Origin of the sequence: Mesorhizobium sp. LNHC252B00 (assembly GCF_000502955.1) — a bacterium.
In the GTDB taxonomy this organism is placed as follows: domain Bacteria; phylum Pseudomonadota; class Alphaproteobacteria; order Rhizobiales; family Rhizobiaceae; genus Mesorhizobium.
This window is the reverse complement of record NZ_AYWO01000023.1, coordinates 114781-158375: the sequence shown is the minus strand read 5'-3', so window position 1 is coordinate 158375 and position 43595 is coordinate 114781. Positions and strand designations below refer to the sequence as shown.

Genomic DNA, 43595 nt, shown 5'->3' with positions numbered 1-43595 from the left:
TGGCTGGGGACGATGAGGATCCGCAGCAGAGCTTGGCAGCTTTTCTCAGCAAGATCGCCGAAGCAAGTTGACGGGAGGTCTGGTGTATGCCGCGCACGCATGCATGGGCGTTCCGGTCAAAGCGCCTCTCCGCGACATCTGCCAAGCTGCTTCGCGATCGGCAACCCCTTTTCGTCACCACTTATTTGCGGTCACCGCCCTCGGGCAGGCCGAAGCAGACGACGTTCACGATGGCGAGCCGAAGCTAACGGAGATCGGGCGCAATCCTCGATGGGCTGTCGCCGCGATCTTGGATCCCGGCTCGGTCAAGCGGGAAAACTCTGATTTGCTCGCTTCCCGCAACAGCCGCAAGATTACAGCCGGCGCGGGCGGATCCCGCGACCGTCTTGGTTTTCCATCGCAGCAGCAGAACCGGCAGCCACCTTCAGCTTCGGACTGCACGCTTCTTGCCCGAACCTGTTTTCAAGCGAGCATCTAAGCCGGGGGACCGTGGGATGGCCGGGCTACGGAGGCCAAGTGGCAAGCAAGCGTCGACGATGGTCAGCGCTTAGCGCTCTCGCTTTCCGTATCGGCTCGCGCAAGGAACCGCTCGGCCGTAGACGGGAGATGGTCTTTCAACCAGTCGGCCATGGCGATTTCTTCTCGCAGGTTCTGCTCGCATACGCGCGCGACCTCTGTCTCACCCAGGGATCGAGCAGCGGCGACGAGAATTGTGTAGGAGGCGATCTCCATGTGCTCGAACGTGTAGCTCGCAAGCGATCCTTTCATGACCTCGTCGCCAGCGAAGATGCCGCTCATTGATTGCGCCATCGCTGTCAGCTTTCCACCGGCATCCTTCAGCCGGGAGGGCCCTTGCCCGATGCGGTCGAGGCAGGTCTTGAGCCGGGCGGCCTGCTGCACCGTCTCCTCGAGATGTTGCCGAATTCGGCTGCTGAGCTCAGAATAATTTTCTATACGGCTCAATTGCCCATTGAGCATGGTCTCAGCCTGCTCCTCCATGGCATGAGCATCCCTGAGCCACTGGACAAACCATTCGCGCGATTCTGACATTTCGTTACTCCTTCATGAGCCGTCCAAACTTGCAAAAGGACATATTGTTCCAGAACGGCCGGAGCGTAGAAAGGCATCTGAGCAGCCCGCCATGATCGGCAAATAGTGGTGGATCCCAGCCCTCGTCAGGCCGTTTCCCCTCGGCTCGCAGGCGACACGCCTTGCGACCGTCGTAACCCTGCGCTTCTCCTTTCGCGAACTTCGGCCATCCAGTCTTTCGAAGGCTGTGGCGGAACTCGCCCGACGCCGATTAGCGCCGACCTATCGCCGCCCGTCGCGAGGCCTTCCGGCCGGTTCACAGTGAGTATGTTGCGGAGTGGCTGGCCATCGCAAGCGAGTCATGCGCCTGCAACAAGAGGCTGCATTGGCAAGCAGAATTTGGGGCCGGCAATAAATTTCGGCTGGAACAATCATCGTTCATTCGCCGCCCGGACGTACTCGTCGCTCACCCGTCCGGTCGTGTCGTCCGCTGCTCGAACTTTGGCGCAGGCGGACTGCTGTTGAAAGACGAAAAATGGAGGAAGCTATGAAACGAACCCTTGTAATCGCCGCCGCACTGATGGGCTTNGTGCTCCCGCAATTGCTGCGACTCACTATTGGGTCGCCAAGGACACGAGCACGAAGACATGCACGGTGGTCTCTTCGAAGCCCGACGGAGTAAAGATGACGGCCATCGGCAAGAAAATGTACTCGAGCTATTCGAGTGCAGACAAGGCTCTGAGGGTTTTGGCCGCCTGCAAGAGCTGACAAGCATGCTGTTAGCCCGCCCGGAGCATGCCCGGGCGGGCTTTCTAAAGTTGCCAGCCGACTGCCGTCTCGAGCAGCAGTCGAGCCCGTCATGAAATCGCGCCAGCTCGGAGCTTTCGGAGGACATCGATCTCACCATGAAATCCGGACGATCGCGCCCGAGCTGGTGGGCGACGCCGCGGCTGCCCGCGGCAAGGCGTCGTTCCCGACTGCCAGGCCACCAGTTCGGGGTCAGAACGGTTCAGAACGCACGCTAAGGCCGAATGAATTAGAAACATCACGCCGCCCGTGGATTGCTGCTGGCAAGCGAAGCGTCCCGAAGCCTTCGCGCATTGTTCAGTATCCCAGCTGTGGATGTCTGTGAGGCTGATGTGCCCCCACCTGAGCGGCGAGGCGCGTTTGAGCAGGTCACCCGAGATCGTCCTGCGCGCCATACCCAGGTGTGTGGCTGCGCGGTCAAGACAATTAGACAGCGTTCTAGTGAACGATGGCGTCGACGACGGGGTTGTGACGGGGTTGAGACCGAAGCGCGGAACGCCTGCTTCTCGAATGAGCGTCGCGGATTTCGCCGCGCTCATGGAAGAAGACCGCGCTTGTGGTGTGGTCGCCTTCCCGAGAGCGGAAAGCAGAACCCTTTCCTCCCCGGTTCGCCCTGTCGCGGTCGCAGCTCTTGCCGCATTTCGTGCGTCGCTTTGCTGAACGCCGTAGAAATTTCGGTTCTGAGACAGGCTACGTCAGGATGCGGCCACGGCAACGAAGAGCGATTGTCCCTGCCTATTTATGCGCAACAGAATGGGCCTGTTCTGCCGCCGGGATTTTGCCCACTCCTCCTGGATGTCCGACGGCTGTGCCACATCCCGGTTGTTGGCCGAGACGATCACGTCTCCGGGCCGAAGGCCATTCTCGGCTGCGAGGCTGTTCGGTGCCACGTCCTGGATAAATACGCCGGTGGTTCCCGGCTGGAGGCCGAGTTGCGGGCGCACTTCGTCCGGAATGGGGCTAAGTGACAGGCCAAGACGTTGGTCAGCCGCATCCGGAGCAGGAACAGCGCCAGTCTGTCCCTCCTCGTCCTTGCGTTGACCGACTGTCAGTGTCAACTCCTGCTGGCTGCCATCTCGATTCCTGGTCACAGTCGCTTTCGACCCCGGCTTTTGGCTCGCCGCCGCCAGCGTGAGGTCACGGACGCCTTGGATGTCCTTGCCGTTAAAACGGGTGATGACGTCACCTGCCTGTATACCTGCCTTCTCTGCCGGGCTGCCGGGCTCGACCGAGGCCACCAGCGCTCCCTTGCTCCCCGGTATCCCGAGCGCCGCGGCAATCGACGGCGTGACCTCCTGGAGACGAACGCCGATGAACCCGCGCTCGATGTGGCCCGTGCGGATCAACTGATCGGCGACGCTCTGGGCAGTTCGGGACGGCACCGCGAAGCCAATACCAATGCTGCCACCCGATGGCGAGACAATCGCCGTGTTGACCCCGATCACTTCACCGCGCGCGTTAAACAGGGGGCCGCCTGAATTGCCACGGTTGATTGAGGCATCAGTCTGCAGGAAATCGTCGTAGGGACCGGCCTGGATATCGCGCGAACGGGCAGAAAGCACGCCAACGGTAACTGTCCCGCCGAGCCCAAACGGACTGCCGATCGCGATCGTCCAGGCGCCGGGCTGAACTGCGTCCGAGTCGCCCCAGGCGGTTGTGGCCATGTTGGGCCGCGGATCGACCTTCAGCACCGCAATGTCGGTTCCCGGATCCCGGCCAACCAGTCGCGCGGGTGCAGTCTCCTTATCCGAGAATACCACATGGATCTCGGTAGCATCGGCGACGACATGGTTGTTGGTGACGATGTAGCCCTCAGGATTGATGACGAAGCCGGAGCCAAGAGCTTCTCGGACCTGCGGCTGGGCGGGCCCCGGGCGACCATTGAAAGGGTCGAGAAAATCGTTGAGCGTCGTTTGATCCTGGATGATCTGCCTTGTCGTGATCGCGACAACCGCCGCTAACTTCTGGCGCACAATCGCGGTGAAGTCGTTCGGGATCTCCTGTGCTGTGAGCGGAGCAATGCCCCCGGGACAGAACAGCAGAACTCCCGCCACCACACCGGCGCATAGTCCCTTCCTCGAATTCACGAACATGATCAGTTCTCCTGCCCAGCCGGCCGGCCGTCGCCGTCGGCTCAGGAGACAGAAACTGAGATTCATGCAGATGGTTTCACCGATCTCAAAATATAGGGGCGAACGGATGAAAATCGTGAACGTGTGACCTCGGTGCCCCATTGAAATTTGATCGGCAACGTCCGAGATTTTGCTGGTGGAACTGGCAAGAGCCACCAACGACGTCAACAGAGGAGATTATCCGAAGGAGGACCATCGATGGAAGGAGCCATTTCGACGAGTTTTCCGATCGGGCCCGAGGCCCCTGATCTTTTCCTTGACGACCGGTTACTCCATCCGGCACGGCATTTCGGGCACCCGCAGGAGGTGTTGGCCGACACGACGCTGGACGTCCACGAAAAGCGCGCCGTTCTTTCGTCATGGGCGTCGGATGCCTGGGCGGTGGAATCCGTGCCGGCACTGCGCATGCCTCCGGGAGCTACCGAACCGGTCAGCTTCGACGCCATAATGGACGCGTTGCGCCAATTGGATCGATCGGAGTAGCTTCCCAGCAATGTCGGACGCGGTCGCGTGCAGCACCGTGGTGGCCGGTCTCACAGCATCCGTCGATGGACTTTGAGCGAAGACGCCGCCTCCCTCCCGCATCCGAGGCACCTGACTCGCTGGTGAGCTCGCCAGCGCAAGGGTGCCAGCGCATTCTCTCCGCTTCCACTCGTCCTGGCGCGTTCCATACGTCCAGCGGCAAGTGGGCGTATGTGATCGTGGGTGCCGTCGTGGCGGCCCTGGCTGCCGGAAGCCTCTGGTTCTTCGGCAACCGTCCGTTCTCAAGGGCCTGACGAAGATTTTTGCGGGCCTGGAATCGGGCCCGCTTTTCTCCAACTCATCGTGGCTGCCGTTTGGCGGCCCCCATTCGGCGGCTATTCATCCATACGCTTGCGCCGGATCTTGCCCGACGATCGCGGTTCGTCGTTCGTTGCTCGCGGCGGGCGCGGAAGAAACAGATGTACGCTCGTTCCCGCCCCTACAACGCTCTCGATCCGTATATGCCCGCCGGACTGCTTGATGAAGCCGTAGACCTGGCTGAGGCCAAGCCCGGTTCCCCGCCCGTCGCCCTTTGTCGTGAAGAACGGCTCGAACACCTGGGAAAGGACCTCCTTGCTCATCCCGCAACCCGTATCGCTTACGGTGACACGAACAAAACGGGCAGCCGCAGCCGGCACGTCTTCGATGTCGGCGGGAGAATTGCTGGTCTCGATCGACAGCGTTCCCTTGCCATCCATTGCGTCCTTGGCATTGACAGCCAGGTTGAGAATGGCGACGTCGAGTTGATTGGCGTCGACGAGGACAGCATCAAGTGCCGGATCGAGGTCACATCTGACCTGCGTGCCGCTCCCCAGAGTCCGCTCCAGCAGCATGCTAAGCGCCTCGATTCGAGCATTCAGATCGATGGTCTCGGGATAAAGCGATTGTCCGCGGGAGAAGGCGAGCAATTGCTGCGTAAGCGCACCGCCATTTCGTGTCCGGCTGATCAGCTCTTCTATCAGCATGGCTGAATTCGGGTTGGGCGCTTCCCCTCCCAACTGCTTCTGGAGGAGCCGCAGCCCCGACTCGAACACAGCCAGCAGATTATTAATGTCGTGAACGATTCCAGCGGCGAGGCGGCCGATCGCTTCGAGCTTTTGCGACTGGCGTCGACGCTCCTCCTGAGCTCGCTGCGCCGAGACGTCGCGCAAGCTGGCAAGCAGCGCCGGCTTTCCGTCCCAGCTGACCTCGACGGTCCTGATTTCCACGTCGGCTGGTGACCGACGGCGGCGGTGGACAGTGATTTCGGTGGTTTCACCGGATATGACCGGTCGGCCGAGTGGAATGTGAACGAGATCGGCAGCCGGATAGCCGAAGATCATGGCCGCCGCCGGATTGGCATAGAGCACGGTTCCCGACAGATCGACGACGAGAATCCCATCGGCCAATGTCTCGATCAGGCGTCGAAAGTTGAGTTGGCTGATGCCCGTCAAGAATGCGTTGGCAGACGGGTCCAGAATTTCGGCTGCGCTGCGCGTCACTGCCTACTCCTCACGCCGAGACGCCGCGGATTCTCCGAATATGTCGGGCGCGCCATTGAAGGGCTGACCGAGATGCATGCCGGCGCCGTCGACCGTGAAGCGCCTGATCTGCTTGTCGTGCTCACTGCCGCGCATTTTCAGCACCATGATCCCGCGGTGCATGAAATTGCCCTCCTGGATGTAACGCAACAGGATGATGGCGTCGGTAAACGTCGAGATATGCTGTTCGCTGGCACTCTGGCCGCCGACGAGCGACTTGTCGGTCGCCGTACAAAGGCCAGCGATCTCATGTTCCTTGATAAAGGATGTGAGGCTGATCAGGAATTCCCGAAAGCCGGAGTCTGGCGCGATCCTTTCCAGGGCCGACAGGCTGTCGATCGCGATCCGGTCAGGTTTGAACTCCTGCACGAGCTCGCGGATCATCAAAAGGTGGTCTGGCAAGTTCTGCGCTTCCGGGTAGATGCAAATGACCTTGAGCCGGCCATCCGCCTCCATTGCCTCGAAGTCGACGCCCCAGCCACGAGCATTGCGGAACAATTGACCGCGGCTCTCTTCGTAGCCGACCAGCAAGGCACGTTCGCCAGACACTACGCCGCCGGCGAGAAAATTGGTGACCAGCAGCGTCTTTCCGGTACCCGTCGCACCACTGACAAGGGTGACGCTGTCGCGGAAAAATCCGCCGCTGCACATGCTGTCGAGTTCCGAAATGCCGCTGGTCACCCGTTTCGTGCTGGATTGCTGCTCCAGCCGTAGTGAGGACAATGGCACCGCCACTATGCCTTGCTTCTCAACAAGCGTGATCGGCACCTCGCCTTCGACATGGCGGCTGCCTCGCATCTTCAGGACTTCGATGGTGCGCCTGCGCCGCTCGCGATAGAGCGCGTTGCGCAGGATGACCACATTGTCGGCGACAAATTCCTCGATCCTGTGGCGGGATATCTCGCCATACTCGCTGTTGCGTTCGGCGGTCATCAGCACCGTCAAGCCTTGCTTCTTGAGGGCTGTCGCGATGCGCAGGAGCTCCCGACGCACCGACGTCTGCTCCGCCACGAAGCGGTCGAAGAGCTGGGTGACGGAATCCAGCACGATACGTTTTGCCGCGGAATTTCGCGCAGCGTGCAAGACACGCGTCAGCAAACCGGCTAGATCGAAATTGCCGATAATCATCTGGTCGTGGTCACGCGGACTGGCGTCGACGAAGACCAGCTTGTTCGCCTCCCGCCAACGGCGTATGGTCCAGCCAAAGCTGGCCATGTTGACCTCGATCTCGGCCGGCGATTCCTCGAAGGTGACGAAGACGCCGGGCTCGCCCAGAACGGTGATGCCGTGGGCCAGAAACTGCGTCGCAAACACAGTCTTGCCACTGCCGGGCGTGCCCCCGACGATGGTGGTGCGCCCGCGCGGCAGGCCGCCCATCACAAGATCGTCGAAAGCCTCGATACCGGTCCTGACGCGTTCGAGTACAGGGTCGATCAGGATCTCTTCAGCTGTGGTCATAGCCACTGTCCTTCCCGCGAAAACCGAAATAGTCGAGAACCTGAGCGGTGTTGCTGATGTCGCCGATCAGCCGCCGTGGAGGGGTGGCTCTCTCGTCCGAGAGCGTCGGCGTCGCTAGAATGCCGGCGCTTTCCGCCGCTTCGGGATGCGCGAGGATATCGACGATATGGATTTCGATTCCGCCGGCCCATTCCTTCATTATCCTCAGACGACTTTCCAGCGCCCGTCTGGCGCTCGGCGTGTCTCCTGCGATGTAGAGGCGGAGCAACGCGTTGGCCCCTGGATCGGACCGATGGCTAGAGCTCATGTTTCACGCCTTGCTGCACGAACATTGCAGTTTCGGCGTGCTTGAGGCGCCACGCCGCAGATCCAGTCGCCGGCATTTTTCTTCCCTTGGCAGCCCGAGGTCTGCCTAGGGAGCCGATGCACCACGGCTCGCGCTCGGTGAGGCCTGGATCAGCGCCCCTGTGACATTTTGTAAATGGCTGCGCACGCTCCGTCTGCGCACTAGTGAACATTTCTCCTCGCTAGCCGTTGTAGATGTCCCATTCTTTGGAAGAGAGGAGCGCGATGGCGAACGCCTATAAAAAATCGGAACCGATTGGAAACAACCTGCTTCGGGCGCTAAGAAGCGATGACTGGGAGATCCTGCAGCCGAGCCTCGAACAATGGTCAGCGCCTGCCGGTACATTGCTGCACGAACCAGGCGACGCTGTCCGCTACGCTTACTTTCCCCGCGGGTCTGCGATGATCTCCTACCTCGTCGCGCTGAGTGACGGACGAGCGATAGAGACTGCACTTATCGGACGTGAAGGAGCGGTCGGTGGGATCGTGAGCCAAGGTAGGCTCCCGGCCTATACACGTGCCGAGGTTCAAGTCGGGGGGTCCTTCTTCAGGATCGACCTGCACCATCTGGAAGAAGCAAAATCGCGTTCTTTGTCATTGCGTCACCTGTTCGCCCGCTACGCCGATTGTCTGATGGCGCAGCTGTTTCAGTCCGTTGCATGCAGCGCCGCGCATTCCATCGAACAGCGCACTGCGAGATGGCTGCTGGCCGCGACAGAGCGCACAGGGGCCGGAAATCTGACGCTGACCCAGGAACAGCTTGCTGCAATGCTCGGGGTCGGCCGCTCCTACATGAGCCGAGTCATCCGCGACCTGAGGCAGCGCGACTGCATTGAGACAGGGCGTGGCCGGCTGGCGGTGCGCAATCCGGCCGGGCTGCGCTCGCTTGCATGCGAGTGCAATGCGGCGGTTAGCCGCCATTTCAACGACGTGTTGGAGGGCGTTTACCCGGCTGAAAAGAGCGTCGCAGGTTCACGGGGCGTGCCGCTGGGGAAAGCGCAATGACTGCGTTGAGGACCGTCTTGCAGGGATCGCAATTTGCCTTGGGAAGCACCCAATCCTGTGACTTTGCTTATGCCACGCGTTGGTTGACGAGGATCCTGCCTTTAGTTTCGGTCCGATCAGCGTCTTCCAGCGTCTCATCTGCGCTTCGATCCGAGAGCGCTGATTGTAGCCGCTTGATTTCTGCCTGCCCGTCTGAGCCTTGGGTTGGGATCACGTCGATTTCACAGTTGACGCTCGTCTAAGCGCTCTTCGGTAGCGGGATCATAACCTCTGCCTGGCCGCCAAACCACATTTCGACAAGATCGCTGACGGACGCTCCGGTCATAGGCACATGTCGGCCTGGGCGACTGGCGCGTCGATCTGGGCCAGAAGGGTCCGCAAGCGCTGCGGATCGCCGATGCTTTCCAGCGCCAGATCGGCACAGAGACTCTCGCCCTGAGATCCCTGCGACAACGTCGATTGGCAAGGATCCTCCCTGTGCCGGCTGTGCCAAAAGTCTCGGACCATTCGGCTTGGCGACATTGAACCCGTCCCATGAATTCTGAACGCAGAACGCACGGCGAGTGGAACACTCCGCTTTCAAACCGGTTAGGAGAGATCATTGACGTGTGTGGGTCGCTGCGGTCGCCATGTGCGACTGCCGGAGGAAATCGGTCGATGGCCACGAAGAATGAGAACCCTGCAAGGCGCGGTTCGCCCGAGCACAAAGGCGGCGCTCAGGCCCTCTCACGGACTCCCAGCATTGAAACCCAAACTAGAGCCAAAGGAGCTGAGCATGCAGAATAATCCCCGGCAGAAACATCCTCAGCCACCCATGCCTGAACAGCAGCAGGACATGCCCGGCTACACCGACGAGATGAATCCCCGCCCAGACCATGGCGAGCAGAGCTATCGCGGCAGCGGCAAACTGACGGACCGCGTTGCGCTGGTCACTGGCGCGGACTCGGGCATCGGACGTGCAGTCTCAATCGCCTTCGCCCGCGAGGGCGCGGATGTGATCATCTCCTATCTTGAGGAGGACGAAGACGCGAAGGAAACGGCCCGATGGGTCGAGGATGCCGGCCGCAAGTCTGTGATCGCGCGCGGCGACATCAGCGACGAACGTTTTGCACGCTCGCTCGTCAAGCGTGCCATGGATGAATGCGGCCGGCTGGACATCCTGGTCAACAACGCCGCGCATCAGGCGACATTCGAAAGGCTGGAGGATATTACGGCCGAGGAGTGGGATCTCACCTTCAGGACGAACATCTATCCGATGTTCTACCTCTCACAGGAGGCCGTGAAGGTGATGAGACCCGGCTCCGCTATTATCAACACGTCATCCATCAACGCCACCAGCCCCTCACCTATGTTGCTCGCCTACGCCACCACCAAGGGGGCGATAGCGAATTTTACCGCCGGGCTGGCTGGACTGGTCGCGGAGCGCGGCATCCGGGTCAATGCCGTCGCGCCGGGGCCGATCTGGACGCCCTTGATCCCTTCGACGATGCCGGCCGAAAAGGTAAAGGAGTTCGGCAAGAATACACCGCTTAAGCGCCCTGGCCAGCCGGCCGAGCTCGCGGCCACCTATGTGCTTCTGGCCTCGGACGGTGCCAGCTATACGACCGGCGCCCTTTACGAGGTCACTGGCGGAAGGCCGATGCTTTAATGAATTGTCTTGGGGTGAGAAGGCAAGGTCGCGTGTCGGGCCAACGCTCTGGTCGGGCGCGCGCAGCGGTTGTGACGAATCTCGCTTACGTTGCTTTGCCGGCTTAAAGGTCATTCCGCCGCTCGGCCGATCAACGCGACAAGGAGCCCCAATGACGCTGCCAGCGATAAGATCGGTACGACCTCCTTGCTGCGCTCATGGACTACGGGTTTGTTCCGGCGTCGCCTCTGCGCGGGGCAGGGAGCTGGCGCTGCCGCTGCGATCGGTAGCCGAAAGACAATATTTCTGAAGCGGGCATCGATCTTGTGCTAGCCGAGGAGGATACGGCGCTCGAAGCGGTCATAGGAGCGCTCCGAAAATTGGAAACGAAGCCGAAAGTGTTTTCAACGAAGCCGAAAGTGTTTTCATTGGCATTTCCTGCATTGAGCAAGGAAGCGGCGCTCCTTAACCTTACCGGCTCCAAAATGGCTTCCGGCATTCTACGACGCCCGCTCATGACCGCCAGCAACCATGGCGGCGCATCAACGCGGGCGTTTTCGCACGGCGCAACTTTTTGGGCGGCGGCCCGATGGCCGCCGCCTCTGAAGTCACCCGGATCAAGCTTGCAGCAGCTGCTCGGTAGCAGTGACCGGCGTTATCATGCCGTCTTCGAGCAGGATGTCTTTCTTCCTGGCGAACTGCAGAACACTGCCACGCGCAGTCTCCGCGTCGATCTCGCCGGCCAATGCGGCCTTACAGGCGCGGATCGCCGCCCTTTGTTCAGGACTGTTCCCGCACCACTCTGTGACGAACTGGTAGGCATCCACGACCGAGTTCAGCTGCCTGGGCAAGCCAAGTCCGACCCAGACGCGAACGGGCTTTTCGAAGGGCTGAGAAAGCATGGTTTCCTCCCTCCGAGCAGTCAGGCGGCAACGCCGCCCGTCTCTCCCGACCGTCTTGCCGTAATCCAAGGCATCGTCGTTGCGACGTCCTCAAGGATCTTCACAGAGCGGGCAAAGCCGGCGAACGCATCGCGCGCGACTTTCAACGGTATGAGACCATCGAAGGCGCGGTGACAGGCGCGCTTTGCCGTCTCATAGACTATGCCGCGCTGATGCTTCGGCCATTCGTCGAGGAAGTCGAAAGCATCCTCAAGGCAAGCGATCTCTAGAATGAGATCTTCCGAAGCTCTCACGAACACGGGACTCTCAAATGTTCTCACGCTCATCGAAACCTCCAATTGTCTGAACGATTTCCGGTAGTTGAGGATGGTCACCCCAGCAACCGGCAGCGACCTGCGCAAAATATGTAAAGGCCGATTTTCGATGTCAAGGCCGCATGAAGCCAGTGGCGCATCCGACAAAGTCCTCGGTTCCTGCGTTTGCCGGCGGCACGCTGGTCTGCGCCTGCACCAGCAATCCGGTCAAGGTGAAGGTGAAGGGCCAGATCGCGCACGATCATGCCTGCGGCTGCACCAGATGCTGGAGCCGGAAGGCACGCTGTTCTCGGTCGTTGCCGTGGCAGGTACGGGCGACGTCACCGTCACCGAAAACGGCGACAAGCTCAAGGTGGTCGATCCCTCAGCGCTGATCCAGCGGCATGCCTGCACCGGCTGCGGTGTCCACATGCACGGACCGGTCGAGCGCGACCACGCGTTCAAGGGCCTGTCCTTCATCCACCCCGAGCGTTTCGTCGAGGATGGCTGGTCACCTCCGGGCTTCACCGCTTTCGTCTCGTCGATCATCGAATCGGGTGTCGATCCGAGCCGCATGGAGCGCATTCGTGCGCAGTTGAGGTCGATCGGGCTGGAACCCTATGACTGCCTCAATCCCGGCCTGATGGATTTCATCGCCACCTGGGCGGCCAAGAAGTCGGGCGCTCTGCCGGCATAATCCGCATTGCCGCGACCGGGCGGTTCTATCGGGACGGTCGCGCCTATTGCGACCACTGGCGAACGGTGCCGGAGATCGCGGCGACTAGCGCCGGAGACCTGCGCAATGTCATTGCGATCTTCGATTCCAGTTATCCGAACTCGATAAGGGTGCTCGCGCAGTTCGGAGTCCCAACCGCGCGCCCAACACGATGACTGCCGGCACGAGTGATCACGTCTTTGGGCTGTTCGCCATGTTCGGCAGCGGTTTGCACCGCAACTGGACAACCTCACATCTCGGAAGATGAGGACCGGCTCCTGTTGCCGTCTGCGTTTTCGACGCCGAAATTCTCCGCGCTGTATTTCCAGCTTTGGTCCTGTTTAGGGACGTACCGCAGGATCAGCGGCATGATCTGCGCATAACTCATTCACGACTTTAGCGGATGTGAGCAGATCGAAGCTGGCTTAGTGGATTGGATCATCCACAGGCAAGAGATGACCGGCGCGGCGAGGGACTGTTGAGGGGACACATGACAACCCGTCGCACCGGTCACGCGCTAGGATTTGAAAGTAGCGGGATATTGGTGATCACGCAATTAAGCCCGAAGGAGTAGGCCCAGCCGTAGGCTCGCCGGGGTTGGCGGTTGTTGGGGTGCTCGCGCGTCGGTTTGCGATCAACATGGCGATGCGCGCGCGGCTCAATTCGCTGCCTCGCGTGGACGGTGCGCAAGCCGCCGCGCCTTGTTTCCACATTTGCGGCGACGAGATCAGCCGTCTTCAGACAGATCGCCTGCGGATTTTGATCGTCTGCGACGTGTGATCTCCGCATTGGTTTGCCAATCAATTGCTGCACTTCGTGTGTCGGCTCGATCTAGGCCACTCTCCGGCGACACCCGATCCACTTACCAATGGGGCTACGACATCGATAAGTCCTCCTATTGGCATTTCCTTCAATCTCTCCCTGAGGTCATTCACGCTATAGTTAAAGGAGAGCTTATGGAACCATACCCTACCAGCGGCGTTCGGGGTCGCGGGACGCAAATATCCAAGATCACGGCGGCAGCATTCGGATTTCGAGCACTAACTATGGAATTGGAACCGGGAAGTCTGGCCTCAAAGGACGATAGCTGCCGGCCAGCTCTCGCAATCGGCGAGCTAGAACGGGCTCTGCTCCGCAAAGACAATCTGTTTCACCAAGTTCTCGAGGCGCTTCCCGTCGCCATCTACACAACGGATCGGTCTGGCAAGATCACCTTCTACAATCGCGCGGCGGCCGAACTTGCCGGGCGCGAGCCGCAGATTGGAGTAGACGAGTGGTGCGTGACGTTTCGCCTGTTCACTCCCGACGGCAATCCTCTACCGCATGAAGATTGTCCGATGGCCGTGGCGTTGAAGGAGAACCGCCCGATCCGCAATCAGGAGGCTATCGCACAGCGGCCCGACGGTACGCTGATTCCTTTCCTCCCCTTCCCGACACCCTTGCGGGACGAGACCGGTGAACTGATCGGGGCTGTCAATTTGCTCGTCGACCTCAGTGAGCGGCGGCAAGCGGAAGAAGTCCGCCAGCATCTATCGGCCATCGTCGAGTCCTCGTTCGATGCGATCGTAAGCAAGGACCTGAACGGGGTAATAAAAAGTTGGAATCACGGTGCTGAACGACTCTTTCGCTACCCAGCCTCCGAGGCGATAGGAAAGCCGATCACCATGCTTATTCCCGCCGACCGGCAAGACGAGGAGGTCTATCTCCTGGACCGTATTCGCAACGGCGAGCGGGTTGAGAGCTACGAGACGGTTCGTCGTCGCAAGGACGGAAGCCTCGTTCCCGTCTCCCTGACGATATCGCCGGTGCGCGATGGGGCAGGACGCATCGTCGGGGCGTCGAAGATCGCCCGCGATATTTCAGCTGCCAAAGAAAGCGAATACCGCATTCGCGCGTTGATGCGCGAAGTCAATCATCGAGTAAAAAACCAGTATGCTGTGATTCTGTCGATGATCCGGGAGACCAACAAGCGGTCCAGGAACCCGGACGCCTTCGAACGGGACGTTCGCGAGCGCATCATGGCACTTTCTGCCTCGCATGATCTCCTCGTCTCGGATGATTGGAGGGGCGCCAATGTCTTCGAATTGCTGCTGGCACAGTTAAAGCCCTTTGGCAGTGAAGAGCGCATCTCGATGTCCGGGCCATCCGTGGTTCTTGGTCCTAATGCGGTTCAGCATCTCGGCATTGCGTTCCACGAATTGGCAACGAACTCCGCAAAATATGGCGTGCTGGCAGGTGTGTCGGGACAAATAGTGGTGGCCTGGGGGATCGAAACGGCCGAAACAAAATTGTTCAGGCTGACCTGGAGCGAAACGGTCCACTCCAAAATTGAAAAGGTCGCGCACAGCGGCTTTGGAACAGTGGTGCTAACACGTGTGGCGCCGCAGGCAATGGGCGGGACTGGCTGGATTCAGCACCACCCCAACGGCCTGGTCTGGACGCTCGAGGCGCCAGCAGACCTTGTAGAAACCTTCCCTGCCAATAGCTCGGTCGCTTGACGGCCACGTGACGTGGCGGGCAGCCCAGCCCCGTTTACGCAGTTTCCGGACAAGCGGTCGGTGACCTATGTCTTGGAACCTATTCGCTTGCCGCACGCTTTTATTCGATGTCAGGAGCGTGCCGTGAGTTCCAAGGCCGGGGAGACTAGGCTCTCGTTCGTTGAGTTTCAGTCGCCGACGCTGGTCGCGAATGCACCCGAGGGCGGCGAATGGATCCATGAGATCAAGTACGACGGCTACCGCACCGAGCTGATCATTGAGAGCGGCAAAGCGCGAGCCTTCACGCGCCGGGGCTACGACTGGTCGCATCGATATCGACGAATTGTTCAAGCAGCTGCCGGCTTGCCGGTGAAGACCGCGATCATTGATGGGGAGGCTGTCGTTCTCGGTAACACTGGCCTGCCGGATTACCAAGCACTGGAAAGGGAGTTGGGCAATCCAGACTCGGCGAGGCTCGTCTTCTACGCATTCGACCTGCTGCACCTTAACGGGCGCGATCTTCGGCAACAGCCGCTAATGAGCCGCAAGGCAGCGCTGGAAAAGCTGCTGAAGGACACTGCCCCGACACTGACCTATGCCGAACATCTGGAGGTGAGTGGCAAAGAGGTGTTTCAACATGCCTGCCGGATGGGATTGGAGGGTATCGTATCCAAGCGCGTTGATGGCACCTACCGCTCGGGCGTCCAGACCAGTTGGCTCAAGGTCAAATGCGTCAAGAGCGATACCTTTCCCATCGTCGCTTTTGTCGAGAAACTCGGCGCTCGCCCGCGCCGCATTGCATCGCTCTACATCGGCCGCCGCGAGGGCGACCGACTGCTCTATGCGGGGAAAGCGAGAAGCGGGTACACCTTGAGCGCTGCGCAATCCGTTCGAGAGCGGCTTGACCCGCTGATCATCAGCAAGTCGCCTTTGTCAGAGCCCATTGTGAAACCCAAGGCGACCTGGGTGAGACCAGACATTCTGGCCGAGGTGCAATTCAGCGGCGTCACTGATCGCGGCGTGCTGCGCGAGGCCGTGTTCAAGGGTCTGCGCGAAGACCTCGTGCCGATCCCGGCCAAGCCTCCAGCCCGATCCAAGCGACGCGGGCCAATCCGGAAACATGGCGTTCCCAGCGAGAACATTCTGCAATTGCTGCCCGAAGCGGTCTCGCCTTCCAAGGAAGAGCTTGCGCGTTACTGGGAGAGGGTTGCGGATCAGGCACTCGCCCATCTCGGCCACAGACCGCTAAAGCTGGTCCGCCACGCACTCGGCGCAACCTTCTACCACAAGGGCGCGTTGCCAAAGATTCCGGCCGCCGTGCATCAGTTGCGGGTCCAGAAGCGTGAGGGTGGCGAAGGTGTGCGCGTGTGGGTGGACGACCTTGCCGGCTTACTGGGACTGGTCGAGATGGATGCTGTGGAACTGCATCCGTGGAACGCCACAGTTGATGACATTGAGCATGCTGACCGCATTGTTCTGGATCTCGACCCCGGTAAGGGGGTCGACTGGGATGAAGTCGTTGGGACCGCGCTGACGCTCCGCGACATCATGGAAGCGGAAGGTTTGGAGAGCTGGCCGAAGGTGACCGGTGGCAAGGGCATTCACCTGATGGCCCCGCTTGGGGCAAAGATCACGCACGACAAGGCCCGGCTCCTTGCCCGGTCTTTGGCCAATCGGCTCGCCGAAATGCATCCGGATCGTTACCTGCTTTCCGCCGCGCCGGCAGCCAGAAGGGGCCGCATCTTCATCGATTACCTTCGCAACGGGCGCGGCAACACTGCCGTTGGGGCCTTCTCGCCAAGAGCGCGGCCCGGCTTCCCGATCGCCCATCCGGCAACCTGGAGCCAGATTGAGCAACGGATCCGACCTGATGCCTTTACGATCGACCATCCGTTCAGGGCAGTTGCCAGAAAGGCGGCTTGACTCGCAGGGTTTGTGGAGACGCCGGACGGGAACTGGACAGCGGCCTTAGCGCCTTCGTCGGACGATTCTTCCTGTCCTTGATCAAGCAAAGCCAAGAGTGCCCCAAGGGCGCCAAGTAGTTCCGCCTCGATCTCCAATGACGGGTTTCTTAGGACGCGAACAGCGTTCGCAGCCGACATCTGCCCCGCTTTCCAACGCAGCACAGCGCAGCCCATCTGCCTGTTGTTCAGATCAGCCGGCCACAGATCGGGTCCGAAGTCCTTGCTCGCCATGTAGAACAAAATGGCGCTTCCCAAGGATGAAACGTAAACGCTGTCCGGCCGCTTCGACACCTTGCCTTCAAGGCCCAAACGATCAACCGCCGCGTAGAACTCGGCCCCGCCTCCCGAGATGTGTTGACTGTATTGAAGGACGCCATCACCCGGGCCGATCAATTCCAGCAAGCGCTCCCTCCTTTGCCACAGGGGTTCACGCCGCAAGTCCTTGCCGTTCAGATGCAGCAGGTCGAAGGCAACGAAGGTGATCTTGCCCGGCGACCACCGCCAGCCAGCGCCACGGGCCAACCTTCTCCCCGAGAACCGCCACGGAGAGAATGGTGACGCAGAGCGGCGCCAGGAAGATCAGCGCGTAGCACTCCGCCAGCGGAATGGTTGTGAAGGCATAGACGCTAAGCACGCCGGAAGCGATTCCCGCCCACGCACGCGCCTGCACCGCCCAGGGCCGCCTGGTGCGCCAGAAATCACCCCAGCGCTCGTCTGCTGGGCGCGTGAAAAAGAGGAAGAAACCGGCGAAGAGGGTTATGAAAAATCCGATCTCGAAGACCGTCAGCTGTCCGCCCAGGCTTTTGACAACGGCATCGCTGCCCGAATAGCTTGCATAGGCAATCAGGGCGAGCAGGATTCCGTTCGGCACGTTTTTCCATTTCCGGGGAGAGAGTGGTTTGAAAATACTGGCGCTCGGTGCGCATCCGGACGACATCGAGATCTTCATGTTCGGTACGATGGCCGCCTANCTGGTGGCCGATGCGGCGTTGATCGGTGCGCTGAAAATGCTGATCGGCGAGACCGGGCCGGATCTGGCGATCACGCATGCGCCCAACGACTATCACGCCGACCATCGCGCGCTTTCCGACGGCGTGCGCATCGCGGCGTCGTTCACGGTCCCGGTGCTGCATGCCGACACGATGGGCGGTACCGGTTTTTCGCCGACGCATTATGTCGACATTTCCGCGCATGCCGCTCTCAAGGTCAAGGCGATCCGGGCACATCGATCACAGGATCCGGAGCGCTTCGTCTATGCCACCCGAACGCAGAATCTCTTCCGTTCCGGTCAGTGCAACGGTGCGCAAGGTTCGTTGGCCGAGGCCTTCCGCTTCGAGCCGTTGTTCCCCTTCGCCGACATCCGCGAACTGCTGCCGCCGGCGCCACCGATCCGGTCGGTCATGGTGAGCACCAAGCGGGTCGACCGATAGGCGAGGCGCCGCTCCGTCCTGATCCGAATCGGCTGCAGGGCTTCGAACGCCCGACGAGCGAGCAGCACTTTTTCCAACGTTTTCAGACACCGCCCCCGGCATGTTGCGGCGCAGCAACGAATTCGCTTGCCTTGTTTAGTAAAAATTGCACCACTAAACAAATTACTAAACATCTGCCGCGCTGCCGCGCCGCCATGTTTGGGCCCCTGAGGAGAGGGGTTGAGGGCTTTTGAAACCGTCATCCGGACGCGTTTCGCAAATGGGAGGAAGGCATGAAATCGAGATTGAAACTGGCGTTGGGACTCACCTCGGCGATTACAGCGTCGACAGCCGTCTCGAACGTCGCGCACGCTGAAGACCTGACGCTGTGCTGGGCCGCCTGGGATCCGGCAAACGCGCTTGTCGAACTGTCCAAGGATTTTACCAAGGAAACCGGCATCGGCATGAAATTCGAATTCGTGCCGTGGACCAACTATGCCGACCGGTTCCTCAACGAGCTGAATTCGCATGGCAAGCTGTGCGACCTGATCATCGGCGACAGCCAGTGGATCGGCGGCGCCGCCGAGAACGGCCACTACGTCAAGCTGAACGACTTCTTCGACAAGGAGAAGATCAGCATGGACGACTTCGTGCCGGCAACCGTCGTCGGCTATTCGGAATGGCCCAAGAACACGCCGAACTACTGGGCGCTGCCGGCCATGGGCGACGTCGTCGGCTGGACCTATCGCAAGGACTGGTTCTCCAAGCCGGAACTGCAGAAGGAATTCAAGGAGAAGTATGGCTGGGATCTCGGCCCGCCGACCACCTTCGACCAGCTGAAGCAGGTCGCCGAATTCTTCCAGAAGCGTGAGATCGACGGCAAGACCGTCTACGGCGCCTCGATCTATACCGAGCGCGGCTCTGAAGGCATCACCATGGGCGCCATGGATGTACTCTACAGCCATGGCTTCCAATACGAGAACCCCAAGAAACCCTACGAGATGGAAGGCTTCGTCAACTCCGACAAGTCGGTGAAGGGGTTGGAGTTCTACAAGGCGCTCTATGATTGCTGCACGCCGCCAGGCGCCTCGAACAGCTACATGGGCGAAGGTGTCGATGCCTTCAAATCGGGCCAGGTGGCGATGCATATGAATTTCGCCTTCACATGGCCCGGCCTGCAGAAGGACGAGAATGTCGGCGGCGACAAGATCGGCTACTTCGTCAACCCGAAGGGTCCCGACGGCGAGCAGTTCGCCCAACTCGGTGGCCAGGGCATCTCGGTGGTGTCCTATTCCGACAAGCAGGAAGCGGCGCTGAAATACATCAAGTGGTTCGCCAACAAGGACGTGCAGGCCAAGTGGTGGTCGCTCGGCGGCTATTCCTGCCTCAACGCAGTGGTCAAGGATCCGGCCTTCCCGGCCAGCCAGCCCTACGCACAGACCTTCCTCGACTCGATGGCCATCGTGAAGGACTTCTGGGCGGAGCCCAGCTACGCACCGCTGCTGCAGGCCTCGCAAAAGCGCTTCCACGACTATGTCGTCGCCGGCCAGGGATCGGCCAAGGACGCACTCGACGGTCTCGTCAAAGACTGGACGCAGGTCTTCCAGGACGATGGCAAGATGTAATCGGCTCCTCCCGAGCTAGGCCCCTGGAGGCGGATGATTTTCAGGTCGAATCGACCAGAAATCATCCGCCTCCAGGGATAAAAAAAGAGAGACCATGATGTCGTCCGAAAACCGCTGCACACTTTTCAGCATCATGCTCTTGGTCCCGTGCCGCCCTTGGCACGGGACGCGGTTCAGATAAATTCCATGACAGAGACGACCAAGTGACCGAAGCAGGACTGACCATGCTCAATCGGACCGCGGAGAACGTTGCCCGGGCGACCCCGGAACCGTTGGCCCGCAAGGTCCGGGGCATCAGCGACAAGGGCCTCGCCTGGCTGTTCATCTCGCCGACGATCCTGTTGCTGCTCGCCATCAACATCTTCCCGCTGTTCTGGGCGATCTACCTGTCGTTTACCAACTACCGGGCCAACCGCCCGAACGAAGTGGTGAAGAACCTCGGCTTTGCCAACTACCAGCGCATCCTCGGCGACAAGGATATCTGGCTCGCCATGCAGACCACGGCGCATTTCGTGTTCTGGACAATCCTGTTGCAGACGCTGATCGGCTTCACGCTGGCCTGGCTGATCGACCGGAAATTCCGCGGCCATGCCTTCTGGACGACGCTGATCCTGGTGCCGATGATGCTGTCGCCGGCGGTGGTCGGCAATTTCTGGCGCTTCCTTTACGAGCCGCAGATCGGCTTGTTCGCCTATGCCATCTCGTTCGTCACGAGGATCCCGCCAACGGATATCCAGATGCTCTCCAACGTGTCGCTGGCGCCGTGGTCCATCATCATCGTCGACACCTGGATGTGGACGCCCTATGTGATGCTGATCTGCCTCGCGGGCTTACGCTCCATCCCCGAATACATCTATGAGGCGGCCGAGGTCGACCGCGCCTCAAACTGGCGGCAGTTCTGGTCGATCACGCTGCCGATGGCGCTGCCCTTCATCATGCTGGCGGTGCTGTTTCGCGGCATCGAGAACTTCAAGATGTTCGACATGGTCAACCTGTTGACCGGAGGCGGGCCGGGCTCAACCACCGAAGTCGCCTCGATCACTCTGAAGCGGCAGGCCTTCGAGAGCTGGCGTACGGGCTATTCCTCGGCTTTCGCCATCATCCTGTTCGTCGCGGTGTTCGGGCTGGCCAACATCTACGTCAAGGCGCTCAACAAGGTGAAGCAGAGATGAGCCTGACCACAGCCCACTCGGTCGTCGCACCCTCGGTCAACTCGAAGCGCATCGCCGGCGCGATCATCATTGCCTATGCTTTGATCTCAATCGTGCCGCTGCTGTGGATATTCGCCACCAGCTTCAAGACGCCGCCGGATTCGATCGCCTATCCGCCGAAGATCCTGTTCCAGCCTAGCCTAGAAGGCTACTGCAACCTGTTCACGACGCGGACCCGGCAGACGCCCGAATACATCAACTCGCTGGGTCCGGCGACCGGCTTCTGCGACGAGACCACGCGCAAGCGCAACATGGTCATCGCGGGCCCGTCCAACTTCCTGCCGCGCTTCGTCAATTCACTGATCATCGCCTTCGGCTCGACCTTCTGCGCCGTGTTCCTCGGCACGCTGTCGGCCTATGGCTTCTCGCGCTTCAAGGTGCCGCTCGCCGACGACCTTTTGTTCTTCATCCTGTCGACCCGCTTCATGCCACCGATCGCCGTCGCCATTCCGATCTACCTGATGTACCGCGAGCTTGGCCTGTCGGACACCGCTCTCGGCATGATCCTGCTCTACACGGCGGTCAACGTGTCGCTGGCTGTATGGCTGCTGAAAGGCTTCATCGACGAGATCCCGCGCGAATATGAGGAAGCGGCGATGATCGACGGCTATACGCGGCTGCAGGCGTTCTGGCGCACCGTGCTGCCGCAGGCGACGACCGGCATCGCCGCGACCGCCATCTTCTGCCTGATCTTCGCCTGGAACGAATATGCCTTCGCAGCGCTCCTGACCTCCGGCACGGCGCAGACCGCGCCGCCCTTCATCCCGACCATCATCGGCGAAGGCGGCCAGGACTGGCCTGCCGTGGCGGCCGGCACGACGATCTTCCTGGTGCCGATCCTGGTCTTCACAATCCTGCTTCGCAAACAATTGCTGCGCGGCATCACTTTCGGCGCGGTGCGCAAATGATTGATGTGGGAATAAGAGACCGCCGGTGTCACCGTTTCCCTTCTCCTCGTTTACGGCTACGGGATCGACACATTTGCGAACGCTTAGCATTTAGCGATAGCGCGCATGGCAAGCGGGCACATGTATCGTCTGGCGCCGCGCCAGGTCGACCCCCACTCCGTCGAGCTTCGCTCGACACCTCTCCCCCGATCGACGGGGTAGAGGAAGGGCGCGAACCTAATTCAGCCAGGCTCCCTTCCTCTCCCTCCGGAGGGGGGAGAGGTGGCGCTGCGAAGCAGCGACGGAGTGGGGGAACCACCTGGCANCCTTCCTCTCCCTCCGGAGGGGGGAGAGGTGGCGCTGCGAAGCAGCGACGGAGTGGGGGAACCACCTGGCAGCCATCTCTCCCTTTGGACGTGGAAAAGGAAGGCTACGTATGACGCGCGCCGCCAACTCCAGGAAATCATCATGGCCTCGCTGGGCCAGGCGCGGGCTGATGGAAAACATCGCCACGGCGCTGATCGCCATCGGCTTCCTGATGCTGTTCCAGCCCTTCGCGCTGTCGCTCTACACCTATTCCTTCATCACCATGCTCGCCGGCACCGTGATGTTCATCGTCGTCTCGAAATTCCCGGAATAATCATGGCCGAAATTCGCGTCCAGCACCTGAGAAAGGCCTTCGGCGATTTCGTCGCCGTGCAGGATTCCAACTTCGTCGTCGAGGATGGCGAATTCTTCGTCATGCTCGGGCCGTCGGGCTGCGGCAAGACGACGACATTGCGCATGATTGCCGGGCTCGAATTGCCGACCGGCGGCCAGATCCTGCTTGGCGGCGACGATGTCACCATGCTGCGGGCACGCGAGCGCGACATCGCCTTCGTCTTCCAGCTGTTCGCGCTCTATCCGCACATGAACGTGTGCAAGAACATCGGCTTTCCGCTCCTGGCGCAAGGCATGCCGTCGGCTGAGATCCGCACGCGGGTCGAGGAGACGGCGAAGCTGCTGCGCATCGACCACCTGCTCGACAAATCCGTCTCCGGCCTTGCCGGTGGCGACCGCCAGCGCGTGGCGCTCGGCCGCGCCATCGTGCGGCGGCCCAAATGCTTCCTGATGGACGAGCCGCTTGGTACGCTCGACACCGAATTCCGTGATCTGATGGTGCATGAACTGCGCGAGTTGCACAACCGCATCCACGCCACGACCGTCTATGTTACGCACGACCAGATGGAAGCGATGTCGATGGCCGACAAGATCGCGGTGATGAACCATGGCGTCATCGAACAGTTCGGCACACCTCGCGAAATCTACGACCGCCCGGCGACCATGTTCGTCGCCGACTTCATCGGCTCGCCGCCGATGAATTTTCTGGGCTTCGGCGGCGGACTTGCCAAGGGTGCCAGGGAGATTGTCGTGCAAGGTGCGAAAGTGGCGGTGCCGGAGGTCCGCGAGGACATCGTACCCAGCGATATGGCGCTCGGCATCCGCCCGGAACACATCCGCTTCGACGATAGCTCGAAGCTGCGCGGCGCCATCTACGGCACCGAATATCTCGGCACCACGCAGATCGTGGCGGTGGAGACGGCGGACGGCATCATCAAGGCACGCGTGCCGGCCGAAATCCGGCTCTCCGCCGGCGACCATGTCGGCCTGACGCTGAGCAGCGCGCGGCTGTCGCTGTTCGAGAAAGGATCCGGCCGGGCGGTGAGAACCGCCATCCACGATGTGGCCTCTGAGCGGAGGGCCCGTCATGGCTGACGTGCGCATCAGGAACGTGACCAAGAGTTTTGGCGATCATGCCGCCGTCAACGGCCTCGACCTGCATATATCAGATGGCGAGTTCGTCGTGCTGCTCGGGCCGACCGGAGCCGGCAAAACGACGACGCTGCGGCTCATCGCCGGGCTGGAGCGGCCGGATTCCGGCACGATCGAAATCGGCGGACACAACGCCACCGCACTATCGCCGGCCGAGCGCGACACCGCCTTCGTCTTCCAGCAATATTCGCTCTATCCGCATCTGTCGGTGTTCGACAATCTCGCCTTCCCGCTGCGCTCGCCGGCGCGAAGAATGCCGGAAGACCAGATCCGCCGCCGGGTCGAGGAGGTGGCGAGGATGGTGCGCATCCATCACAAGCTCGCCAACCGCTCGACCAAGCTTTCGGGCGGCGAAATGCAGCGCGTCGCCATCGGCCGCGCGCTGGTGCGCAAGCCGTCGATTTATCTGATGGACGAGCCGCTGTCGTCGCTCGACGCCAAGCTGCGCGGGGACCTCAGGCTCGAGCTCAAGCGCATCCAGACCGAGCTCGGCGCCACCATGCTCTACGTCACGCATGACCAGATCGAGGCGATGACCATGGCCGATCGCATCGGCATCCTTGCCGATGGCGAACTGGTGCAGATCGGTTCTCCGCGGACGATCTATTCTGAGCCGGCCAACCTGCATGTCGCGGCAAGACTAGGCCAGCCCGCGATCAATCTTCTGCCGACGGGGTTGCTGCCCGATAGTGGCGCGCCGGCGGGAACCAGGACGATCGGCGCCCGCACCGAACATCTGGCGATCGAGAAGGCTGCCAACGGCCATGCCGACGGCGTCGTCGACTGGGTGGAGCATCTCGGCGACCAGAACCACCTGCATGTGACGGTGGGACCCAAGAAACTGGTGACGCTGACCGATCCCGACACGGACCTGGCGCAGGGCGACAGAGTGGTGATCCGGTACCGGTCGCCGCTGTATTTTGGCGCCGATGGACAACGACTGATGTGAACGGACTGATGTGAGCGGTTTTCGGTGTTTGCCTGCCAAGGATTTAGCACCAGTTTTTGACTTTGCTAGTACGGGACGAATTCGATGAAGCACTTTTTCAATCGCAGGGAAACGATCGTCACCGAGGCGCTGGAGGGCCTGTTGCGAACTATTGGCGCGGGCGATCTCGCCCGTCTCGATGGCTATCCCGAAATCAAGGTCATGCTGCGCGCCGGTTGGGACAAGACGAAGGTCAGCATCGTCTCCGGCGGTGGCGCCGGGCACGAACCATCGCATGCCGGTTTCGTCGGCAAAGGCATGCTGACAGCGGCGGTCTCGGGCGAGATCTTTGCCTCGCCAAGCGTCGAAGCGGTGCTGGCGGCCATCCGCGCGGTGACCGGCCCGGGCGGCTGCCTGCTCATCGTCAAGAACTACACAGGTGACCGCCTCAATTTCGGCCTCGCGGCCGAGAAGGCGCGCGCCGAAGGGTTTCGCGTCGAGATGGTGATCGTCGCCGACGACATCGCTTTGCCTGACATCACCCAGCCGCGCGGCGTTGCCGGCACCTTGTTCGTGCACAAGATCGCTGGCCATCTGTCGGAAACCGGCCATGACCTGGCGTCCGTTGCGGCAGCCGCGCGCGCGGCGGCGAAGGATATCGTTTCGTTCGGCATGTCGCTGTCGTCCTGCTCGATCCCCGGTCAGCCGCATGAAGACCGGTTTGGTGAAAATGACGGCGAGCTCGGCCTCGGCATTCATGGCGAGCCGGGCGTCGAGCGCATTGCGGTGCAAAGCGCCGACAGGCTGGTCGCGGTCATGGCCGAACGCCTGTCGGCACGGCTCGACCCTGCGGCCAGCTACGCCCTGCTGATCAACAATCTCGGCTCGGTGCCACCGCTCGAAATGTCCGTTATCGCCAACGCGGTGCTGGCTTCGCCGCTGGCCAAAGCGATCAAGCTGACCATCGGCCCAGGCCCGCTGATGACGGCGCTCAACATGAACGGTTTCTCGCTGTCGCTGATCCGGCTCGACGCGGCACGCGAAACAGCCTTGCTGGCGCCAGTCGGCCCGCATGCCTGGATGCCGGCCAAGCCTGTTGTACCGCCCGCCGTCTTGCCGATGTCGAAAGCGGCCGGGCAAAATGCGGCGCGCAAGCCCAGCCAGGATGCACACACCAGACGCCTGATCGTCACGGTCTGCGAAAGACTGATCGCGCTCGAAGGCACCTTGAACGCGCTGGATGCCAAGGCGGGTGACGGCGACACCGGCTCGACGGCAGCGACCGGCGCACGCAGCGTGCTGGAACGGCTCGACACGCTGCCGCTTGCCGAACCTGCCGCGACCCTTGGTGCGATAGGTGACATTCTGAGCGCGTCCATGGGCGGTTCCAGCGGCGTGCTGCTGTCGATCTTTTTCACGGCGGCGGCTCAGGGTTTGGACAGCGGGGCCAAACTGGCCAAGGCGCTGCTAGCTGGCCTGGAGCGGATGACCTTCTATGGCGGTGCAAGGATTGGGGATCGGACCATGGTCGATGCCTTGGAACCGGCCCTGAAAGCGCTCGACGCCAATGGCCTGGAAGATGCTGCAACAGCGGCCCGACGCGGCGCAGAGGCTACCTCCTCCATGGAGAAGGCGAAGGCCGGACGATCCGCCTATGTCGGCAGCAAGCTGCAAGGTGTTGTGGATCCCGGCGCCTATGCGGTGGCCGAGGTCTTCGCGGCCGCCGCCGCGCTGCACGAAGCGGCCTGATGCATGCTCCAGTTGTCGAATGAGCGTTCTTTCGATACTGCCGGAAAGGTGGAAACCAGGAATGCGGGTGATATGGCGGCGCTGAACCTTGCCGGACTGATAACGGCTGCCGCGGACACGATTGCCGAGCACGCCGAAGAGTTGACGGCGCTCGACCAGGCGATCGGCGACGGCGACCACGGGCTGAACATGAAGCGCGGCTTCGAGGCGGTGCGGGCCGAGGCCGATATGTTTGCTGCCAAGCCATTGCCCGAGGCCCTGAAGGCGATCGGCACCAAGCTGGTGATGACGGTCGGCGGCGCTTCCGGCCCGCTGTTCGGAACGTTGTTCATGGCGCTCGGCAAGGAAATTTCGGCGGAACCCGATCGCACCAATCTGACCGCGGCCTTCGGCAAGGCGATCGAGGCGGTGGCCGCGCGCGGCAAGTCACAGGTTGGACAAAAAACCATGCTCGACGTCCTACAGCCGGTGCATGACGCGTTGGTCGAGGGCAAGACTGGATCGGAAATCGCCGATGTCGCCGACACTGCGGCTAAGGCGACCGTGCCGATGAAGGCCCTGCGTGGCCGCGCCTCGTTCCTCGGCGAACGTTCGATCGGCCACATGGATGCCGGCGCACGTTCGACCGCGCTTCTGGTACGCACGATCGTCGAAACGCTGGAACGTCAGCCATGAGCAATGTCGGCATCGTCATCGTTTCGCATTCGCCGCTGGTCGCCGAGGGCACGGCCGACATGGTCCGGCAGATGGTGGGCGACGAAGTGCCGCTTGCGTGGTGCGGCGGAAACGGCCATGGCGGACTCGGCACCAATGTCGAGGCGATCATGGGCGCCATCGACAGGGCGTGGTCGGAGGCCGGTGTCGCCATCCTGGTCGATCTCGGCGGCGCCGAGACCAACAGTGAAATGGCGGTGGAGATGATCGGCGAGCCACGGTCGCAAAAGATCATCGTGTGCAACGCGCCGATCGTCGAAGGCGCGGTGATGGCGGCGACCGAATCTTCCGGCGGCGCCTCGCTGAAGGAAGTGGTGGCGACGGCGCATGAATTGTCGCCGTCGTGAGCGAACGGGAAGCCTGAAGACATGTCCGCATCCGCCGAAGCGACCGTTGTGATCACCCACGAGGTGGGCCTGCACGCGCGTCCTTCGGTGAAGTTCACCAAGCTGGCCAAGACTTTTGCCGCAGAGGTGGAAATAGCGCTGGCCGCCAACGGACCGTGGTTCGACGCCAAGAGCATCGTCAAGGTGATGGCGACCAAGGCGCCGAAGGGTACGGTACTGCATATCAGGGCCAGCGGCGACGGCGCCAATGATGCCGTCGACGCGCTAGTCGAACTGGTGCGCCGCGATTTCGACGAAGGCACGGACCATGTCCGGACCGCTTAGGCTGCAAGGCATTTCGGCCTCGGCCGGCTATGCCGAGGGGCCGCTGTTCGATCTCGACCGGATTGCCGCATCCTATGTCTGCAAGGAAACAGCCGACGATGAGAAAGCCGCGCTCGAGAGCGCAATCGGCAGTGCGGCGGCTCGTCTCGCCGCTTTGATCCAAACCGCCGACGGAGACGCCGCCGACATTCTTGAATTTCAAATCGCCATGCTGGAGGACGATGCACTGAGCCGCCCGGCCTTTGCCGCGATCGAGACTGGTCAACCCGCCGATGTGGCGTGGCGACAGGCGCTCGACGCTGAGATCGCCGGCTACGATGCCTCGGACCAGGACTATTTCCACGCACGCGCCGCCGACATACGCGACATAAGGGACCAGGTGCTGCGGGCACTGACCAAGGACAGCGACATCCAGGCACCGGTCGGCGCCATTCTCTATGGCGAGGACATCGCGCCGACGCGCTTTCTCGAAACCGACTGGAACGGCGGCGGCGGCATCGCGCTGGAGGCAGGCAGCACCGCCAGCCACGTCGCCATGCTGGCGCGCTCGCGCGGCGTTCCCATGGTCGTCGGGCTGGGCGCTTCGCCGGCTCACCCCTCAGGCATCGCCCTGCTCGACGCCGAACATGGCGGCATCGTGCTGTCACCCTCCAAGGCTGACATTGACACCTTTCGCCAATCGTCGTCATCATTCTCGGCGCGCCGCGACCGGGCTGGGACTTTCCTGGCACGGCCGGCGGTGACCAGAACCGGCACGCCCGTTCGCGTGCAGGTCAACATCGCCGACCCGTCCGAAGTCGACAGCATCGACATCGCCACCTGCGACGGTGTCGGGCTGATGCGCACCGAATTCCTCTTCGGCAGGACGCTTCCGGATGAGGAGACGCAATATCGCGCCTACCGCAAGGTGCTGGAGTGGGCCGGCGACAAGCCGGTGACGATCCGTACCGTCGATGCCGGCGGCGACAAGCCGGTGCCCGGCTTCACCGTCGAGGAGAGCAACCCGTTTCTTGGCCTGCGCGGCATCAGGCTGTCGCTGGCAAGACCGGAGGTTTTTCGTGTACAGATCCGTGCGCTGTTGCGCGCAGCCGTGCACGGCAGTCTGAAGGTGATGTTCCCGATGATCGCCGTTATTGAGGAATACAGGCAGGCAGCGGCGATATTCGCTGAGGAACAGGCCGCGCTTGCCGCGCGCGGCATCGCCCAAAAGATGCCGCCACTCGGCATCATGGTCGAAGTGCCTTCGGTGGCGATCGCGCCGGAAGCGCTTGCCGAGGTCGACTTCTTTTCTATCGGCTCAAACGATCTCACCCAATATGTCATGGCGGCCGCCCGCGACAATGCCGCGGTGGCACATCTGAATTCGGTTCGTCATCCTGCCGTGCTGCGGCTGATCGCTGCCGTGACCGCGTTTGGCCTGCGTGAAGAAATCCCGGTCAGCCTGTGCGGCGATGCCGGCGGCGATCCCGCCTCGATCCCGTCACTGCTCGAAGCCGGCCTGCGCGACCTTTCCGTCGCTCCGGCGCAACTCGCCATGGCCAAGGCGGCCATCGCCGACGTTTCGATTTAGGCGCGGCTGGCATGATCGACAAGAAACCCGAACCCGGCTCCGAAGAGGCAATCCGCGCCTACAAGACGATCCTGTCGAACGTCATCGACCAGCGTCCGTCCGGCATGCGCCAGCGCCTTGCAGACGCGCTCGGCAAACACCGCAGCTTCGTCACGCAGATTTCCAGTCCGGCCTATTCGATCCCGATTCCGTCCAAACATTTGCCGGCTATATTTTCGGTGTGCCATTTCAGCCCGGCCGAGCGTGACCAGTTTCTCGCCGCCTACCATCAGGCGCATCCCGGCAAAATGTCCGTCGCCGCAGGGATGCGCAAGACGCGGCATGTTTCGCTTGTTGTGCCCGATTTCGGCGACGACAAGCAGAACGCCGCGCTCGACAGGGCGGTGAACGACTTCATCCAGAAGATCACCAGCATCACCGGCAAGGGTGGCTGATCGTTTCTATCTGGCCTATTTCGGGAGGAGACGGCCGTGAAGAAATTCATGAACTCGGTGGACACGGTGCTGACCGAGAGCCTCGACGGTTTCGTGGCCGCCCATGCCGACATCCTCGTGCTTGGCGACGAGCATAAATTCATTCGCCGGAAGATCTTGCGGCCGGGCAAGGTGGCGCTGATTTCTGGCGGCGGCTCGGGCCATGAGCCGCTGCATGGCGGCTTTGTCGGTCACGGCATGCTGGACGCCGCCTGCCCCGGCCAGGTGTTCACCTCGCCGACACCGGACCAGATGCTGGCGGCGGCGGAAGCCGTCGACACCGGCGCCGGCTGCCTGTTCATCGTCAAGAACTACGAGGGCGACGTGATGAACTTCGACATGGCGGCCGAGATGTCGGAAGGCATCCAGCAGATCGTGATCAATGACGATGTCGCCGTCGAGAATTCTTCTTATACGACGGGCCGGCGCGGCGTCGCCGGTACGTTGGTGGTGGAAAAAATCGTCGGCGCGGCGGGCGAGCATGGCCTAGCGCTGGCGCCACTGAAGGCGCTAGGCGACCGCGTCAACGCCGCCACCCGCTCGATGGGCGTGGCGCTGACCAGTTGCACGGTGCCGGCGGCGGGCAAGCCGACTTTCGACATCGGCGACGGCGAGATGGAATTCGGTGTCGGCATCCATGGCGAGCCCGGACGCCGGCGCGACACGTTGAAAAGCGCCGATGCTATCGCGCAGGAGATTTGTGCCGCAATCCTGGGCGATCTCGGCGACAGGGCGAAAGGCCCGGCGCTGCTGTTCGTCAATGGCTTCGGCGGCACACCGCTGATGGAACTCTATCTGATGTACAACAGCGCGCGGACGATTTTCGAGGCGCACGGCGTGACGGTGACCCGTTCGCTGGTCGGCTCCTACGTCACCTCGCTCGACATGGCCGGCTGCTCGATCACACTCACCATGCTCGACGACGAGACGACCGCATTCTGGGACGCGCCGGTGCACACGGCCGCGTTGCGCTGGGGCATGTAAAGCTGGCTAACACCCAGCTTTTCTGCAACTATCCCGGACAATCCCTTTAGCCGCAACATTGTTCGGGTTGATGCTGCCATCTCTCACGCACCCGAAGAAAAGCTGCTGCTGCGTCAGACCGGAATCGTCCTAGAAATAGTCATCAAGGCGAGGCGACAAGCAACTGACTGACCGGCTCGACCATTGCTTTTCTTCCGTAGAGTAAGGTAAAACCTGCCTGGGTCTTGGGGAGATGGCGTATGCGTTACAATTGGGAGCGGGCTCCGACGAGCTTCGAACGTCACAGAAAAGCACTGGCGACGGTTATTTTGACCGCTGGCGGCATTGGCCTTATGCTTGTGGCCCTGCCGATCTAGAGCAACTTGCTTTCACCAAGCGGATTCCGCCTGTCAGGGCGCTGCGTGTTGGCGCGGCTGACCGGTCACGGCAATAAGGCGGCGGTCGCGGCCCTTGATAGCGCCTCCCCCAGCTCAAAATGTCATCAGCACAACAGCGTGCATTTGCGGCCAAGGATAGAGCGCGCTATCTGGAGGGTTGAAAATCATTCCTGGGGAGGAGCCGGATGACTTCACGCTATCACGAGGTCTATGAGGGCTGGAAACGCGACCCGGAACAATTCTGGGCGGATGCGGCCCGCGCCATCGACTGGTATTCGCCCTATGACAAGGTGTTCGATGCCTCTGCCGGCGTCTATGGCCGCTGGTTTGCCGGCGCCACTTGCAACACCTGCTACAACGCCATCGACCGCCATGTGGCGGGCGGACGCGCCGACCAGATCGCGCTGATCCATGACAGCGCCATCACCGGTACGGTCAAGAAGTTCACCTATGCCGAACTCAAGCGCGAGGTGGTCGCACTCACCTCGGTGCTGAAGAACCGCGGCATCGGCAAGGGCGACCGCGTCATCATCTACATGCCGATGGTGGCGGAGGCAGCCATGGCCATGCTTGCCTGTGCCCGCATCGGCGCGGTGCATTCCGTGGTGTTCGGCGGCTTTGCCTCGCATGAGCTTGCCACCCGCATCGACGATGCCAGACCGAAGCTGATCATTTCCGCTTCCTGCGGCCTGGAGCCGGGTCGCGTCGTCGCCTACAAGCCGCTGCTCGACAAGGCGATAGAGATCTCCCGCCATAAGCCGGACGCCTGCCTGATCCTGCAGCGCGACCAGCTGCGCTGCGACCTCAAGGAGCATTTCGACATCGACTACGCCGATGCCGTCGCCCGCGAACGGGCAGCGGGCGCCAATGTCGATTGCGTGCCGGTGTTTGCCACCGACCCGCTCTACATCATCTACACATCGGGCACGACCGGCCAGCCAAAGGGCATCGTGCGCGACAATGGCGGCCACATGGTCGCGCTGAAATGGACGATGGAAAACGAGTTCGGCGTCAAGCCGGGCGAGGTGTTCTGGGCTGCATCCGATGTCGGCTGGGTGGTCGGGCATTCCTATATCGTCTACGGGCCGCTGCTGCATGGCTGCACCAGCATCCTGTTCGAGGGCAAGCCTGTCGGCACGCCCGATGCCGGCACCTACTGGCGGGTGATATCGGAATATGGCGTCGTAGCGCTTTTCACCGCTCCGACCGCATTCCGCGCCATCAAGGGGCAGGATCCGAAGGGCGAGTTCATCGCGAAATACGATTTGTCGAAATTCCGCACGCTGTTCCTTGCCGGCGAGCGCGCCGACCCGGAAACCATCAAATGGGCGGAGCAGAAGCTGAACGTGCCGGTGATCGATCATTGGTGGCAAACCGAGACCGGCTCGCCGATGACGATCAATCCCGCCGGCCTCGGCCTGCTGCCGGTGAAATACGGCTCGCCGGGCGTGCCTATGCCCGGCTACGACATTCGCGTGCTCGACGATGCGGGCCACGAGGTGCCGCGCGGCACGCTGGGCAATGTGGTGGTCAAGCTGCCGCTGCCGGCCGGCTGCCTGCCGACGCTGTGGAACGCCGACCAACGCTTCCGCCAAGCCTATCTCGACGAGTTCCCCGGCTTCTACAAGACGGCGGATGCCGGCATGGTCGACGAGGACGGCTATCTCTACGTCATGGCCCGCACCGACGACATCATCAATGTCGCCGGCCACCGGCTGTCGACCGGCGCCATGGAGGAGGTGCTTTCGGCCCATCCCGATGTCGCCGAATGCGCGGTCATCGGCATTGCCGATGCGATGAAGGGGCAGGTCCCGCTCGGCTTCGTGGTGCTGAATGCGGGCGTGACGCGCGATATCGGCCTGATCGAAGGTGAAGTGGTCGGCCTGGTGCGCGAACGCATCGGCCCGGTCGCCGCCTTCAAGACGGTGGTGACGATCAAGCGCCTGCCCAAGACGCGCTCGGGCAAGATCCTGCGCGGCACCATGCAAAAGATCGCCGACAAGGAAGAATGGGCGATGCCGGCGACGATCGACGATCCGGTCATTCTCGACGAGATCTCCGCCGCCCTGAAGGCGCGCGGGATCGGCCTTTGAGCGCTGAAGCGGTTTACTTGTCGCGCGGCTTTTCCCGATCGGCGGGCAGTCTTTTATTGTGCACGGAGAATGCACTCTACACGATCCACGACGTTGTCGGCGCGGCCATGCTTGGGTGGCGATCGTCCGCGCCAGAGCGTCCAGTCGCGATGAACGGAACGCGGCCGGTCTTGCCCTGGCAGCGGTCAAATCAGACCGGTGCCTTGCCGCGCACCTCCGACTTTTCCAGATAGTAGGTCGAGTATTTGTCGAAGAATTTCTCCGAGCCGCCGAACGACCCGTATTTGGCCAGCTTCTTCAGGTCGACCTTGTTCAGCACCGCGCCGACGATCTTGTTGGCGACGTAGGGTTCGGATTCCAGCATCGACCTGACCATTGCGCGCGGCGTGCTCCCCCATTCGGTGACGAGCACAAAACCGTCGACCAGCGGCGCGAAGGCCTTGGCATCGACCACAGGTCCGAGCGGCGGCAGATCGACGACTATGTATTCGAATGTCTCCTTGGCGTTCTCGACAAAACGCCGCATGCCCGCCGAGGAGAGAAGTTCGCTCGTATGTGAGAAGTTGCCGCGCAGCGCTGCCGGGATGATCGCCAGCTTCGTCTGCCTGTCGATCTTGCCGACGGACTGCCAGGTCAGGCCGTTGACCACCGCCTCCATCAAGCCCTGCTCGGCTTCCATGCCAAGGCCCCGGCTGAGGCCGGGATTGCGCATGTCACCGTCGATCAGCAAGGTCTTGGCACCGTTGGTGGCAAGCAGGCCGGCGAGATTGGCCGCGACCGTCGACTTGCCCTCGCCGGGGAGCACCGAGATGATGCCGATGACACGGCTGCCTTGCCCTTCCAATACGACGTCGAAGGCGATCTTGGCGCTGCGCAGCGTCTCGGAGAACATCGAGGCCGGCGAATCGATGCTGACCCGCATGCGCGCCCGTTTTTCTGCAGCCGACAGCGATTTGGCGGTCTTGGCATCCACCTGGGTCTCGCCCGGCTTTTCTTCCTTGCCGAGTTTGCCGCCGATCATCGGCAGATAGCCGAGGAATTTCAGGCCGACGCGGTCGCGTACATCCTCGCCGGTCCTGAAGAACCGTTCGTTGAACTCGTTCAGGCCACCGAAGCCGGCGCCCATCAGCATGCCAAGAACCAGCGAAAGTCCAAGCACGACAATTGTGCGCGGGCTTGACGCGCTAAGCGGCATCGAAGCGTCCGAGATGATACGGATCTTGCCGACCGGGAAGGATTGCTGCTGTGCGGCTTCCTCATAACGGCCGAGGAATGTCTGATAGAGCGTGGTGAGCGCCGTCGCCTGCTGATCGAGTTCACGCAGCTTGACTTGCGTCTGGTTATCGACCGAGCTCTTGCCTTGTGCGGCCGCTACGTTGGCCCTGAGCGCGGTCTCGCGCGTCTGCGCCACCTCATATTCGTTGCGATAGCTTTCGGTCAGCTGCTTCAGTTCGCCGAAAATCTGGGTCGAGATGTCGGCCTTTTCCTTGGCGAGCGCAACCGCCTGTGGATGCTCGGGACCGAAATTCGCCTCGACGTCCTGCAGCCGCTTGGACACCGCCAGGTAGCGGGTCTTAAGCGCCGCGATGACCGAACTGCTCGGCTGGTCGCTCGATATGGCGGCGTCCTTGAAGGCGTTGTCGGAACCGCTGTCGACAATCGCCTTGTACTGCTGGTAGCGGGCGCTGGCGCGCGCGGTGTCGGCCTGCGCCACGATGAGCTGCGCATTGAGATCGGAGAGCTGCTTGTCGCTCATCAGCTGGCCATCGCTGTTGGCGGCGAGCCCGTGTTCGGCCCTGAATTTCTCAACGGCGAGCGAGGCTGCCTGGGAACTCTGGCGCAGTTCCGTCAATCGACCCTGCAGCCAGACCGCCGCCCGCTCGGTGGCGTCGAAGCTGGCATCGAGCTGATCGGCGAGATAGGCCTCGGCATAGGCTTTGGTGACCGCGTTTGCGAGGGCCGGATCCGTCGCCTGGTAACCTAGGGTGATGACGAAGCTTCGCCCGACGCGCTCCGCCTGCACCTCGCTTTGCAGCTTGAGGATTGCGTAGTCACGACGCGACGTCGCCATCAGCGCGTCGCGGGCGGCGGGGTCGAGCTTACTGATGTCGCCAACACCCGGCATGGAAGGACTGGGGCGGACATACTGGATCACGCTTCGGACGAAACCAACGCCCTTCGCCAGAGCCGATATGGGCGGATTCATGAACGCATCATTCTGGTCGAGCTTCAGCTTGTCGACGACGACCGAAGCAAGCCGCGTCGAGGTCAGGATTTCGATCTGGCTCAGGATGGCGGAATCGGTCTGCATGGTTGTCGACGCCGCCGAAATGTCGTCGACGATCTTGTTCAAGCCCTCGTCGATCAGCACGCTCGCGTACGACTGATATTTGGGCGGCGTGGTCTGCAAATAGAGCACGCCCAGGAAAAGGCCAATGACAGCGCACACGGCAACCACCTTGGCCTGCCGCGCAGCCATGCCAAGCAGCCGCTCGATATCGATGAAGTCTTCGCCGTCTCCTGCGTCGGAATTCGGCAATGGCATCCTCTTGTCGAGAGGAAAGTTGGCATAGTTCATCTTCGGTCCAATTCTAGAGCCGGTCCCATTCCGATTGATCGCAATGGGCTCTATCTCACTATTTGAACATGATCTTTTCCGGAAACCGGGACCCACTTTCCGGGATCATGCTTTGGCTTGCAGGCGCCGCCAGGATCGGGAGCGTTTGCGCAAAAGCGACGCAAACTTCGTGCCAGACAGCGCTGGGCCTATAGCCCCGCGCCATCCACCATCTGAAAATGCTCCCAAAACATGGGCATTATGCGGCTTCTTCCTGACGTTCATGCGACCGGACGAACTCCTGAAGCATCTCGAAAACCGGGCCCTTCATGTCGTCGCGCGCGAGCGCGAAGGCGATGTTGGCCTGGATGAACCCTTCCTTGGAACCGCAGTCGAACATGCGCCCCTTGAAAGGCTGGGCGAAGAACGGCTGATCCTTCGACAGACGCACCATGGCGTCCGTCAGCTGGATCTCGTTGCCGGCGCCGCGCTGCTGATTGCCCAGAAGCGCGAAGATCTCGGGCTGCAGGATGTAGCGGCCGTTGATGTAGAAATTCGACGGCGCGTTGGCCGGCGCCGGCTTTTCGACCATCGCCGTCACCTCGAAGCCACTGCCGATCTCGGCGCCGCGGCCAACGATGCCGTATTTGTTGGTCTCGGCCGGTTCGCAACGCTCGACGGCGATGACATTGCCGCCGGTGCGCTCATAAAGGTCGACGGTTTCGGCGAGGCATCCGCGCCCGCCAAAGGAGACCATGTCCGGCAGCAGCAAGGCGAAGGGCTCGTTGCCGATGACTTCGCGCGCGCACCAGACGGCATGGCCGAGGCCTTGCGGCGATTGCTGGCGGATGAAGCTGGTGGCGCCGGCCACCGGCAAGAGGCTTTCCAGCGACTGCAACTGCGTCTTCTTGCCGGTCTGTTCCAGGGTTCCGATCAGTTCCGGATGGAGGTCGAAATAGTCCTCGATTACCGCCTTGTTGCGACCGGTCACGAACACGATGTGCTCGATGCCGGCCTCGAAGGCCTCGTCCACCGCATATTGCACGACGGGTCTATCAACGACAGGAAGCATTTCCTTCGGCATCGATTTGGTCGCCGGCAGGAACCGTGTTCCAAGCCCCGCCACCGGTATGACGGCCTTCCTGATTTTCTTCATCGCAAATTCCTTCTGAGGAGATCGACTTCAGTCCATTCACAGGCCACGAAAAACTCTCCATGTGCCTGCATCTTCACCTGCCCACCCCAACGGCAAACTGCGCCGCCATTCTTCGCAACCGCACGGCGATCGGCATGCCCATATGCCTGACCGCCGCCGGGTCGCCGAGTGCTGTCAGGATCGCCTTGAATGGCGACCGCGCCTTGATGTGCCGAACCATCGACAGGAATGAGGCGGCCGTGCGCAGGCTGCGGCCGCGCCGGGCGAACGCGGCCTGCGCGGCGTCATCCATCTGATGAGTTTGAGCGAACACGGCATCTGCCCTGTGCATCGCTTCGATATGGTGAAGCTCGAGCACACGGGAGATGGAGCCGCTGCGGATATGATAGGCATAGCCGATATCAGGTTCGACGACGCATTTGCCGCCCATGGCCAAGGCGTTGGCCAGGAGGATGTAGTCTTCCCCGATGATCAGTTTTTCATCGTAGCGAAGCCCGTTCTCGTTCAGGAACTCGCGCTGGAAGATCGGCTTGAGATAGCCGAGATTGAACTTAGATTCGAAGAGGATGTTGCCGGCGATGTAAGTGGCCAGCGAAATTTCCCGCAAGCCTTCCAGATAGTGCCGCGGGAACATCGCGGCCTCGATGATACCGTCCTCGCGAATGACCTGGAGGTTGTCGACGGCGATCTGGGCGCCTGCACTCTCGGCACGCGCGATCATGGCGGCGAGCCGATTGGGAAAGACGGCGTCGTCGGAATCGAGAACCGCGATCCACCTGCCTCGGGCGGCGTCGAGGCCAGCATTCCTGGCCCCGCCAGGGCCGCGATTGCTGGCCAGAGCGACGACGCGGACGATATCCTGCGGATAGGCCCGCGCCACATCGAGCGTCGCGTCGCTCGACTTGTCGTCGACAACGATGATTTCGACGCTGACGTTGTTCTGGGCGATGGCGCCGGCGATCGCCCGGTCGAGGGTCGCCTCGGCGTTGAAGGCGGCAATCACGAAGCTCACATCAGGCTGCACGCTTGCCTCCCTCCTGTGGCGAAGGCTGACCGTAGAGCCGGATTTCGCGAATGCCGACCAGCCCACTGACGACGCCGACATGCATAATGCCGCGCAGCACGCTTCGGTTCCTTCGAACCGGACTGATGAGGACCGGAAGTGCCGAGGCGAAGCAATAGATGGCCTTCGCCGACGCCAGGCCGACCTGCTTGACCAGGCCGATGCCGCGCGCGTTGCGCCCCAGAAGATGGCCATGCGTCTGCCCGACGCGGAAGCGGCGGCGGCCGAGCCAGTCGAATGCCGCCCTTGTGCGCGGCACCACCTCGTCGACCCAGGCTTCCGGCGCAAAAGCGATGCGGCCGCCGGACTTGTGCATCTGGTCGAAGAACTCGGTGTCCTCGCCGCCGGTCTGGCCGCGCGCCAGGCTGAAGCGGCGGCCGCGCAGGCTCCCAGATCCCATCCGGAGCAGGACGTTGCAGGTGTAGCCGGTCTGGATCTCGCCGCGCACCCAGACGGGCAAGGTCGAATGGAAATCGCCGCGCCGCATCCAGTCCGGCGCATCCGGGCGATAGTGCGCCCTGACCGGGCCGAGCACAGCGGCGGCATCGCTTGCTTCAGCCATGGCGACCAGTTCGGCGAGCCATGCGGGCGTGGCCGTCTCGTCGTCATCGATGAAGGCGACGAAATCCGCAGTGCTGGCGTCGAGGCAGGCGTTGCGGGCGATCGAAATGTTACGCGCCGGAGCATGCTGATAGCGGATCGGCACCGTCAATTCCCGCGACAGCGCCGTCACCAGGTCGCGGGCGGTCGGGGCGTCGTCATTGTCGGCGACGACGATGCTGACATCGAACCCTTCAGGCATGTCCATGGCGTCGAGCGAGCGTAGCGTGTCGGCCAGTTCCGGCCGGCGGAACGTGCAGACGCCGACGTCAATGCTGCGCTTCTTGCCCTGCGCCGCCATCACGCCGCCTCGCGTCGCGACCCGAGGCCGAGAAGCTGCAGCCAGAAGCCGACCGACCAGCCAAGATGCATGACCATCGCCGAAACGCCGGCAAGCGCGATATCGGCATTGCGCTGGCGGATGGCCGTCGACAGGCCATAGAAGAGGCATACCGAAGCCCAGACCAGCAGCGGCACTGCCGCCAGCCAATACACAAAGGAGAAGGCGGCCAACAGCACGACCGGAAACACCAACAGCAGCACCATCTGCCGGACCTTTGGGATGACGCGATGCTTGAGGACGTTCTTGGCGCGGCCGCGGCCATAGCCGAGATACTGGAAATAGAGGCCGCTGAGCGAGGCGCGTGGATAGTAGACCATCTGCGTCTTGCCGCTCATCCAGATCTTGTAGCCGGCTTGTCTCAGCCGGTAATCGAGCTCGGCGTCCTCATTGTGACTGAACGTCTCGTCATAACCGCCGACTGCCTCGAAGGCCGATATCCGCATCAGTGCGTGATGGCCGTGGTCGATCCACTCTCCCCCCGAAAGATGCCGATGCTTCGAGCCGCCGGTGCCGAGCTTGGAATTCTGTGCCGCGGCGGCGGCCTTCTGCACGGTGCCGCTGCCGCTGGTCAGCATCGAAACGACAACCGAATCCGCCCCGGTGGCCAATGCCTCCTCGACCAGCCGGTCGCAATAGTCGTCGGGATAGCCGCCATGCGCATCGATGCGGATCAGATAGTCGGCGCCCTCGCCGAACGTGCCGACGGCGAGATTGATCGCCGCGCTCTGGATGCGTCGCTTATTGTTAAGCAGGACAACGCGCTGGTCCTTCGCAACGATATCCTTGACGATGGCCAGCGTGCCGTCGGTGCTGCCGCCGTCGGCGACAATGATCCGGGCGTCAAGCCTGGCTGCCGCGGGTCGCAATTGATCGAGCAGCGCGCCGATATGGGCGGCTTCGTTCAGGCACGGGATAACGATCAGGCTGGATGAAGGCTTTTCAGTCTGCGTCATCAACCTCTGTCCATCCTGCCACTGTCCATCTCTGCCCATCCTATGCCAATGCCTCGGCCGCAAAGGAGCCGGGCATGGCGGTCAGGCTGCGCAGCCGCTCGACGAGCGCCCGGCAATCGCTGCGATCGTAGCTCCAGGTCCTTGGGTTGCGGGCAAGAACACGCCCTTTCAGCCTGGCAAAGCGATGCTCCTCCATCTTGCCGAGTTCGGCTTCGAGCGCTTCGGGCGACGCCTGCGGCAACAACACACCGATATCCTGCTGTTTTAGGAACCGCCCGGTCTCGGTGTTGCCCATCGAGATCGGCACCGCGCCGAAACGGCAGCCCTCATAGAGCCGGTTTGGCAGAAGCCATTCGGAGTTCTGCCCGGCTTCGAAGAAATCGATTGCCCAGGAAAAATGGACTTCCTTGTAGATCGCCGCCATGTCCTCCGGGTTGCGGTAGGGCCCGCGAAACGACAGCCATGGCTCGGCTTCGACGAAGCCATGGAAATCCGGGAATTCGGACAAAGCCGGGCGGCCGCGCAGCACGACCTCGAAGCGTCCCTCCATTCGGCGGGAGAAATCGGCCAGCAACTCGAGCGAACGGCGGCAGCGCAGGGCGCCGAACCAGCCGATCCGCCACGGCGGGCCGGGCGGGCTCTCAACCGCTTCAGCATCGCCAGGCAAGACCGCCGCGACCTCGAAATACTTGTTTTCGACCAGCTCGATGGGTGCCGCGACCTGGCCGAACGGCTTGAAGTAATTGGCTATGAAGGCCGGCGAACTGGTAACCAGCAGCTTCACGTCCCTGGCCAAAAAGCGTTCGGTGGCGCGCAGCGCCTTGCCCAGGACATCGTTGCGCAGCACCAGGCGATGAATATCGAGGCACTCGTATACGATCGGAACCGACGCACCTAAGGCTGACCTCGCGCGGCGGGCGAGCGCCAGCATTTCCAGGTTGCGCGCGATGATGAGATCGGGCCTCGGCACTCCGGCAAGCTTCGAGCCCATCGATAACGTCGCCTTGGCGACCGCCGCGAGGCGCTGGCCGAATCGCCCGTCACGCGTCGCGCCAAGGTCGATCGGCCGCAATCCCTCGACATCCGCTATCGGAGTCGTGGTGCGACGGAAGCCGGCCAAGGTGACCTGGGCCCCACCTGCCCTGAGCATCGTAATCCTTCGGCGCACTGCCGGGTCGGAAACGTCGTGCACAAGGTACAAGACATGCAGCATGAAAACTCGACCGCTGTTGGCCCACCCATAGGAATCCTAGTACAGGTCTTGCTGCATCGCAACATTTTTGGTGCAACGATCCACCTTTTCTGTTGCACTGCAAAATTGAGGCGTTAATCTCGGGCTAGCTTTTAGCGCCACTCGGACCGTGCGGTTGGTCACCTGGTGCGGCGCCCTAAATCGTGACGCGGAGCGCATCGGGATCGTCCTGGCGTGCAGCATTTTTCGGTCACCCCCGTCTTAAGCACCGCTGGCCTGGCCGCGGAATCTGCTGACGATATGAGGTAATTCCATGAAGATCGTGGTCGAAAACACAGTCTGCCTGAACACCGGGGATGCAGCGATTTTGCTAGCGATCCGGCACATCCTAAAGGCAGTCGCCGGGAGCGACCTGCAATTCTTCATCTTCGACAGCCAGCCCGAGGTCGCGGCGAGGCTTTACCCGCAAAGGGATTATCCGGACCTTGAATTTCACAAGCTGCTGTCGGAGTCCCTTTTCCGGTATAAGAATGGCGATGGACTGAAGAACTGGATCAAGCCGATCTACAACAAAATTGTCCTTCAGGCCCTGCGGTGGTTCGGGAGCAGCGCGATTGGCGCTTTCTTCAGCCGGAGTGACCGTCGCAGCCTCGATATCTACACTGGCGCCGATCTCGTGGTCNCGCAATCCCTCGGCCCGTTCAATAAAAGTTACAACCGCCAGGAACTGAGCCCGATCTTCGACCGCAGCCCGCTCATCCTGCTGCGTGACGAACGGTCCAGAAACCATATCCAGGATCTGGTGAAGGATTTCGGCAAATGCCACGTGGTGGCCGATGCCGTCTTCGCCCTTGCCGAAACCGACAGGATCGAGAAAATTCTAGCCTCCGGTCAGCCGCCGGCGCCGACGGGCCGTGTCGCCATTTCCGTCCGCCACTGGAATTACGTCAGCGATGGCGAAGGCGGCATGCGCCGCTATCTCGATTCGATCCGCGAGATCGCGTCGATTCTCGTCAGGGACCACGGCAAGGAGGTGACGTTCGTCTCCACGTGTCAGGGGGTGTCGGAATACGCGCATGACGATTCCAAGACCGCGCGGGCGATCGTCGCCGAACTCGATCCGGAGATCGCCAAACATGTGACCGTAGATGCTGCGTTTCACACGCCGGAACAGTTGATGGCGCTGGTGAAAGGCTTCGACTTCGTGGTCGCCACGCGTATGCACATGATGATCATGTCGCTTTGTGTCGGCACGCCGGTGCTGCCAATCGCCTATGAGTTCAAGACCAAGGAAGTGGCCAAACGGATCGGTGTCGCCGACGTGCTGCTCGACATCGACACGGTAACGCCTGAAGAAGCGGGCGAAAAGCTCGGCAGATTTGCAGCAAACCTCAACCTCTATCGCCAGACCAGCCTTCAGGCCGTGCTTGAGGAGCATGCCTCGGCGATGTCGGCCACAAACCTGCTGGCACCGTTGATCGACGGTCACTCAGCGGATGTTGCGCGCGGCGTTGGACAGGGTGGTGAACAACGCGCGGCGCGACTGGGCGACCGCAAGCATGAGAATGAGACCGATCCCGTAATTGAGAGCAATCGCGAGAAAGACCGCGAGCAGGTCTGACTGTCCGGTCAGCGACGCCGGCAACCACGAGTACGCGTGCCAGGCGAGCAGGGACGAGGCAATGAAAAGCCCCTGCATGACCAGAAAGTCGGCGGCTGTGACGGGACCGACTCGATGGACCAGCACGGCAAGCACGGGAACGCGCAGCACGTAACCGCTGATGGCATAGGCCGCGGCAACGCCGACGGCACCCCAGTGCAGGCCGACGATGAAGGCGGCTACGGTCGTCAGTGACGAATAGATGCCCCAGTGGAACATGGTCTTCGTCTTGCCCTGACAGATGAATATCCAGCCTGTGGTGCTTGAAACGGACTGGACCAGGCTAGCGATGCCCAGCCAGGCGAAAATCGGCGCCACCGGCGCCCAACCCTGGCCGAAGAGAAGCGCCACGACCTGATCGGAGGTCATCGTCAGCGCCGCGATGCCGGGCATGGTAACGGCAGCCAGCATCCAGTTGGTCCGCACGTAGATGTCGCGAAATCGAGCCTTGTCCTCATGGATGCGGCTTAGCAGAGGCACCATCACGCGCGTCAGCGGCTGGTTGATGTTCTGCAGCGGGAACAGCAGGAGCTTATAGGCGCGGTCGTAATAGCCGAGCTCGATCGCGCCGGAATATTTTCCGATGAGAATGTTATCGAGATTGCGCGAGAAGAAGTTGGCAAGATTGAAGCCCGTCAGATTGGCGCCGAACGACAATATGTCGGCATCGACTTTCAAATCCGGGCGAAGCGGCTTCCACCGCGCCACCCGCCACGCGGCCGCCAATGCGACAACCGCTGAAACAGCCGGGCCGATGACCAGCGACCAGTAG

At 61.7% G+C, this 43595-nt stretch carries 36 protein-coding genes and 4 pseudogenes (1 of these 40 running past the window's edge); 24 read left to right on the top strand and 16 right to left on the bottom strand.

What is annotated here, in order from left to right:
- The first annotated feature begins 82 nt into the window (after positions 1–82).
- Positions 83–478, top strand: a complete 396-nt coding sequence (locus X744_RS0137880) for a hypothetical protein (protein ID WP_156938601.1) — start codon at positions 83–85, stop codon at positions 476–478.
- Positions 479–540: 62 nt separating this feature from the next.
- Here X744_RS0137880 and X744_RS146430 read toward each other — a convergent pair whose 3' ends face one another.
- Positions 541–1050, bottom strand: a complete 510-nt coding sequence (locus X744_RS146430; protein ID WP_023761545.1) for a DUF892 family protein — start codon at positions 1048–1050, stop codon at positions 541–543.
- A 1481-nt stretch (positions 1051–2531) separates the two neighbouring features.
- On the bottom strand, positions 2532–3929 hold the full coding sequence (locus X744_RS146435) for a Do family serine endopeptidase (protein ID WP_023761544.1): 1398 nt from the start codon (positions 3927–3929) through the stop codon (positions 2532–2534).
- A 237-nt stretch (positions 3930–4166) separates the two neighbouring features.
- Between X744_RS146435 and X744_RS0137875 the strand changes: the two genes are divergently transcribed.
- Positions 4167–4451 carry a hypothetical protein gene (locus X744_RS0137875; RefSeq protein WP_031260795.1) on the top strand — a complete coding sequence of 95 codons (285 nt, stop codon included), beginning with the start codon at positions 4167–4169 and terminating at the stop codon, positions 4449–4451.
- A gap of 374 nt (positions 4452–4825) precedes the next feature.
- On the opposite strand, the gene X744_RS146440 is transcribed toward X744_RS0137875, so the two are convergent.
- The 3 genes from X744_RS146440 to X744_RS146450 are packed head-to-tail and all read right to left on the bottom strand — an operon-like array spanning position 4826 to position 7775.
- The gene (locus tag X744_RS146440; RefSeq protein ID WP_023761543.1) at positions 4826–5971 is read right to left on the bottom strand and encodes an ATP-binding protein; all 1146 of its coding nucleotides are present in this window, start codon (positions 5969–5971) and stop codon (positions 4826–4828) included.
- Between the two features lie 3 nt (positions 5972–5974).
- On the bottom strand, positions 5975–7468 hold the full coding sequence (gene kaiC, locus X744_RS146445) for a circadian clock protein KaiC (protein ID WP_023761542.1): 1494 nt from the start codon (positions 7466–7468) through the stop codon (positions 5975–5977).
- Positions 7455–7775, bottom strand: coding sequence for a circadian clock KaiB family protein (locus tag X744_RS146450; protein ID WP_050589579.1), 321 nt, complete (start codon positions 7773–7775; stop codon positions 7455–7457). The genes kaiC and X744_RS146450 overlap by 14 nt, the downstream gene beginning before the upstream one ends.
- 263 nt (positions 7776–8038) lie before the next feature.
- On the opposite strand from X744_RS146450, the gene X744_RS146455 reads away from it, so the two are divergent.
- Positions 8039–8818, top strand: a complete 780-nt coding sequence (locus X744_RS146455; protein ID WP_031260790.1) for a Crp/Fnr family transcriptional regulator — start codon at positions 8039–8041, stop codon at positions 8816–8818.
- Positions 8819–9593: 775 nt separating this feature from the next.
- Positions 9594–10466: an SDR family oxidoreductase gene (locus X744_RS146465; protein ID WP_023761538.1), complete on the top strand. Its 873-nt coding sequence runs from the start codon at positions 9594–9596 to the stop codon at positions 10464–10466.
- Positions 10467–11062: 596 nt separating this feature from the next.
- Here X744_RS146465 and X744_RS146470 read toward each other — a convergent pair.
- Together X744_RS146470 and X744_RS146475 are read right to left on the bottom strand one after the other, a co-directional pair.
- The gene (locus X744_RS146470; RefSeq protein ID WP_023761537.1) at positions 11063–11347 is read right to left on the bottom strand and encodes a DUF982 domain-containing protein; all 285 of its coding nucleotides are present in this window, start codon (positions 11345–11347) and stop codon (positions 11063–11065) included.
- Positions 11348–11367: 20 nt separating this feature from the next.
- Complete coding sequence (locus tag X744_RS146475; protein ID WP_023761536.1) at positions 11368–11673, bottom strand: DUF982 domain-containing protein; 306 nt, start codon at positions 11671–11673, stop codon at positions 11368–11370.
- Between the two features lie 110 nt (positions 11674–11783).
- On the opposite strand from X744_RS146475, the pseudogene gfa reads away from it, so the two are divergent.
- The 4 genes and pseudogenes from gfa to ligD all read left to right on the top strand — a co-directional run bounded on the left by gfa (position 11784) and on the right by ligD (position 16755).
- Positions 11784–12337, top strand: a pseudogene (gfa, locus tag X744_RS01000000170135) (S-(hydroxymethyl)glutathione synthase).
- 615 nt (positions 12338–12952) lie between these two features.
- Entirely contained in the window at positions 12953–13135 is a 183-nt protein-coding gene (locus tag X744_RS1000000173975) for a hypothetical protein (protein WP_156938600.1), read from the top strand.
- 266 nt (positions 13136–13401) lie between these two features.
- Positions 13402–14853, top strand: a complete 1452-nt coding sequence (locus X744_RS146480; protein WP_023761533.1) for a PAS domain S-box protein — start codon at positions 13402–13404, stop codon at positions 14851–14853.
- A 180-nt stretch (positions 14854–15033) separates the two neighbouring features.
- The gene (gene ligD / locus X744_RS146485; RefSeq protein ID WP_245266809.1) at positions 15034–16755 is read left to right on the top strand and encodes a DNA ligase D; all 1722 of its coding nucleotides are present in this window, start codon (positions 15034–15036) and stop codon (positions 16753–16755) included.
- Positions 16756–17117: 362 nt separating this feature from the next.
- Here ligD and X744_RS1000000175405 read toward each other — a convergent pair.
- Together X744_RS1000000175405 and X744_RS146490 are read right to left on the bottom strand one after the other, a co-directional pair.
- Positions 17118–17234: pseudogene (locus X744_RS1000000175405) on the bottom strand (DNA ligase); the annotation flags it as partial.
- A 49-nt stretch (positions 17235–17283) separates the two neighbouring features.
- Positions 17284–17667: pseudogene (locus X744_RS146490) on the bottom strand (EamA family transporter); the annotation flags it as partial.
- Between the two features lie 28 nt (positions 17668–17695).
- Between X744_RS146490 and X744_RS146495 the strand changes: the two are divergent.
- The 15 genes from X744_RS146495 (at position 17696) to X744_RS146565 (ending at position 33299) form a co-directional block, all read left to right on the top strand.
- Positions 17696–18226 carry an LmbE family protein gene (locus X744_RS146495; protein ID WP_023761530.1) on the top strand — a complete coding sequence of 177 codons (531 nt, stop codon included), beginning with the start codon at positions 17696–17698 and terminating at the stop codon, positions 18224–18226.
- A gap of 272 nt (positions 18227–18498) precedes the next feature.
- Positions 18499–19830 carry an ABC transporter substrate-binding protein gene (locus X744_RS146500; protein ID WP_023761529.1) on the top strand — a complete coding sequence of 444 codons (1332 nt, stop codon included), beginning with the start codon at positions 18499–18501 and terminating at the stop codon, positions 19828–19830.
- A gap of 203 nt (positions 19831–20033) precedes the next feature.
- On the top strand, positions 20034–21002 hold the full coding sequence (locus tag X744_RS146505) for a sugar ABC transporter permease (RefSeq protein ID WP_023761528.1): 969 nt from the start codon (positions 20034–20036) through the stop codon (positions 21000–21002).
- Complete coding sequence (locus tag X744_RS146510) at positions 20999–21949, top strand: carbohydrate ABC transporter permease (protein ID WP_023761527.1); 951 nt, start codon at positions 20999–21001, stop codon at positions 21947–21949. The genes X744_RS146505 and X744_RS146510 overlap by 4 nt, the downstream gene beginning before the upstream one ends.
- A 415-nt stretch (positions 21950–22364) precedes the next feature.
- Complete coding sequence (locus tag X744_RS146515; RefSeq protein WP_023761526.1) at positions 22365–22568, top strand: hypothetical protein; 204 nt, start codon at positions 22365–22367, stop codon at positions 22566–22568.
- Positions 22569–22570: 2 nt separating this feature from the next.
- A complete protein-coding gene (locus tag X744_RS146520; RefSeq protein WP_023761525.1) occupies positions 22571–23683 on the top strand; it encodes an ABC transporter ATP-binding protein in 1113 nt (370 codons plus the stop codon).
- On the top strand, positions 23676–24689 hold the full coding sequence (locus X744_RS146525; RefSeq protein ID WP_023761524.1) for an ABC transporter ATP-binding protein: 1014 nt from the start codon (positions 23676–23678) through the stop codon (positions 24687–24689). Before X744_RS146520 ends, X744_RS146525 begins: the two co-directional genes overlap by 8 nt.
- An 84-nt stretch (positions 24690–24773) precedes the next feature.
- Positions 24774–26417, top strand: coding sequence for a dihydroxyacetone kinase subunit DhaK (locus X744_RS146530; RefSeq protein ID WP_023761523.1), 1644 nt, complete (start codon positions 24774–24776; stop codon positions 26415–26417).
- Positions 26418–26489: 72 nt separating this feature from the next.
- Positions 26490–27092, top strand: coding sequence for a dihydroxyacetone kinase subunit DhaL (dhaL, locus tag X744_RS146535; protein WP_023761522.1), 603 nt, complete (start codon positions 26490–26492; stop codon positions 27090–27092).
- Entirely contained in the window at positions 27089–27478 is a 390-nt protein-coding gene (dhaM, locus tag X744_RS146540; RefSeq protein WP_023761521.1) for a dihydroxyacetone kinase phosphoryl donor subunit DhaM, read from the top strand. The genes dhaL and dhaM overlap by 4 nt, the downstream gene beginning before the upstream one ends.
- A 21-nt stretch (positions 27479–27499) precedes the next feature.
- On the top strand, positions 27500–27802 hold the full coding sequence (locus tag X744_RS146545) for an HPr family phosphocarrier protein (RefSeq protein WP_023761520.1): 303 nt from the start codon (positions 27500–27502) through the stop codon (positions 27800–27802).
- Positions 27786–29372 (top strand): phosphoenolpyruvate--protein phosphotransferase, encoded by a 1587-nt coding sequence (gene ptsP, locus X744_RS146550; RefSeq protein ID WP_023761519.1) that lies wholly within the window; start codon positions 27786–27788, stop codon positions 29370–29372. Before X744_RS146545 ends, ptsP begins: the two co-directional genes overlap by 17 nt.
- 11 nt (positions 29373–29383) lie before the next feature.
- On the top strand, positions 29384–29806 hold the full coding sequence (locus X744_RS146555) for a hypothetical protein (protein ID WP_023761518.1): 423 nt from the start codon (positions 29384–29386) through the stop codon (positions 29804–29806).
- Between the two features lie 36 nt (positions 29807–29842).
- Complete coding sequence (gene dhaK, locus X744_RS146560) at positions 29843–30829, top strand: dihydroxyacetone kinase subunit DhaK (RefSeq protein WP_023761517.1); 987 nt, start codon at positions 29843–29845, stop codon at positions 30827–30829.
- A 562-nt stretch (positions 30830–31391) separates the two neighbouring features.
- A complete protein-coding gene (locus X744_RS146565) occupies positions 31392–33299 on the top strand; it encodes a propionyl-CoA synthetase (RefSeq protein ID WP_023761516.1) in 1908 nt (635 codons plus the stop codon).
- 190 nt (positions 33300–33489) lie between these two features.
- On the opposite strand, the gene X744_RS146570 is transcribed toward X744_RS146565, so the two are convergent.
- From X744_RS146570 to X744_RS146595, 6 genes are all read right to left on the bottom strand, one after another.
- Positions 33490–35877 (bottom strand): polysaccharide biosynthesis tyrosine autokinase, encoded by a 2388-nt coding sequence (locus tag X744_RS146570; protein WP_023761515.1) that lies wholly within the window; start codon positions 35875–35877, stop codon positions 33490–33492.
- Between the two features lie 238 nt (positions 35878–36115).
- Positions 36116–37012 (bottom strand): UTP--glucose-1-phosphate uridylyltransferase, encoded by an 897-nt coding sequence (locus tag X744_RS146575; protein WP_023761513.1) that lies wholly within the window; start codon positions 37010–37012, stop codon positions 36116–36118.
- Positions 37013–37085: 73 nt separating this feature from the next.
- The gene (locus X744_RS146580; protein WP_023761512.1) at positions 37086–38036 is read right to left on the bottom strand and encodes a glycosyltransferase family 2 protein; all 951 of its coding nucleotides are present in this window, start codon (positions 38034–38036) and stop codon (positions 37086–37088) included.
- Positions 38026–38976: a glycosyltransferase family 2 protein gene (locus X744_RS146585; protein ID WP_023761511.1), complete on the bottom strand. Its 951-nt coding sequence runs from the start codon at positions 38974–38976 to the stop codon at positions 38026–38028. Before X744_RS146585 ends, X744_RS146580 begins: the two co-directional genes overlap by 11 nt.
- On the bottom strand, positions 38976–39971 hold the full coding sequence (locus tag X744_RS146590) for a glycosyltransferase family 2 protein (RefSeq protein ID WP_023761510.1): 996 nt from the start codon (positions 39969–39971) through the stop codon (positions 38976–38978). The genes X744_RS146585 and X744_RS146590 overlap by 1 nt, the downstream gene beginning before the upstream one ends.
- 40 nt (positions 39972–40011) lie before the next feature.
- Entirely contained in the window at positions 40012–41184 is a 1173-nt protein-coding gene (locus X744_RS146595; RefSeq protein ID WP_023761509.1) for a glycosyltransferase, read from the bottom strand.
- Between the two features lie 292 nt (positions 41185–41476).
- On the opposite strand from X744_RS146595, the pseudogene X744_RS146600 reads away from it, so the two are divergent.
- A pseudogene (locus tag X744_RS146600) lies at positions 41477–42427 on the top strand (polysaccharide pyruvyl transferase family protein); the annotation flags it as partial.
- A gap of 225 nt (positions 42428–42652) precedes the next feature.
- Here the strand turns inward: X744_RS146600 and X744_RS146605 are convergent.
- Positions 42653–43595 carry the 3' portion of a lipopolysaccharide biosynthesis protein gene (locus tag X744_RS146605; RefSeq protein ID WP_023761507.1) on the bottom strand. Its footprint extends 524 nt past the window's final position, so only the last 943 of its 1467 coding nucleotides appear in the window; the start codon falls outside the window, past its right edge; its stop codon occupies positions 42653–42655.

Bases quoted from the DNA above. Each gene is read 5' to 3' on its own strand.
- X744_RS146430 (WP_023761545.1), bottom strand. From the start codon at position 1,050: ATGTCAGAATCGCGCGAATGGTTTGTCCAGTGGCTCAGGGATGCTCAT.
- X744_RS146435 (WP_023761544.1), bottom strand. From the start codon at position 3,929: ATGTTCGTGAATTCGAGGAAGGGACTATGCGCCGGTGTGGTGGCGGGA.
- X744_RS0137875 (WP_031260795.1), top strand. From the start codon at position 4,167: ATGGAAGGAGCCATTTCGACGAGTTTTCCGATCGGGCCCGAGGCCCCT.
- kaiC (WP_023761542.1), bottom strand. From the start codon at position 7,468: ATGACCACAGCTGAAGAGATCCTGATCGACCCTGTACTCGAACGCGTC.
- X744_RS146450 (WP_050589579.1), bottom strand. From the start codon at position 7,775: ATGAGCTCTAGCCATCGGTCCGATCCAGGGGCCAACGCGTTGCTCCGC.
- X744_RS146455 (WP_031260790.1), top strand. From the start codon at position 8,039: ATGGCGAACGCCTATAAAAAATCGGAACCGATTGGAAACAACCTGCTT.
- X744_RS146465 (WP_023761538.1), top strand. From the start codon at position 9,594: ATGCAGAATAATCCCCGGCAGAAACATCCTCAGCCACCCATGCCTGAA.
- X744_RS146470 (WP_023761537.1), bottom strand. From the start codon at position 11,347: ATGCTTTCTCAGCCCTTCGAAAAGCCCGTTCGCGTCTGGGTCGGACTT.
- X744_RS146475 (WP_023761536.1), bottom strand. From the start codon at position 11,673: ATGAGCGTGAGAACATTTGAGAGTCCCGTGTTCGTGAGAGCTTCGGAA.
- X744_RS146480 (WP_023761533.1), top strand. From the start codon at position 13,402: ATGGAATTGGAACCGGGAAGTCTGGCCTCAAAGGACGATAGCTGCCGG.
- X744_RS146500 (WP_023761529.1), top strand. From the start codon at position 18,499: ATGAAATCGAGATTGAAACTGGCGTTGGGACTCACCTCGGCGATTACA.
- X744_RS146510 (WP_023761527.1), top strand. From the start codon at position 20,999: ATGAGCCTGACCACAGCCCACTCGGTCGTCGCACCCTCGGTCAACTCG.
- X744_RS146515 (WP_023761526.1), top strand. From the start codon at position 22,365: ATGACGCGCGCCGCCAACTCCAGGAAATCATCATGGCCTCGCTGGGCC.
- X744_RS146520 (WP_023761525.1), top strand. From the start codon at position 22,571: ATGGCCGAAATTCGCGTCCAGCACCTGAGAAAGGCCTTCGGCGATTTC.
- X744_RS146525 (WP_023761524.1), top strand. From the start codon at position 23,676: ATGGCTGACGTGCGCATCAGGAACGTGACCAAGAGTTTTGGCGATCAT.
- X744_RS146530 (WP_023761523.1), top strand. From the start codon at position 24,774: ATGAAGCACTTTTTCAATCGCAGGGAAACGATCGTCACCGAGGCGCTG.
- dhaL (WP_023761522.1), top strand. From the start codon at position 26,490: ATGGCGGCGCTGAACCTTGCCGGACTGATAACGGCTGCCGCGGACACG.
- dhaM (WP_023761521.1), top strand. From the start codon at position 27,089: ATGAGCAATGTCGGCATCGTCATCGTTTCGCATTCGCCGCTGGTCGCC.
- X744_RS146545 (WP_023761520.1), top strand. From the start codon at position 27,500: ATGTCCGCATCCGCCGAAGCGACCGTTGTGATCACCCACGAGGTGGGC.
- ptsP (WP_023761519.1), top strand. From the start codon at position 27,786: ATGTCCGGACCGCTTAGGCTGCAAGGCATTTCGGCCTCGGCCGGCTAT.
- X744_RS146555 (WP_023761518.1), top strand. From the start codon at position 29,384: ATGATCGACAAGAAACCCGAACCCGGCTCCGAAGAGGCAATCCGCGCC.
- X744_RS146565 (WP_023761516.1), top strand. From the start codon at position 31,392: ATGACTTCACGCTATCACGAGGTCTATGAGGGCTGGAAACGCGACCCG.
- X744_RS146570 (WP_023761515.1), bottom strand. From the start codon at position 35,877: ATGAACTATGCCAACTTTCCTCTCGACAAGAGGATGCCATTGCCGAAT.
- X744_RS146575 (WP_023761513.1), bottom strand. From the start codon at position 37,012: ATGAAGAAAATCAGGAAGGCCGTCATACCGGTGGCGGGGCTTGGAACA.
- X744_RS146585 (WP_023761511.1), bottom strand. From the start codon at position 38,976: ATGGCGGCGCAGGGCAAGAAGCGCAGCATTGACGTCGGCGTCTGCACG.
- X744_RS146590 (WP_023761510.1), bottom strand. From the start codon at position 39,971: ATGACGCAGACTGAAAAGCCTTCATCCAGCCTGATCGTTATCCCGTGC.
- X744_RS146595 (WP_023761509.1), bottom strand. From the start codon at position 41,184: ATGCTGCATGTCTTGTACCTTGTGCACGACGTTTCCGACCCGGCAGTG.